This window comes from Vulcanococcus sp. Clear-D1 (assembly GCF_014654725.1).
Taxonomy (GTDB): domain Bacteria; phylum Cyanobacteriota; class Cyanobacteriia; order PCC-6307; family Cyanobiaceae; genus Vulcanococcus.
In genome coordinates this window covers 111,829-165,025 of record NZ_JACVZV010000024.1, presented here as the reverse complement: position 1 = coordinate 165,025, position 53,197 = coordinate 111,829, and the positions used below count along the sequence as shown (strand labels likewise).

General features: G+C 58.6%; 67 protein-coding genes, 2 tRNA genes and 2 pseudogenes (2 of these 71 running past the window's edge). 32 read left to right on the top strand and 39 right to left on the bottom strand.

From position 1 onward, the window contains the following. Together H9532_RS10200 and H9532_RS10195 are read left to right on the top strand one after the other, a co-directional pair. A protein-coding gene (locus tag H9532_RS10200; RefSeq protein ID WP_296368022.1) for an AAA family ATPase crosses the window boundary here: on the top strand, positions 1-1,596 show its 3' portion. It extends 1,125 nt beyond the left edge of the window; the window shows 1,596 of its 2,721 coding nt (coding positions 1,126-2,721); its start codon lies beyond the left edge, outside the window; the stop codon is at positions 1,594-1,596. Positions 1,597-1,649: 53 nt separating this feature from the next. Next, positions 1,650-3,257, top strand: a complete 1,608-nt coding sequence (locus H9532_RS10195; RefSeq protein WP_296368020.1) for an HIRAN domain-containing protein — start codon at positions 1,650-1,652, stop codon at positions 3,255-3,257. A gap of 14 nt (positions 3,258-3,271) precedes the next feature. Here H9532_RS10195 and H9532_RS10190 read toward each other — a convergent pair whose 3' ends face one another. From H9532_RS10190 to H9532_RS10170, 5 genes and pseudogenes are all read right to left on the bottom strand, one after another. After that, positions 3,272-3,589, bottom strand: a complete 318-nt coding sequence (locus H9532_RS10190; RefSeq protein WP_296368018.1) for a hypothetical protein — start codon at positions 3,587-3,589, stop codon at positions 3,272-3,274. A 148-nt stretch (positions 3,590-3,737) separates the two neighbouring features. Continuing rightward, on the bottom strand, positions 3,738-4,421 hold the full coding sequence (locus H9532_RS10185) for a hypothetical protein (protein WP_296368016.1): 684 nt from the start codon (positions 4,419-4,421) through the stop codon (positions 3,738-3,740). Positions 4,422-4,475: 54 nt separating this feature from the next. Further along, the gene (locus H9532_RS10180) at positions 4,476-5,216 is read right to left on the bottom strand and encodes a hypothetical protein (protein WP_296368014.1); all 741 of its coding nucleotides are present in this window, start codon (positions 5,214-5,216) and stop codon (positions 4,476-4,478) included. A gap of 48 nt (positions 5,217-5,264) precedes the next feature. Further along, positions 5,265-5,981 (bottom strand): hypothetical protein, encoded by a 717-nt coding sequence (locus H9532_RS10175; RefSeq protein ID WP_296368012.1) that lies wholly within the window; start codon positions 5,979-5,981, stop codon positions 5,265-5,267. 2,211 nt (positions 5,982-8,192) lie between these two features. Continuing rightward, a pseudogene (locus H9532_RS10170) lies at positions 8,193-8,336 on the bottom strand (AbrB family transcriptional regulator); the annotation flags it as partial. An 853-nt stretch (positions 8,337-9,189) separates the two neighbouring features. Between H9532_RS10170 and H9532_RS10165 the strand changes: the two are divergent. The 5 genes from H9532_RS10165 to H9532_RS10145 are packed head-to-tail and all read left to right on the top strand — an operon-like array spanning position 9,190 to position 12,813. Then, positions 9,190-9,834: a hypothetical protein gene (locus tag H9532_RS10165; protein ID WP_296368010.1), complete on the top strand. Its 645-nt coding sequence runs from the start codon at positions 9,190-9,192 to the stop codon at positions 9,832-9,834. Positions 9,835-9,842: 8 nt separating this feature from the next. Next, complete coding sequence (locus tag H9532_RS10160) at positions 9,843-10,694, top strand: Mov34/MPN/PAD-1 family protein (protein WP_296368006.1); 852 nt, start codon at positions 9,843-9,845, stop codon at positions 10,692-10,694. Then, positions 10,684-11,790 carry a ThiF family adenylyltransferase gene (locus H9532_RS10155; RefSeq protein WP_296368004.1) on the top strand — a complete coding sequence of 369 codons (1,107 nt, stop codon included), beginning with the start codon at positions 10,684-10,686 and terminating at the stop codon, positions 11,788-11,790. The genes H9532_RS10160 and H9532_RS10155 overlap by 11 nt, the downstream gene beginning before the upstream one ends. Positions 11,791-11,803: 13 nt before the next feature. Then, positions 11,804-12,043, top strand: coding sequence for a hypothetical protein (locus tag H9532_RS10150; protein ID WP_296368001.1), 240 nt, complete (start codon positions 11,804-11,806; stop codon positions 12,041-12,043). Continuing rightward, positions 12,040-12,813 carry a hypothetical protein gene (locus H9532_RS10145; protein ID WP_296367999.1) on the top strand — a complete coding sequence of 258 codons (774 nt, stop codon included), beginning with the start codon at positions 12,040-12,042 and terminating at the stop codon, positions 12,811-12,813. The genes H9532_RS10150 and H9532_RS10145 overlap by 4 nt, the downstream gene beginning before the upstream one ends. On the opposite strand, the gene H9532_RS10140 is transcribed toward H9532_RS10145, so the two are convergent. The 4 genes from H9532_RS10140 to H9532_RS10125 form a co-directional block, all read right to left on the bottom strand. Beyond that, on the bottom strand, positions 12,801-13,463 hold the full coding sequence (locus H9532_RS10140) for a helix-turn-helix transcriptional regulator (protein WP_296367997.1): 663 nt from the start codon (positions 13,461-13,463) through the stop codon (positions 12,801-12,803). The genes H9532_RS10145 and H9532_RS10140 overlap by 13 nt on opposite strands. A gap of 204 nt (positions 13,464-13,667) precedes the next feature. After that, positions 13,668-13,940 carry a hypothetical protein gene (locus tag H9532_RS10135; protein ID WP_296367995.1) on the bottom strand — a complete coding sequence of 91 codons (273 nt, stop codon included), beginning with the start codon at positions 13,938-13,940 and terminating at the stop codon, positions 13,668-13,670. A 119-nt stretch (positions 13,941-14,059) separates the two neighbouring features. Beyond that, a complete protein-coding gene (locus H9532_RS10130; protein ID WP_296367992.1) occupies positions 14,060-14,482 on the bottom strand; it encodes a hypothetical protein in 423 nt (140 codons plus the stop codon). Then, positions 14,482-14,814, bottom strand: a complete 333-nt coding sequence (locus tag H9532_RS10125) for a hypothetical protein (RefSeq protein WP_296367991.1) — start codon at positions 14,812-14,814, stop codon at positions 14,482-14,484. The genes H9532_RS10130 and H9532_RS10125 overlap by 1 nt, the downstream gene beginning before the upstream one ends. 121 nt (positions 14,815-14,935) lie before the next feature. Here H9532_RS10125 and H9532_RS10120 point away from each other — a divergent pair, with 121 nt between their 5' ends. The 3 genes from H9532_RS10120 (at position 14,936) to H9532_RS10110 (ending at position 18,096) form a co-directional block, all read left to right on the top strand. Further along, a complete protein-coding gene (locus H9532_RS10120; RefSeq protein ID WP_296367990.1) occupies positions 14,936-15,904 on the top strand; it encodes an integron integrase in 969 nt (322 codons plus the stop codon). Between the two features lie 223 nt (positions 15,905-16,127). After that, positions 16,128-16,982: a hypothetical protein gene (locus H9532_RS10115; RefSeq protein ID WP_296367989.1), complete on the top strand. Its 855-nt coding sequence runs from the start codon at positions 16,128-16,130 to the stop codon at positions 16,980-16,982. A gap of 1 nt (position 16,983) precedes the next feature. Then, a complete protein-coding gene (locus H9532_RS10110) occupies positions 16,984-18,096 on the top strand; it encodes a DNA adenine methylase (RefSeq protein ID WP_296367987.1) in 1,113 nt (370 codons plus the stop codon). A 264-nt stretch (positions 18,097-18,360) separates the two neighbouring features. On the opposite strand, the gene H9532_RS10105 is transcribed toward H9532_RS10110, so the two are convergent. From H9532_RS10105 to H9532_RS10055, 11 genes are all read right to left on the bottom strand, one after another. Further along, positions 18,361-18,822 carry a hypothetical protein gene (locus H9532_RS10105; RefSeq protein WP_296367985.1) on the bottom strand — a complete coding sequence of 154 codons (462 nt, stop codon included), beginning with the start codon at positions 18,820-18,822 and terminating at the stop codon, positions 18,361-18,363. 166 nt (positions 18,823-18,988) lie between these two features. Continuing rightward, positions 18,989-19,348 (bottom strand): hypothetical protein, encoded by a 360-nt coding sequence (locus H9532_RS10100; protein ID WP_296367984.1) that lies wholly within the window; start codon positions 19,346-19,348, stop codon positions 18,989-18,991. Positions 19,349-19,496: 148 nt separating this feature from the next. Further along, entirely contained in the window at positions 19,497-20,135 is a 639-nt protein-coding gene (locus H9532_RS10095; RefSeq protein WP_296367982.1) for a hypothetical protein, read from the bottom strand. Between the two features lie 138 nt (positions 20,136-20,273). Then, positions 20,274-21,161 (bottom strand): hypothetical protein, encoded by an 888-nt coding sequence (locus tag H9532_RS10090; protein ID WP_296367980.1) that lies wholly within the window; start codon positions 21,159-21,161, stop codon positions 20,274-20,276. Positions 21,162-21,343: 182 nt separating this feature from the next. After that, on the bottom strand, positions 21,344-22,231 hold the full coding sequence (locus H9532_RS10085) for a hypothetical protein (protein ID WP_296367980.1): 888 nt from the start codon (positions 22,229-22,231) through the stop codon (positions 21,344-21,346). Between the two features lie 205 nt (positions 22,232-22,436). Then, positions 22,437-23,303 carry a hypothetical protein gene (locus tag H9532_RS10080; protein WP_296367978.1) on the bottom strand — a complete coding sequence of 289 codons (867 nt, stop codon included), beginning with the start codon at positions 23,301-23,303 and terminating at the stop codon, positions 22,437-22,439. 153 nt (positions 23,304-23,456) lie between these two features. Then, positions 23,457-24,212 carry a hypothetical protein gene (locus tag H9532_RS10075; protein WP_296367976.1) on the bottom strand — a complete coding sequence of 252 codons (756 nt, stop codon included), beginning with the start codon at positions 24,210-24,212 and terminating at the stop codon, positions 23,457-23,459. Positions 24,213-24,458: 246 nt separating this feature from the next. Next, positions 24,459-25,277, bottom strand: coding sequence for a hypothetical protein (locus H9532_RS10070; RefSeq protein ID WP_296367975.1), 819 nt, complete (start codon positions 25,275-25,277; stop codon positions 24,459-24,461). 185 nt (positions 25,278-25,462) lie between these two features. Next, positions 25,463-25,999, bottom strand: coding sequence for a hypothetical protein (locus H9532_RS10065; RefSeq protein WP_296367974.1), 537 nt, complete (start codon positions 25,997-25,999; stop codon positions 25,463-25,465). Continuing rightward, complete coding sequence (locus tag H9532_RS10060) at positions 25,956-26,369, bottom strand: hypothetical protein (protein ID WP_296367971.1); 414 nt, start codon at positions 26,367-26,369, stop codon at positions 25,956-25,958. Before H9532_RS10060 ends, H9532_RS10065 begins: the two co-directional genes overlap by 44 nt. Before the next feature lie 143 nt (positions 26,370-26,512). Continuing rightward, the gene (locus tag H9532_RS10055; protein ID WP_296367969.1) at positions 26,513-27,049 is read right to left on the bottom strand and encodes a hypothetical protein; all 537 of its coding nucleotides are present in this window, start codon (positions 27,047-27,049) and stop codon (positions 26,513-26,515) included. 307 nt (positions 27,050-27,356) lie between these two features. Between H9532_RS10055 and H9532_RS10050 the strand changes: the two genes are divergently transcribed. Continuing rightward, a complete protein-coding gene (locus H9532_RS10050) occupies positions 27,357-28,046 on the top strand; it encodes an SIMPL domain-containing protein (RefSeq protein WP_296368261.1) in 690 nt (229 codons plus the stop codon). A gap of 356 nt (positions 28,047-28,402) precedes the next feature. Here the strand turns inward: H9532_RS10050 and H9532_RS10045 are convergent, their stop codons facing one another. The 3 genes from H9532_RS10045 to H9532_RS10035 all read right to left on the bottom strand — a co-directional run bounded on the left by H9532_RS10045 (position 28,403) and on the right by H9532_RS10035 (position 30,383). Continuing rightward, positions 28,403-28,765 carry an AbrB family transcriptional regulator gene (locus H9532_RS10045; protein WP_296367967.1) on the bottom strand — a complete coding sequence of 121 codons (363 nt, stop codon included), beginning with the start codon at positions 28,763-28,765 and terminating at the stop codon, positions 28,403-28,405. Positions 28,766-28,937: 172 nt separating this feature from the next. Further along, complete coding sequence (locus H9532_RS10040) at positions 28,938-29,087, bottom strand: hypothetical protein (protein ID WP_296367965.1); 150 nt, start codon at positions 29,085-29,087, stop codon at positions 28,938-28,940. 60 nt (positions 29,088-29,147) lie between these two features. Continuing rightward, entirely contained in the window at positions 29,148-30,383 is a 1,236-nt protein-coding gene (locus tag H9532_RS10035) for a glycoside hydrolase family protein (RefSeq protein ID WP_296367964.1), read from the bottom strand. A gap of 64 nt (positions 30,384-30,447) precedes the next feature. Between H9532_RS10035 and H9532_RS10030 the strand changes: the two genes are divergently transcribed. The 4 genes from H9532_RS10030 (at position 30,448) to H9532_RS10015 (ending at position 32,866) form a co-directional block, all read left to right on the top strand. Then, complete coding sequence (locus H9532_RS10030) at positions 30,448-30,672, top strand: hypothetical protein (protein ID WP_296367962.1); 225 nt, start codon at positions 30,448-30,450, stop codon at positions 30,670-30,672. 18 nt (positions 30,673-30,690) lie between these two features. Next, entirely contained in the window at positions 30,691-31,041 is a 351-nt protein-coding gene (locus tag H9532_RS10025) for a hypothetical protein (RefSeq protein WP_296367960.1), read from the top strand. Between the two features lie 118 nt (positions 31,042-31,159). Next, a tRNA-Lys gene (locus H9532_RS10020) sits at positions 31,160-31,254 on the top strand. Between the two features lie 238 nt (positions 31,255-31,492). Beyond that, entirely contained in the window at positions 31,493-32,866 is a 1,374-nt protein-coding gene (locus H9532_RS10015; protein WP_296367958.1) for a hypothetical protein, read from the top strand. A 55-nt stretch (positions 32,867-32,921) separates the two neighbouring features. Here the strand turns inward: H9532_RS10015 and H9532_RS10010 are convergent, their stop codons facing one another. From H9532_RS10010 to H9532_RS10000, 3 genes are read right to left on the bottom strand one after another with little or no spacing between them, the layout of a single operon-like run. Further along, a complete protein-coding gene (locus H9532_RS10010) occupies positions 32,922-33,122 on the bottom strand; it encodes a hypothetical protein (protein WP_296367956.1) in 201 nt (66 codons plus the stop codon). An 8-nt stretch (positions 33,123-33,130) separates the two neighbouring features. Then, positions 33,131-33,370, bottom strand: a complete 240-nt coding sequence (locus tag H9532_RS10005; RefSeq protein WP_296367955.1) for a hypothetical protein — start codon at positions 33,368-33,370, stop codon at positions 33,131-33,133. Positions 33,371-33,398: 28 nt separating this feature from the next. Beyond that, the gene (locus tag H9532_RS10000; RefSeq protein WP_296367953.1) at positions 33,399-33,722 is read right to left on the bottom strand and encodes a hypothetical protein; all 324 of its coding nucleotides are present in this window, start codon (positions 33,720-33,722) and stop codon (positions 33,399-33,401) included. A 223-nt stretch (positions 33,723-33,945) separates the two neighbouring features. On the opposite strand from H9532_RS10000, the gene H9532_RS09995 reads away from it, so the two are divergent. From H9532_RS09995 to katG, 3 genes are all read left to right on the top strand, one after another. Beyond that, positions 33,946-34,167 carry a galactose oxidase gene (locus H9532_RS09995; protein WP_296367951.1) on the top strand — a complete coding sequence of 74 codons (222 nt, stop codon included), beginning with the start codon at positions 33,946-33,948 and terminating at the stop codon, positions 34,165-34,167. Positions 34,168-34,227: 60 nt separating this feature from the next. After that, positions 34,228-34,521 carry a DUF1651 domain-containing protein gene (locus H9532_RS09990; RefSeq protein ID WP_296367950.1) on the top strand — a complete coding sequence of 98 codons (294 nt, stop codon included), beginning with the start codon at positions 34,228-34,230 and terminating at the stop codon, positions 34,519-34,521. A gap of 613 nt (positions 34,522-35,134) precedes the next feature. Continuing rightward, positions 35,135-37,345 carry a catalase/peroxidase HPI gene (katG, locus tag H9532_RS09985; RefSeq protein ID WP_296367947.1) on the top strand — a complete coding sequence of 737 codons (2,211 nt, stop codon included), beginning with the start codon at positions 35,135-35,137 and terminating at the stop codon, positions 37,343-37,345. Positions 37,346-37,386: 41 nt separating this feature from the next. Here katG and H9532_RS09980 read toward each other — a convergent pair whose 3' ends face one another. Next, positions 37,387-37,767: a MerR family transcriptional regulator gene (locus tag H9532_RS09980; protein WP_296367945.1), complete on the bottom strand. Its 381-nt coding sequence runs from the start codon at positions 37,765-37,767 to the stop codon at positions 37,387-37,389. Positions 37,768-37,904: 137 nt separating this feature from the next. Between H9532_RS09980 and H9532_RS09975 the strand changes: the two genes are divergently transcribed. Both H9532_RS09975 and H9532_RS09970 read left to right on the top strand, forming a co-directional pair. Further along, positions 37,905-38,153, top strand: coding sequence for a hypothetical protein (locus H9532_RS09975; protein WP_296367943.1), 249 nt, complete (start codon positions 37,905-37,907; stop codon positions 38,151-38,153). Positions 38,154-38,162: 9 nt separating this feature from the next. Further along, entirely contained in the window at positions 38,163-38,558 is a 396-nt protein-coding gene (locus H9532_RS09970) for a hypothetical protein (RefSeq protein ID WP_296367940.1), read from the top strand. 3 nt (positions 38,559-38,561) lie between these two features. Here H9532_RS09970 and H9532_RS09965 read toward each other — a convergent pair. Further along, positions 38,562-38,786, bottom strand: a pseudogene (locus H9532_RS09965) (carbohydrate porin); the annotation flags it as partial. 69 nt (positions 38,787-38,855) lie between these two features. On the opposite strand from H9532_RS09965, the gene H9532_RS09960 reads away from it, so the two are divergent. Genes H9532_RS09960 through H9532_RS09955 form a run of 3 tightly spaced genes read left to right on the top strand, consistent with a single transcriptional unit; the run spans position 38,856 to position 39,789 of the window. Beyond that, positions 38,856-39,173 carry a hypothetical protein gene (locus H9532_RS09960; RefSeq protein WP_296367938.1) on the top strand — a complete coding sequence of 106 codons (318 nt, stop codon included), beginning with the start codon at positions 38,856-38,858 and terminating at the stop codon, positions 39,171-39,173. Positions 39,174-39,190: 17 nt separating this feature from the next. Continuing rightward, on the top strand, positions 39,191-39,583 hold the full coding sequence (locus H9532_RS16050; protein ID WP_366664562.1) for a DUF429 domain-containing protein: 393 nt from the start codon (positions 39,191-39,193) through the stop codon (positions 39,581-39,583). Continuing rightward, the gene (locus H9532_RS09955) at positions 39,547-39,789 is read left to right on the top strand and encodes a hypothetical protein (RefSeq protein ID WP_296367936.1); all 243 of its coding nucleotides are present in this window, start codon (positions 39,547-39,549) and stop codon (positions 39,787-39,789) included. Before H9532_RS16050 ends, H9532_RS09955 begins: the two co-directional genes overlap by 37 nt. 107 nt (positions 39,790-39,896) lie before the next feature. On the opposite strand, the gene H9532_RS09950 is transcribed toward H9532_RS09955, so the two are convergent. After that, positions 39,897-40,217, bottom strand: a complete 321-nt coding sequence (locus H9532_RS09950) for a hypothetical protein (RefSeq protein ID WP_296367934.1) — start codon at positions 40,215-40,217, stop codon at positions 39,897-39,899. A gap of 454 nt (positions 40,218-40,671) precedes the next feature. On the opposite strand from H9532_RS09950, the gene H9532_RS09945 reads away from it, so the two are divergent. Next, positions 40,672-40,896 carry a ribbon-helix-helix protein, CopG family gene (locus H9532_RS09945; RefSeq protein ID WP_296367932.1) on the top strand — a complete coding sequence of 75 codons (225 nt, stop codon included), beginning with the start codon at positions 40,672-40,674 and terminating at the stop codon, positions 40,894-40,896. A gap of 53 nt (positions 40,897-40,949) precedes the next feature. Here H9532_RS09945 and H9532_RS09940 read toward each other — a convergent pair whose 3' ends face one another. From H9532_RS09940 to H9532_RS09935, 3 genes are all read right to left on the bottom strand, one after another. Beyond that, positions 40,950-41,345 (bottom strand): hypothetical protein, encoded by a 396-nt coding sequence (locus H9532_RS09940; RefSeq protein ID WP_296367930.1) that lies wholly within the window; start codon positions 41,343-41,345, stop codon positions 40,950-40,952. 314 nt (positions 41,346-41,659) lie between these two features. Further along, positions 41,660-42,145, bottom strand: coding sequence for a PilZ domain-containing protein (locus H9532_RS16045; RefSeq protein WP_366664558.1), 486 nt, complete (start codon positions 42,143-42,145; stop codon positions 41,660-41,662). A gap of 1 nt (position 42,146) precedes the next feature. Then, the gene (locus tag H9532_RS09935) at positions 42,147-42,350 is read right to left on the bottom strand and encodes a hypothetical protein (protein WP_296367929.1); all 204 of its coding nucleotides are present in this window, start codon (positions 42,348-42,350) and stop codon (positions 42,147-42,149) included. Positions 42,351-42,476: 126 nt separating this feature from the next. Between H9532_RS09935 and H9532_RS09930 the strand changes: the two genes are divergently transcribed. Further along, complete coding sequence (locus H9532_RS09930) at positions 42,477-42,797, top strand: hypothetical protein (protein ID WP_296367927.1); 321 nt, start codon at positions 42,477-42,479, stop codon at positions 42,795-42,797. A gap of 15 nt (positions 42,798-42,812) precedes the next feature. Here the strand turns inward: H9532_RS09930 and H9532_RS09925 are convergent, their stop codons facing one another. After that, positions 42,813-43,154 (bottom strand): hypothetical protein, encoded by a 342-nt coding sequence (locus H9532_RS09925; RefSeq protein ID WP_296367925.1) that lies wholly within the window; start codon positions 43,152-43,154, stop codon positions 42,813-42,815. A 148-nt stretch (positions 43,155-43,302) separates the two neighbouring features. On the opposite strand from H9532_RS09925, the gene H9532_RS09920 reads away from it, so the two are divergent. The 4 genes from H9532_RS09920 (at position 43,303) to H9532_RS09905 (ending at position 46,179) form a co-directional block, all read left to right on the top strand. Next, positions 43,303-43,599 (top strand): hypothetical protein, encoded by a 297-nt coding sequence (locus H9532_RS09920; RefSeq protein ID WP_296368258.1) that lies wholly within the window; start codon positions 43,303-43,305, stop codon positions 43,597-43,599. Beyond that, a complete protein-coding gene (locus H9532_RS09915) occupies positions 43,596-44,270 on the top strand; it encodes a cupin domain-containing protein (RefSeq protein ID WP_296367924.1) in 675 nt (224 codons plus the stop codon). The genes H9532_RS09920 and H9532_RS09915 overlap by 4 nt, the downstream gene beginning before the upstream one ends. A 24-nt stretch (positions 44,271-44,294) precedes the next feature. Next, on the top strand, positions 44,295-44,516 hold the full coding sequence (locus tag H9532_RS09910; protein ID WP_296367922.1) for a hypothetical protein: 222 nt from the start codon (positions 44,295-44,297) through the stop codon (positions 44,514-44,516). Between the two features lie 124 nt (positions 44,517-44,640). Then, complete coding sequence (locus H9532_RS09905) at positions 44,641-46,179, top strand: SulP family inorganic anion transporter (protein WP_296368256.1); 1,539 nt, start codon at positions 44,641-44,643, stop codon at positions 46,177-46,179. A gap of 20 nt (positions 46,180-46,199) precedes the next feature. On the opposite strand, the gene H9532_RS09900 is transcribed toward H9532_RS09905, so the two are convergent. Then, on the bottom strand, positions 46,200-46,865 hold the full coding sequence (locus tag H9532_RS09900) for a hypothetical protein (protein WP_296367920.1): 666 nt from the start codon (positions 46,863-46,865) through the stop codon (positions 46,200-46,202). Positions 46,866-46,968: 103 nt separating this feature from the next. On the opposite strand from H9532_RS09900, the gene H9532_RS09895 reads away from it, so the two are divergent. Next, positions 46,969-48,168, top strand: coding sequence for a sirohydrochlorin chelatase (locus tag H9532_RS09895; protein WP_296367918.1), 1,200 nt, complete (start codon positions 46,969-46,971; stop codon positions 48,166-48,168). A 339-nt stretch (positions 48,169-48,507) separates the two neighbouring features. Next, positions 48,508-48,831, top strand: coding sequence for a DUF2811 domain-containing protein (locus H9532_RS09890; protein WP_366664557.1), 324 nt, complete (start codon positions 48,508-48,510; stop codon positions 48,829-48,831). Between the two features lie 155 nt (positions 48,832-48,986). Here the strand turns inward: H9532_RS09890 and H9532_RS09885 are convergent, their stop codons facing one another. The 3 genes from H9532_RS09885 to H9532_RS09875 form a co-directional block, all read right to left on the bottom strand. Further along, positions 48,987-50,621, bottom strand: a complete 1,635-nt coding sequence (locus H9532_RS09885) for a GMC family oxidoreductase (protein WP_296367916.1) — start codon at positions 50,619-50,621, stop codon at positions 48,987-48,989. Next, positions 50,621-50,833, bottom strand: coding sequence for a hypothetical protein (locus tag H9532_RS09880; RefSeq protein ID WP_296367914.1), 213 nt, complete (start codon positions 50,831-50,833; stop codon positions 50,621-50,623). Before H9532_RS09880 ends, H9532_RS09885 begins: the two co-directional genes overlap by 1 nt. A 148-nt stretch (positions 50,834-50,981) precedes the next feature. Further along, a tRNA-Met gene (locus H9532_RS09875) sits at positions 50,982-51,058 on the bottom strand. Between the two features lie 107 nt (positions 51,059-51,165). Between H9532_RS09875 and H9532_RS09870 the strand changes: the two genes are divergently transcribed. Next, positions 51,166-51,843, top strand: a complete 678-nt coding sequence (locus H9532_RS09870) for a transaldolase family protein (protein WP_296367911.1) — start codon at positions 51,166-51,168, stop codon at positions 51,841-51,843. 106 nt (positions 51,844-51,949) lie between these two features. On the opposite strand, the gene H9532_RS09865 is transcribed toward H9532_RS09870, so the two are convergent. After that, on the bottom strand, positions 51,950-52,930 hold the full coding sequence (locus H9532_RS09865) for an asparaginase (RefSeq protein ID WP_296367909.1): 981 nt from the start codon (positions 52,928-52,930) through the stop codon (positions 51,950-51,952). A 21-nt stretch (positions 52,931-52,951) separates the two neighbouring features. Then, positions 52,952-53,197, bottom strand: partial view of a CGLD27 family protein gene (locus H9532_RS09860; protein ID WP_296367907.1) — the final stretch only. It continues 264 nt past the right edge of the window; 246 of the gene's 510 nt are visible here — the last part of the coding sequence; the start codon falls outside the window, past its right edge; the stop codon is at positions 52,952-52,954.

Sequence of the window (53,197 nt, the reverse complement as noted above, 5' to 3'; positions counted from 1 at the left end):
CTGGGCCGGCTGAGCCAGTCGCTGCAGATCGCCGAGCAGGCCACCGCCCGGCGGAGAGAGCTCGAGCAACAGCTCGCCAGTCAGCCAGCGGTGGGGCGCACCGAGCTCACTGCCCTGCGTGAGGCCCATCAGCGCTGGCGCGATGCTACCACGCGCCAGGAGGCCATGGCCGCAGGCGTGCGGGTGTTGCGCAGCGATCAAGCGATCCGCATCGATGGCCAGCCCATCGGGCCTGGCGAGCAACGCCAGCTCAGCTCCACCTTTGAGCTGCAGGTTGGCGATGGTGTTGCCCTGGAAATCACCCCCGGAGGCGGCGCTGCCCTGGGCGATCTTCAGGCGCAGTGTGAGGCCGCCGAGATGGCCTACAAGGCTGCTCTCACATCCCTTGGTGTGGCCTCTGTGGAGGCTGCAGAGCAGTTGGCGGAGACGCGAACGGGGCTTGAGCAACAACTGCTGGCGCTTCAGGCTTCCGATCAACAGGATGCGCAGGCCGTTCAGGCCGATGTTGAGCATCTGCAGCAGCGCCTGGGTGAGCTGGATCTCGCGCTGTCGGCTCTGGCGGATTGCCGCTCCGATCTAGAGCAGGAGGGGCCATTGCCCGAGGCCGCGTCAGCCCTCCAGGAACGGCAAGCTTTGGTCTCACAGACCCTCACCCATGTGACCGGTGCCTGCGTGCAATCGGAAGCCGAACTGGACGCAGCCCAGGGGCAACTGGAATCGTTCCGCACAACGCGCCTGGAGCAGGCCAGTCAATTACAGGTGGCAGAAGCTGAACGGCTGGATCGTCAGAGCCGCCTCAGTGCGTTGATGCAGACCCATGGCAACCGCGAAGGACTGGCGGAGCAGTGTGCTCAATGGGCGCAGCAGCGCCAGGAGGCGGAAGCCGCTCTCCAGCAGCTGCAGGCTGAACGGGCAACCCTCGCCAGCGGTAACCAGGAGCAAGAGCTGCTTGATCTGCACGCGCAGATTGAGGCTGTGCAGCGTCAGATCGAGCAACTGATCGATCGCCGTGGCGCAGCCAAACAGCGCTGCGACAGCATCAGTGACCAAGACCCCTATGCAGCGGTTGAGCAGGCACGGGTGCAATTGGAAGCTGCATCGACGGACTACGAGTCGATCAAACGGCTCACCGACGCCCAGAAGTTGCTGCAGCAGCTGTTCCTGGAAGCCCAGGCAGATCTCTCAAGCCGTTACAGCGAACCGCTGGCCTTGGCGATCGGTAGCTATCTCAGGCCGCTGGTGCCCGATGGCCCGGTGGCCCAGCTGAGTTATGACCAGGCCAAGGGATTCGGTGGCCTGCAACTCAGACGCGGCGGCGAGTTCTACGACTTTCAACAGCTCAGCGGAGGGATGCGCGAGCAGTTGGCGGCTGCGCTGCGGCTCTCGATGGCTGATGTTCTCAAAGGCAGTCACGACGGCTGCCTGCCGCTGATCTTTGACGATGCCTTCACGAACTCCGATCCCGATCGTGTTCAGCTGGTGAAAACCATGCTCCAAACCGCTACCGAGCGGGGTCTGCAGGTGATTTTGTTGACCTGTGATCCCACGGCCTATGGAGCCTTTGCGGATCAAGTCGTCGACCTCACCGCTGCCTGATCACTGCTCAAATCGGCTGTTCTTAGGCTGGTGATCTGATCCGTCGGCCCTGGATGGCTCCCAAGGGAAATCTGTTCCAGCGGCTCCAGCACCTGGATGATTCGGGCAGCGCTGAACGTCAGGCTGCCCGCCAGAAGCGGCAGCAACAGAGCAGCGGTGAGATCCTCACCACCTTTCTGGCGTACAAGCTTGATCACGCTGCCGAGAAGATGGCGCTTGGGATCGCGATTGGCGACCCACTCACCCTCCAGCACGAGCCTGAGAACCAGTGGGATGCCAACGCGGTGAAGGTGTTCTGGCACGACCAGTGGATCGGCTATCTCCCCAAAGACATGGCGGCTTTGGTAGCTGCCGAGGTTCCTGACGCCGCTCAGGGCCTGGAGGCTGTCGTGACCGGACTGACGACGACCACCCAGCGCGACGCCTTCCGTCTGCAGATCTCAATTCCGATCGCCAAGGCCAGCCGCCGGCTGCGCTCGCTTGGGGTGACCAGCGCCTTCGCCTGGGATTTCGATCGCACCACCGGCCCAGACAAGCTGCGGCTGGTCGTGAACTGCACCGAAACGGCGTTTCGTGAGCTCCAGGAGTTGCTGGGCGCCAGCTACGACGTCAGCAAATGCGGCTACAGCTATTACCCAGGGCAAGACGGCCGCCACTACCCCTGGTATCTCAGCCTCACTGATGCCAACGGCAAGGCGCCCGAGGATCCCGGGAAGGTGGAGCAGCTGATCCGTTCGCTGTTCGGCGTGCCCAGCGAGAGCACGCGGGTGCGCGAACGGCAGGAGCGGCTCACAGAGCTTGAGGAGAAGCAGGAGGACATTGCCAAGCGACTCGAGGCCAGCCGCAGCGAAGAACGCCGTCTGCGCCGGGAATACGAGTTCAACAAAGGCGCCTGGGAACGCCGCACGGAGAAGGCACAGGAGCAGGGTGATCAGGCCATTGAGCTCGCCAACACGGTTGAGCAGGAGCTCAAAGAGCAGCTCGACCTCAAAGAGCAAGAGCTCCAGTTGGTGCTCGCTGAAAACCAGTCCCTTGAAGATCAGCTCGCGCAGACGGGCAACCAGCTCGACGCCCTCAGCCTGCAGCTGGAGTACCTCCAATACACAAGTCCCGCGAACGCGGCGGACGTCCTGGTGACGCCGTGGGCTGATGAGTCGGAGACGCGGCAACTGGCGGATCGTTTGCTCGCCAGCCTGCGATCACTCGCGGCCCATGAGCGGCTCAAGCCGCGGCAATGCCTGCAGCTGGTGCATGAGGAGCTCTGCCCGGGGCATCTGTTGGTGTTGGACAGCGCCTGGGCTTCTGCGGATCAGGCCAAAGGCTTCGAATTCGGCGGACAACTGTTTGAGCTCCTGTGGCTGTTGGCCACCGGTTTTCGGCAACGCAAGCTCGATGGAGCACCCGACATGATCGCCGGCCAGGTCTTTGGCTCCAGTGCCTATGCCCCCCGTGAATCCCAGACCATTGAGCGCAATCCTCAGGCCAGACGCGCACGAACCTTCAGTTATCAGGGGAAGACTGTCGAGATGTGGCAGCACCTCAAGATCGGCTCAAAGGACTCAGAGAACCGCACCATTCGCGTTCATTTCTGTTGGGATCCAGATCTGAACCAGGTGGTGATTGGGCATTGCGGGAAACACCTGTACAACCCGAGCCACTGAGCGGCAGACCATATTCAGCTCTCACCAGGATCGGGTTTGCAGTTGGCCACTTCGATGGCTTCAATTTGGGCTTGAATCTGGCTGAGCCGTGTGGTGTCCTGAAGCCATAGCAAGGCGGAGGGAATATCCCCATCCTGAAATCGCCGGGCAGTGGTCCGGAGATGCCAGTCGTGCATAAAGCTGACGAGCTCGATGAGAAGTCGTTTGTGGAAGCCCTCATCGAACAGTTCTTCATCGTCTGTATCCAGAAGCGAATCAACCAACTGCTTTTGCCGCAGGGTGTAGCCACTGATTCTCCTCATTTCTGATTGGCGGTCACTAAACCGCTTCATCAGCTCATCAGGGCTGTTGGGGGTTGAATCGGGTTGCAAGGACGCATTCGCAGGGAGCCATACCATGACTCGTATGGGCGCATGAGCGTGTCGTGCTCGCGCGAACAACCAGCGAGCGGCTACTACAAACTATCAATACAGGGCATTGCTAGGCCATTGCTTGATCACAGCTGGATGGAATAAACAAACACATACGAATGGAAACCCTGGCTCCACTGAGTCGACTCTTCTTAAAGTATGAGCTAGCTCCCAGCAAGCGTGTCTCAGATGGCATCATGCATTCTCCATAGGTCGAACATTCATCGAGCACTCTTCCATTCTGACCTTTGACACTGCCTTCGATCTTGATCCTGGGTGTATGGAGGCTCGTAGTATTGCGGACCAGCGCCTTGATTTCGACCATGATGTCACCATCGTCATCTGGCAGACCCGCGCTCACTGAAATTCCTTGCACCACAAAACCCTCGTCCAGAACAAGTGAGTCATTAGTGCCAGTGACGCAACCATGGAGAATATCAAATTCGCCGATATCTTTATAGACGCAACGACAGCCAACAGTATTCAGAAGTAGCCGGAGAGACTGACTAGCTGCAACATCCTTGAAGTAACTGCTACTGGCGTTTAGTACGACAGTACCGGCAGATTCAACGAGATCCTCGTGCTCATCCGTCGACGATGTAATCACTAAACCGTTGCTTGTGAGCACATGAAACCCTGAGAGGATGAGCTCTTGCGCCTCCTTGGATTCATTCTTGTATGTGAATGAGGCTTCTGCCCTCATATCACCGTCGCTATCGGGCTCGGAAACGTTGAAATCCTGAATTGAAAGCATCGTGTTCTCCTGAACAGTCTGAGATGTAAATAAAGCGTTGAATCAGGACAGGGGCTAAGACGAATAAACGACGTCGATCGCGCAACAAGCATTGGCTTTGCCTTGGATGCTGAACGCAGTTGCATCTGTTGCAATTGATAAACCCTTCATACGGTTTGCCTTAATGGAGTAGAACGAAACCTCTACAACCTTCCTTTCGCCTGGTGCAATTACTTCATATGTAGACTGATCATCGATTTCCCGACCACCAGCTGCAATTGCTCTCGCCTTGAATGTAAATCGAGGCACTTGATGCATCGAAGAATTGTAGACAAGAGCGCGCAGCTCGATGCGTACATCTCCATCGTCATCTGCAGGTTTCACCCCTACGGCGAGGGATTCAACAATGACATCAGAACCCAAGGGTATGGCATGATTCCAACCATAGAGTCCAGGGAGTCCATCACCCAGGCCTACAGCAGGCAACTGGGCGAAGTCAGCCTTGCAGCCAAGAATCTCAATGTCGATATTTGCCTTTGAGGAATCGCCGAAAGCCGTGGCTTTAAAATACCCGCTATCCAGATCTATTTTCAGCTCTTCTCCTGGCTCTAAGGAGTCTTCTCGTTCGTCCTTCGATGAGGAAACGACCGCTCCGTCACTGCCACGTAAAACTTGCTGTGTTATGAATAGTTCAAGAACTTGATCCTTGTTCGTCTTGACAATAATGTTTCCCTCTAAACGAGTATCTCCATCACTGTCAGGCTCTCGCAAAGAGGACCGTTCGACGGTTGCACTCAGTGAATGTTCAAGTGTCATGGCTCGAAATGTGCTTAGTTTGGGTGCGATGGCGGAGTTGGTGTGGTCTCAGCGATCAAGTTGCAAATCGCTTATCTGAATTGATGTTGGTAAAAGTGGCGTATAGCCACGAAATGTCGCGCTGATAGCGGCGTCCTTTAGTTGTGACGATTTACTGTAGAGGCTGTCATTGATAAGAGCAGGAATACCATCGAATAACATCCGGTCGTCTCTGCTTTCCGTGTCATTAAGTGGCCGTCCAGAATAGTTGTAAGTTTGCAACTTGATTACCGCACGGTGGATTGTTTTGCCAGTGTTATTTTCAATCCAGACGTTGGCTTCAATGGTTACATCGCCGTCCCTGTCATCGCGGCGGCGATGGCAGGACCATCTCTTTACGGTGAGGTTCTCGGACGAGATTTCCTCATTACACTCAGAGAGCGCGCCAGGTTGATTGGGAATACTCAGTCTGCCTAGGTCTATGAACGTGCAGGCCATTGGAACGATTGTGATCGTTAAGCGAGCATCAGTGACATTCTTTTGTGGATAGAGAATCCGATAGCTTGAAATTGAAAAGCGACCAGTTTCGCCAGGTTGAATTAACTCTTCGATGTCTTCCTCGGCTTCGCCTAACGGAATGCCTTCGGGATCTGTCACAAGCATCCTCACATGTAACAGCTCAATTGTCATTTCGCCTTCATTCTTGTAGCTCAATGAAGCCTCAAATCTTGCATCTCCATCGCTATCTGGTTGTGTTGCCTTGGCGGCTAGCAGCGTAATTGTCATGAATCAGTCCTCCAGTGAAAGGTCCCTTGTTACTATTGTGCTATTGTCAACTGCCGCAAAAGCCTTCAAGCTAAATTGAAGCTTTGCCGAGTTAATTCTATTCTCTTTCACGCCCCAGAATGAGTCCTCAAGAACAATCTGGCTGTTGGGATGTATTTCCTCCTGAGAATATGTGTCATCCAGCTCGCGGCCACTCGCACTCATAAGCTTTGTTGACAGGACTGCCCGTGGGAATGACAGGTCCGTTTTGTTTCTCACGAGGGCCTTGATCCTTATGCAACATTCACCCTCATCAGGTGGTTCTGCTGTAATCGTGATTGCCTCAACAACGAGTCTGTTACTGTCTTGATCGGAAGGCTCTAACGTGGTTGCCCTGCCACTAGCTGGACACTCGATTTCACCCAGCTCAACAAAGCTGCATGAGCATGCCGTTACTTGAAGCATTAACTGCGCAGAACTGGCATCACCATCAAGCTCCTTGACGGATGTTCCCCATGTGCTCGATGTAGCGCTGATGCTTTCACCACTCTCAGCCATGTCCTCTGACTCATCTTGCGTCGTTGCCACAACAAGTCCGGATGGGTGGAGAACAAAGAGGCGTGACAACAGTAGCTCTATTGTCTGATCAGACTGATTGATAACGCTGTATCCGACTTCGTACCTGGTATCACCATCCTCGTCAGGAGAGCTGTATCTTGCAGATTTGATTGCAAGATCGAAATTATTGCTGGTCGCGTTCTCCATGACCTTGGCTGGTAGCGATCCTGCACGATCAGCAGGCCCAGGAGTGCCAGATGCCTGTTCTTCAAGCCCTCTCTGTCCGCTCGTCCGTTGGCTTACATCCGCTTCAGTTGGCTTTGGCTTACTACCAACACACCATGACAACTCTTGGTTGCCAAGGGGATGGAAGGATTTGAATGAAACATGAGCCTTTGCTCCCTCAAGCCTTGATGGTTTGATCCCCCAAAGGCTGGTGTCTAAGCAAACAGTGCTCGAAGGAGAAACTTTATCGCTCCATTCCGTTGACTCAATCTCCCTGCCATTCCTGTCTTGAATTCGAATCGAAACAACGAGCTTGCTGAGTGCGGATTTGCTTCCACTCGTAACTAGTCCCTTGAACTCAAGTTGGCAATTCCCTTCATCGTCAGGCTTTGATCTAAGAATAGAGAAGCCTTGCAGTTGAATTTCTGGTTGAACTTCAATCTTCTCAGGGATTCCTGAGATTTCTCCAGAAGTAGGAATTTCAACTACTGGTAATTCGGTAAACCTGCAGCCGCAGGGAGTAAGCTGCACCAAGACTTGAGTCTCAGAGGCGGGTGATCCTGCGATTTGCGATGCCTTGAAATAGCCGCTGTAAAGGCTGATAACCTCAGTTGATCCATTGGTAATCAGTAGATCATGCTCGTCTTCCCGTTCGAGTAGGGGAAGGCCGCTGGCGGTGAGAACGACAAGCTTGCTTCCAACAAGTTCAACGTCTTCATCGGAGTGACTTTCTAGGCTCAGTTCCAAATCAATACTGATGTCGCCATCGTCATCTGGCTTGCTGATTTTCGATTTGATGACACTTAGTGAAAATGCGCCAGCGCTGTTGTTGATGCCTAGCGGCTTTGATTCCGACTTTGTTAGCGCAGTCTCTCCTTGCTCAGTTTGCCTGAGGTCTTCACTTGTGCTTGCTCCTGTATAGTCAAGATCCGAGTTGTCATCATCTTCTCCGTCTTCGTCTTCGCTTAGATAGTCTGCGAATGCCTCGATATCTAGATCAGCACTCTTTAGGCGTTTGGCAACGTGATTGATGCATCTGTAGTAAATATCATCAAGCAATGATTCAACTTCTTCTCCGTTGCCCTCGCTGGTATCGACGGCGTAAATGGCTTCTGGATACTCGTCTATACATCTTTGAACAGCGTTGAGTTGCACTTGGTTCAGGAATTCTTCGTAAATGTCCTCTTCATGCATGATGTAATGGATAAGCCCTTGGAGGCTCATGTCATAAGAGCCATCGACCGAATCCAGATAGAATTTGCCGTATCCGTAGTCGGGCCTGACCTTGTATGAGCCATCCGAGTCAAAGTCGTCGATATTCTCATCAACAATCTCGTCCAAGTAGGTAATGACTTTCGCTGCTATTTCCTCCGCACTGGGAAGACTGTCATCATCGCTGCCTCGGTTGGACTCAGATATGCTTTCATTAGTTTCGACTTGACTGCTTGATGATCCAAGTGAAGCGCCCTTGGCCTCAAGAAGCGCCTCGTAGAAAGCGGTAAAATTCAAACGTTCGCCTCCGTCTGCCTTGGTTGAGACATAGCCACAGGCTCGAACCAGATCTGACTTTCCAATATCGCCAAGCTCCCGAATCCTATTTAGAAGCTCGTTGCCCGCAAGCGGTGTCTGTGCTTGCGTCTGTACGGCTGGTGGTGCTGTATCTGGATCTGGTGCAGGCGGTGCAGTTATGCCTGGTTCAATGGCTGCTCTTGTGGCTGGGCCGGTTGCCGCCGAATTTGTGCCCCGAAGGACGCCCCTATCGGTGACCAGCACCCAAGCCACAGGCAGCAACGCCAGGATCAAGGCCCCCTGACCGCCGCTCTTCCCGGTTAAGGCCAGCAACGCCGCTCCAACGAGCAGAGCGAGAGCAACCCAGTTGCTGCGTCTCCAGCCTGCAAACGGAGATGTGGAGAAGGATTCCAGGCGCTGCAGGAGGGGCCCGCCAAAGGCCACCGCCAGCACTAGAACCAGGGTCCACGGTTTGATCAGCAGGCCCAGGAACAGCAGTGCAAGGCTGGTGACCGAGGCCAGGCGGTGATCAGTCCAGAACCGTTTCAGGAGAGCGGACACGCGCGTGTTGCAGTCAGACGATCAAGCTAGCAGCGTTAGTCTTTAGGGGCAGACACCCGCCGCTCTCGGCTATTCGCTGAGCGCATACTTTCTGCTGCGAGAAAATTCGTCTGTGCTTTCTCGCTGTACTCCCTGCTCTCACTGCATCCCAGATGCTCACGGTCGTTCTTGCCTGTTTGACGTCGCTCGCCGTTGGCTTGACGCTTCTCAGTTGGCTCGGACGGCTCAGAGCATTCCTGCAGGGTGCGCGTCTGGCGCAGGCCTTCACCGCGGAACTGCGCCGTCGCGGGTTATTCCCCGCAGCCGTCGTTCGCACGTGAGCTCGCTCCTGGTTGGCTGAGCGGGCCAAGCATGGCGGCAGCCCAGCGCACACGCCATGACCACCGCCGTCAAAGACGCCGCCGCCGCCCGCCGTCAGCAGCTCGCCGCCCAGCTCCTGCGCGGTGAGGAGGTGATGGTGACCCAGCAGGGCGCCATTCGCCCACTCAGTGACCGTGGCGATTCCGAAGTGGCGATCACGGTTCCGCAGGGCAAGCTCGCTGCTCCCTCCCTCTATTGGTACGAGCGCGATCCGGAGCTGTTTCAAGCTGAGCTGGAGGCGATGAACCACTTCTTCCCTCAGTTCCGGCCGGATCGACTGGCGGACGGGCGGATGTCGTGGCTCGGATCCCTGGTGAGCGACATCCCCGGCAGCCGCCGCATCTGGCACCTGCAATTGGTCTACGACCACGACCATCCCCACGGGGATGACTACGGCGGCTCGATCAGCGTGTTCCCAATTGAGCCTGACCTCGCTGCGCTGCGCGAGCAGCTCGACGAACCCATCCCCCACACCCTGCGCCACGGCGACAACGGTCCCTTGAGCATCTGCACCGTGGCGGCCGATGCGTTCCGCCATGGCCGTGACCACAGCAGCACCGCCGCCAGCGCCCTGGCCTGGGCCTCGAAATGGATTGCTGCTTTTGAACTGTGGATGCTCGGAGATCTGAGCACCGATCAGTTCGCTGGCCACAGCATCTGAGCCAGGTGATGCAACACACCCAACCCGGAGCGCCGCAGGAGGTGCTCTTCAGCCGACGGGCGCTCGCCGCGATCTGCGCCGAAACGCTGGAACACCATCCCCTGGAAACGGGCGGCATCCTGCTTGGCCATTGGCATCAACGCCGTTGGCAGGTGCTGGAGGCCATTGACCCCGGCCCCGGTGCCCGTTGCACGGCGACAACCTTTGAATACGACTGCGCCTATGTGGATCACCTGGCGAGCAAGCTCGCGCGTCAGTACCGCCAGCCGCTTCAGCTCATTGGCCTGTGGCATCGCCACCCAGGCAGCTTCGATCGCTTCTCCGCCGAGGACGACCTCACCAACCAGCGCTTCGCAGACCTCAACCCCCATGGGGCGCTCTCGTGCCTGGTGAATCTCGATCCGGCCTTCCGTCTCACGGCGTTCCACGTCCCGCCCGATCTGAGCTACGTGCGCCTGCCCTTGGTGGTGGGTGATGCGCTGATCGACAGCGCCTTGCGTGAGCCAATCCAGGTTTCTGACCTGGAGCCAGAACGGCTGGCGGATCAAGCCCTGGCGATGGAGCTGCAGCAGCTGATGGCACGGATCCCTCGCGTGCACTCCGCGTTGCTGCCGGCTCTGGCTGATGCTTTTGAACCTGTCCTCTCGGCCTTGGAGGCACAGGAGGGCTGGCGCTACGGCTTGCGCGCCTGCGGCCGCGTGCTCCAAGTGGCGCTCGTGGAGGCATGGGGCCCGCGCCGTCAGCTCTGGGAGTTGAGCTTGAGCCGTTCAGGTCAGCTCCAGGCCCTGCGTGAGGACGGCTGGTCACTCAGCGCCAGCGCTTTTGTCGGGCAGTTGCAGGAGGTGGCCCGTGTCCACTGAGCGCTTCCACCAGCCCCTCACGGTTTGGTTCCCGGCGGACCTTGATCCCCACTGCGCCGGAGCCGATCTGCACGGCTTCTTCCATGCGGAGACCGCTCAGGTGGTGGTGCTCCAGCCCGGCGCTGCGGTGGCTGGCTCCCGCAACCTGAGCCAGAGCACACCAAGGCTGCAAGCCCGCTTCGATGAGCAGGGATGGGATTTCCAGGCCGATGGCTGGCGTTGTGATGCCCGCCCCTACAACCTCGATAGGGATCTGTTCTCCCGCCATCGCGGCCTGCTCAACACCGCGTCTATGGACTCGTGCGGGGTGATTGTTTGCGGCTGCGGGTCAGTGGGCAGCCTCGCCGCGCTGGATCTGGCCCGCAGTGGCGTGGGTCGGTTCCTGCTGGTGGATGAAGACCTGCTCTCGATTGAAAATCTGTGCCGTCATCAATGCGGCCTGGCGGATGTGGGCCGCCGCAAGGTGGATGCGGTGGCGGATCGCATCCGCCAGATCAACCCCATGGCGGTGGTGCAGGTCGCGGCGATGCCGCTCGAGCAGCTGGATCCGGCCGTGGTGGCTGCGTTCAGTGACACTGGCACCTTGATGCTCGCCTGCGCCGATAGCCGCCGCGCAGATCGCTATGCCGCACGGCTGGCGGCGCGGCTGCGGCTGCCGTTCCTATCCATCGGTCTGTGGGAGAAGGCCTTCGCTGGAGAACTCTTCTATTGGCACCCCGATCAGCCGATGCCTTGCTACAGCTGCGCCCTCGAGGGCCTGGACCAGGCAATGCCGAATCGCCCTCAACCTCAACGCCGCTTCTACAGCACCGAAACCGATCTGGAAGCCCAGACCTTTCAACCCGGCCTGGCGATTGACATCGCTCATGTCACCCAGATCGGTCTGAAGTTGGCGCTCGATCTGCTCAATCGCAACGTCCCCACGTACGTGCCGCGGCTATTGGGCCGGCTCAGCCAATACACGCTGATCTGCAACACCAACGATCAACGCATCGGCGGTGAGGCGGCCGAGATCTTTTCGCATCCCCTGCAGGTGACCACCTCCATCCAGGTGGGCTACGCCAACACCAGCCGCACCTGCCCCTGCTGCGCCTGAGGAGAGAGCCACGATGCCGTTCAACGACAAGGGTGAATTCATCCGTGCCAAACAGGGCGCCGCTGGATCCGCAACGCTCGCTAAAGCACCCGCTGCTTCCTTGAGCAGCCGAGATCTTTACGCCGCTGCCAAGGCCATGGGCGTTCTGCTGGCCGTGGCGGCGCTGATCTGGGTTGTAGTGCTGCTTCGGGAGTGGATCGCCATTGGTGTGATCTGTTGGCTGATTCAGACCGTCCGCTCGTGGCTGCAATGAGTAACCCCATCAGGCGCTCGCGCATCCACTGGGTGGCCCTGGCGTTGGGCGCCCTGGTTAGCGGTGTGATCACACCCGCCCAGGCCGCGGATGGCTACTGGCTGGATCAATACAAAGCCTTGCTCTACCTGGCGAGTTTTCAGCTCGATCGCGAATTGGAGCAGATGCAGCGACAGGGGGCTGAGGTTGTGATGGTGCATGCCGACAGCCTTCCCGATCCGCTGCTGCGGTGGATCGCCTGGAGGGCGCGCCGCGCCCAGCTGCAACCGGTGGCCTGGATTCAGCGGCCGACAGCGGCCAACCTGCGCCGGGTTGGTGCCGTGAGCGGCTATCAGGCGCTGCAGGTGGATGACCATTACTTCGCTGATCCACCGCTGCCGATTGAACGGCTCAAAACCCAACTGGCCGGCCGATCGCTCTGGTGTTCGTTCCAGCCCGGGCAGTTCTCCTGGCGCGCTGCCCAGGCCTGTGACCACGTGGACCTGCAGCTCTACCGCCAGAGTTGCAACGCCACGGTGGATGCTGTTTACAGGCTTGGGATTGCGGGTGCTCGCGATTCCGCAGTCGCGGTGTATCACGACGGATCCGACACCGATGACCAACGCCTGGCTTGCCTGCGAGAGCGGGTGCGCTCCAGCGGCAATCGCCTGTTTGTGTTCAAGTGGAAGAACCCTGAGCACTGGCTCTCGCCGATCACCGGAAGGCTCTGGCAGGGGCTGTCGCGGTTGCGCTCCTGGGGATCTCGATCGGGACCGGCTCAACCCGGTTGATCCAGACCATGGCTTCGGGTGATCGGTTCACCGTCGTCCCCCAACAGAAAGCACCGTTGCGATCCACTCACCTGCATCCAGGCCCCGCTGCTGCGGCTGTCAAAGCTCACGGGTCTGCGGCATGGGTTGAGCCCGTACTCGTCGAACCAGGTGCGTTCGCGCCGGGTCCAGCTCAGGAAACCCTTGGCCCTGAAGCGCTTGAGCTCAGCAGCCGCCCACTCTTCAGCGCGTGCCCGCGCCCAGGCGTTGTCCTCAGCGGTCTCACGAGGGGTGCAGAACGCCTGCGGCACCTCCCTCACGCCATAGACAGCAGGGATGTAGCGGATGGTGAGGAACGGATCGATCGGCTCATCAGCCCAGGTCTCCCAGGCCCGGCGATCCAGCTCCAGTTGCCGGTTGGCTTCCGCCTGATCGAGGTCCAGGCAGCGGCGAAGCTCGTCGGGATCGGGCTGCAGTTCTCTGATCAGGGCCTGCAGCCAGTGATCACTCAGCGGCTCACCGAGCTCAAAGCTGCGGATCAGGCTGCCCACCTTGGAGGGATTGCTGGTGCCGAGTGCAACAGCGAGCTGACCGGGCCGCAGGCCGCGCTGTTGGCGCAACAACTGGAGATGGCGCGAGAGATGGGTACTCCGCCGAACCGTGGTCGACATGGTGCATTGGGATGGCGTTCCTGCTCATCAACCCCTCGGGGTTCCAGGATTGACCACCTTGCCCAGCAGGAACGGACGGCAGGTTGGTGACCGGCAATCCCCTGGAGGATTGGCGCCGATGCTCGGGATGAACGGAGCGAGCTCCAGATCGAAATTAACGGGCTCTTGATCCTTGATCACAAGAATCAAGTGAGGGTGCCTGGATCAATCCCTGGGCTGGTGTGTGGATGACCGCGTGATCCCCTGTCGCCGTTGCCGCCAGAGGGACTCGGCGCCATAGATCACCAGAAACTGCGACAATAGGAACCAGACGCCCTCGAACCCAACGTTGATGCGATGGCGAAGTTCTTCATGGGGACGCTGCGCTGCCACGGCCTGCTCTAAAGCGATGTAGTCCTTGATGGACCAGGCCCCGAAGTAGATGCAGAAGGCAATGCCCTGAACCAGGATGAGCGTACGAAAAGCGTTACGGAACATGAGCTTGTTGATGAGGTCTCGAATGAATCTCTGCGGCCTAAGTGAAGATCACAATGAAGATGAACACCCCAACCATGAGTGCAAATCGTTTGATGGCTTTCCCCATGGCTGAATCGAGATTAGGCGACTGATTCTGCAACGTAGATTGTCTTGCGCGAAGAACCGAAACGGCAGTCCGCATCAACCTCCTCATTGAGTTGCTGCAATAAACGACGAGCCTGTGGGCTATGGCGTTGTGCGTACACCAGGTGCGCTCGGCTGAGGTTGCAGGTGGTCGTTGCTGCATCAGCGGCCAGGTGCTCCGAGAAGAACTCAAGGTGTGCCTGGGCGTAATCGCTGCACTGATCGGTGCCGCTGATCTGGCCATCACGGATGGATCGCCAACAAGAGGTCACAGCCCACTGCTCCTGATGGTCCTGCCCGAGGCCATCCGGTTCCGATGGCGAGCTGGCCAATAGCCACAGGAACCAGCCAACCCCGGCGACAAGCGTTGTACCAGTGGCCGTGACGAGGACCACGGCCAGCTTTTTCCAAGGCTTCATCAGCTGTTCTGGTGCTTAACGACGCAGTACCGCTCATCAAACCGCTGAACTGCGGCACGGGCCTCAGCCGCAGGAAGGATGGACTTTGCCAAGTCGAGCGCGGCGGCCTGATTGAGGCAGGCCGCATCAGCGACCCCAAAGAGGGCCAGGGTTAACGGGTTAGCCCGCACAGCGTCGTAATCGATCCCTGCTTTGAGATCAGCATTGAGTGTGTTGATCCAGCTGCGGCGTGCGACCTCGGCATCGCCGCCGGCCCGGACGGATACCGGGATAGAGAGCGCAGCAGCCAGGGCACAACCCCCGCCAAGGAGAACCAGTCGGATCGACGCCATGGGTGGGTGTTGAAACAACCCGCTCACACTCGATCAGTTCAAGCACTTTGGTTGCGGTCTTCGTGCGAAGGACGGCGCCGACGCCAGCGGGGGAATGCTCTGAGGAGACCCTCCCAAGACCATGGCCCAACAAGGCCCCAACCTGCTTGCTGTGTACCGGGAAGCCCTGGCGACGCGGCTCTACACCAGGAGAACCATTGGCACCTATGAGCGTTGGCTTAGACGGTTCCTGCGTTTTCACCAATTGCGCCATCCACGGGAGATGGGCAGTGCTGAGATCACTGCCTTCCTGACTCACCTGGCCGTCGACGAGCAGGTGAGTGCCTCCACCCAGAACCAGGCGCTCTCGGCATTGTTGTTCCTCTACAAGCAGGTGCTCGAGATCGATCCAGGCGATCTCGATGGTGTCGTTCGCGCCCGTCGTCCGAAGCGATTGCCAGTGGTCCTGAGCGTTGTGGAGGTTCGCGCCGTGTTGCAGCAGCTGGAGGTGCCGGCCTCACTGGTGTGTGGCTTGCTCTATGGAGGAGGACTCCGCCTGATGGAGGCCTTGCGGTTGCGTGTGCAGGATCTCGATTTCGCGGGCCACCAGGTGGTGATCCGTGGCGGGAAGGGCAATAAAGATCGCGTCACGGTCTTTCCGCAAAATCTGATGGAGCCCCTCCACAGGCACCTGCAGGAGGTGCGCCGCCTCCATCGCCAGGATCTCGCCGCTGGATGGGGTCAGGTGCCATTGCCCGGAGCGCTGGGCCGGAAGTACACCAGTGCCTCGCGGGAGTGGGTATGGCAATGGGCCTTTCCCCAAGTCACCCGCTGGCGCAACCGCGAGAGTGGTGAGCAGGGGAGACACCATCTCGCCCCATCCGTGATTCAGCGTGCCGTCCGGGTAGCCGTCAGAAGCGCTGGAATCACCAAGCCAGCGAGCTGCCATACATTCAGGCACTGTTTTGCCACTCACCTACTGGAACGTGGATCCGACATCCGCACCATTCAGGAGTTACTCGGACATAGTGATGTGAAGACCACGATGATCTATACCCACGTGCTCAACCGCGGTCCAGCGGGCGTCACCAGCCCTGTTGATCTTCTTTGAAGCAGCTTCTGCGGGTCCGTAGAACATTCTCAACCCATAGAGAAAAGCCCTGCCAGGCAACGGTCTGACAGGGCTTTGTGCTTGCTACGTGGACTCGTAAAGGCTGGTAAGGGCCTGACGTGGACGTTCTAACTGGCGTTAGCCATGCCCGTGCGCCAGTACACATGTGCTATGGTTGTCAAGGTTGCGATAATGCTGAAGGTATTTGGCGCATGAGGCGACTGTGTCGGCTGACTACTCTGATTTCAAGGCTCGATTTAAGCTCCTGGCATCAAAGAAGAATCATTTAATTGTTAATACACTATCTAATATCTTCACTATGAGGCTTGTTGGCAATAAGACTCATGGCGACTTGGCGGAGATTGGAATGGTCGAGTTCATTAATCAGTTCATGTATGACTTCAGCAGCATCCATGTTGGGAAAGATCGCTTTAGGTCCAAAGAACACGAGGAAGACATACTGATTATCAATGACCTCAGTGAGTCCGAGTTTCCGGTAAGTCTTAAAGCATACGGCGATGGCCCCCTGCAGCTGTCAACCGATAGTGACCAGCGAATGTTTCCATACCTGCAGTCAATAGAAGGTTCTATCGAAACTCCACAAAAGATTGAGCAGGTTTACAGCTCGGAAGCTTTCAAAGGTTTTGGAGCCATCAACGTAATGCCACTTATATACAATGAAGATAAGAAGCAGTGCAATATCATGGTGTTCGATCACGAAAAGGCAAAGCGTGACACAAATAAGATTCTTCTGATAGGCAAAGGAGAGAGCTTTGGAGATAAAGCTCGAGGCAAGACGCGCAAGCATCCCATCTATCTGTTTCTTGATAAAGATGATAACTACATTTGCGAAGTACGTTATGGAGGCGCATCAGCAAATGCATTGCAGCGTGGCTTGTGGACAAACACCAAGAATGCTCGCTCATACTTTGATAGCATGACAAATGGATGGATTGACTACTCTCACAATATGCTACTCGTTAGGCTATTTAGCCTAGCCCTTAATAGTACTCCTCAAGGCCATGAAGCAGCGAATCAAATTCTACAGCAAGATATTGATAAGCTAAGAGCAATCTGACATGCAGACATCATTATTTGCTCCTCCAACCCCCTGCATTCCGTCAACAGAGGGCATTAAGTATGCAGGATCAAAGCTCAAGATATTGCCATATATACTTGAATGTTGCGCCGATATTGACTTTCGGACCGTCCTTGATGGATTCAGTGGATCCACTAGAGTTAGCCAGGTATTTGCAAAGCTTGGAAAGCATGTAACGGCGAATGATTTGTCAGACTGGTCAAGAGTATTTGCCGAGTGCTATTTACTGAACAATAAACCATCTAGAGAATACCAAGAACTGATCAGCCACCTAAATGCATTGCCTGGATCAGATGGCTGGTTTACCGAGCATTATGGCGGTGATCCAGAAGTAAAGACTGCGATCAAAAAACCCTTTCAGATTAAGAATACTAGAAAGCTTGATGCTATCAGAGAAGAAATAGATCGGCTCTCGCTCATTGGAATAGAAAGAGCTGTGGCATTATCCAGCCTTATATTGGCTCTTGACTCGGTTGATAGTACTCTTGGGCATTATGTGTCATATCTTGCAGAGTGGTCTCCTCGGTCCTACAAAGACTTGACTCTTAAGGTTCCATCTGTATTTATTCCTGAAGGAAGTAATAGTGTTTCTCAGTCAGACATCTTTAGCATATTGCCAAATACAGATGTCGACCTCGCTTACCTCGACCCGCCTTATGGTTCAAATAATGAAAAGATGCCACCAAGTCGAGTTAGATATGCTTCTTATTACCATATCTGGTCTACGGTCATAAAGAATGATCGTCCTAAGTTATTCGGCAAAGCTAGCCGAAGAGAAGATACTAGAGATACCATTGCAGCGTCATTATTCGAAGAGTTTCGTCGCGGAGATGATGGCAAGTATATTGCCTTGCAGGCCATCGAGAAGGTAATCAAGCAGGTTTCTGCCAGGCATGTCTTGTTGTCGTACAGTTCAGGAGGTCGTGCTACGAAGGGCGAGCTATATGACATACTTTCGACTTCAGGCAAAGTAAAAAAGATAATGGAGATCGACTACAAGAAGAATGTCATGGCCGCAATGTCGTGGACCAATGATTGGGTGTCCGATTCTGGGGCGCACAAAGAGTATCTGTTCTTGGTCGAAAAGATATGAGCTGGGATGGCTAACAAGCCCCTCGAGTGGACAGGCCCCCACACATCCACCGCTGCGCCACCGCAGACTTACTGCCTGCCACTCAGGGGCAGCGTTAGATGCACATGGTGGAGGAGTAAAGCTGATTCGGGAGTCCGAGTAGTGCGATGGTGCTGGCTCCATCGCAAAGGCATTAGGCAGAGCAGTCGCCCACTTGATGATGGCTAATCAACAAGTGGGATGAAACTCTTAGGTCATTTGCGAATTAATCCGAACGCCAAGCATCTACTGCCGAGATAGGGTAATAGATGCATACCTAAGCTCTCCGCCTGTCTCAGCAAAATCATCGATCTGCTCAAAAGTTCCGAAACCTAGCCACCATTCATTCCCATCACTGTCATTGAAGGAACCTTGGAACGACTGCCCACCAAACTCACGATCGAAGTACCATGACATAATTGCATTGTGAAGTTCAGTCAAGTCTTCATCTGATCGCAGAAGCTCTACTGCCTCATCTCTACTGGTCACATCAAAGCCAGATGCCTCGGCAAGCTCCTTGAAGTCCTTGTATGTAAGGCCAGTCTGCTCTACTTGGAATTCAATTACTTTGAATTCATTGCTGAGCTTAGTTACTATCCAGCGAGTACTTTTAATGTGTGACCACCCCTCTACATCAAATCCATACTCAGGGAAGTCGGCTTCCTCAGGATGGCGACCATTCCTAATAAACTGCTCAAGAGTAAGCATTGGAACTGGCAAAACTCAATTATACCGCAAACGATCGCTTTTGACATCTAACGACGCAATACAGCTGGCCCGCGCCACTCGAATTATGCACCCAGTGAATAACTCAGGCATAGGCTCCTGCGGGCAGGTCGTCTTCCGTTAGGCCATGCAAGTCGCGGCTGTTATCTCAGTCTTGATAGATGGTGACGAAGAGATCGGACGCATTATCCGAATAAAAATCAGACCATTCCGTAGAGATGTCAACCTCACTCCACTCGTCCTCTTCTTCATCCTCGCACTCGCCCCAGCATCTATTTGCAACCTGATGACAAAGGCTAGTCGCAGCGTCAATAATCCTTTCATCAGCTTCGTTAGCTTCCCCGTCTTCAAACGCGGTTACCGCTTTTGCAAGAGATTGCGGAGACAGCTCACTACCGAGCTCTTCAGATGCGTAAGAGCATAAGTCGATAGATGAAATGACGATCTTATTGCGAGGTTCTTCTTTGAAGTCGGCGACGATCGAGGCGATAGTTGATTCTTGGGACATCAATATGGATCTAATTGCTTAGATGCTAAGCGAAGCTGCCTAACGACGCAATACACCTGACCCGCGCCCCTAAGGGTATGCACCCAGTGAATAACTCAGGCATTGGCTCCTGCGGGCAGGTGATCGCTGGCGTTAGGCTGCCCGAGAGTTATGAGACGCCTGAAAGAAGTGAGGCAGAAGTCTCTGAGCTAGCCCATTCCTCTTCGCCGTTGTAATTGCTATAAATAATCGTTGTCTCACCATTCTTGATAACGAAGAAAATCAGGTGTGGGGTAAACCCCCTGTCAATCAATTCCGCATCACCGGCCTCTTCGATATCCTCACCGTTGTATCTGTAGCCCGTGACCACTCTGTAATCTGGATGACCATAGCTACCATGCTCAATCTCGACTGGGACTTCGATGCCGGTTGAAACCTCCTCTAGGAGCCTTGGATCGTACTCACCATCCGGATCAAACTCGAAGCCAATTGAGCATTTTGAAAGCTGCATATTAATGACATAGACTCCATCGTTGAAGACTCCTTCTTCGTTTCTCGCTGGTCCAATGCTCGGCGTGTATTCATCGGCGGCGATTATCCCTTCATTCCCTGGCTCGCCTTCTGCTCCGCTTATAAAAACACCCTCACACTCTTCTAGGCTGCCATCCGAGTTATACCGAATCTCTAGCAGCTCATCGGCAATTTCTTGCGATTCTAATGAGTGACGCAGGATAGCGATCTGTTCTTCCGTTAGCTGTCCAAATGATATATATCCTGCAGGCTCAGTTTTGATATCAATGCTCTGCATGTCCGAGGTGTATAGATAGGTTTATATCCTTCTAGCACAGGCAGCCTAACGACGCAATACACCTGCCCCGCACCACTCGAACTATGCACCTAGTGAATAACTCAGGCATTGGCTCCTGCGGGCAGGTGATCGCTGGCGTTAGACAGAGAAAACCTCCCCATCTGCATTTACGAGATACCAGTCTATTGATTTTCCTGAGAGTTCATGCTCGTTAAACTCTCCATACTCTCCATCCATAAAAGAAATGTTAGACAATTCAAGCTCTTCGCTGTCGGACCCTAGTCCGATGGTGAGATGCTGTTTGTGAATACTATAATTAGAAATATCAGTTACCAGGCTCTGCGGCGCATCAATTGACCCCCAGTAGCCTTTGTATGTCTCTACTTTTACAGCCCAGAAAAGCCCATCAGTGCAAATACTAACAGCTTCTTCATCTGCTTTGGCGCCAAGTGACTCTAGGCTAACATCCTCATTTATCTCAGTACCATTGATAATCACTGTCGGCTCAAAGAACGGAGCAACCTGGTCGCCGTAATCAGTGCCCACCTCCAAGTCTTCATGGTCAAGCTCTCCCTCTTCGCTTAATTGCAAGAATCTTACGAACTTTTCTTCGTCAAGTTGGTAAACACAAAGCATAGCTCCTAATCCCCAGACTCTTACGCTGACGCTCTCTTCTCCCGAGCTCCCCTGGGGGAGAGAATCTTCAATCCGTCCCGACAATTTGTCATTTTGATATAAGTCACATTCTCTGACAAGTGTTTTTATCAGATCTTCTCTTAGGCAGAAGCTTTGGCAACCAACTATAACGCAACACCAATCCCCCTCCCAGGTGCACGAATCGGGCATATTATCTATTACAACACGGGGATCACCATCGATCTCGATGAGATTGGGGAATGTAAGGTCTGACTCGGTAAGGCTAATACCGTACCTTTGAGCAACTTCGATCCAGGATGAAGGATTTTCCGATAACTCGTTTCTAAGTTCTTGGTTTTGACAAATTAGCTCAAAGAACTCCTTGATCATTGCAAGGGAAGGCGGATTCTTAGTGGCTAGCCTACATGCTCTGGCTCGCTTTATTCCACAAGGCTTCCGTTTCTATAATTAGATCCTGTCTAACGACGCAATACACCTGACCCGCTCCACCAGGGGGATGCAGCCAGTGAATAATCTTGGCATAGGCTTCTGCGGGCAGGTGATCGCTGGCGTTAGACAGAGAAAACCTCCCCATCTGCATTTACGAGATACCAGTCTATTGATTTTCCTGAGAGTTCATGCTCGTTAAACTCTCCATACTCTCCATCCATAAAAGAAATGTTAGACAATTCAAGCTCTTCGCTGTCGGACCCTAGTCCGATGGTGAGATGCTGTTTGTGAATACTATAATTAGAAATATCAGTTACCAGGCTCTGCGGCGCATCAATTGACCCCCAGTAGCCTTTGTATGTCTCTACTTTTACAGCCCAGAAAAGCCCATCAGTGCAAATACTAACAGCTTCTTCATCTGCTTTGGCGCCAAGTGACTCTAGGCTAACATCCTCATTTATCTCAGTACCATTGATAATCACTGTCGGCTCAAAGAACGGAGCAACCTGGTCGCCGTAATCAGTGCCCACCTCCAAGTCTTCATGGTCAAGCTCTCCCTCTTCGCTTAATTGCAAGAATCTTACGAACTTTTCTTCGTCAAGTTGGTAAACACAAAGCATAGCTCCTAATCCCCAGACTCTTACGCTGACGCTCTCTTCTCCCGAGCTCCCCTGGGGGAGAGAATCTTCAATCCGTCCCGACAATTTGTCATTTTGATATAAGTCACATTCTCTGACAAGTGTTTTTATCAGATCTTCTCTTAGGCAGAAGCTTTGGCAACCAACTATAACGCAACACCAATCCCCCTCCCAGGTGCACGAATCGGGCATATTATCTATTACAACACGGGGATCACCATCGATCTCGATGAGATTGGGGAATGTAAGGTCTGACTCGGTAAGGCTAATACCGTACCTTTGAGCAACTTCGATCCAGGATGAAGGATTTTCCGATAACTCGTTTCTAAGTTCTTGGTTTTGACAAATTAGCTCAAAGAACTCCTTGATCATTGCAAGGGAAGGCGGATTCTTAGTGGCTAGCCTACATGCTCTGGCTCGCTTTATTCCACAAGGCTTCCGTTTCTATAATTAGATCCTGTCTAACGACGCAATACACCTGACCCGCTCCACCAGGGGGATGCAGCCAGTGAATAATCTTGGCATAGGCTTCTGCGGGCAGGTGATCGCTGGCGTTAGATCTATTCCTTACTTTTCATTAGTCCTCGTCGTCTTCATCCCAGTCTTCATCCTCATCTTCGAAGGTGCTACCAGAGCTGCCACTGGCCGAAATACTGAATACGTCCGACCCCGAATCAATTCCCTCTATTAAGCAGTCTAAAGAACGAATGCCAAATTCAACTGACATCACCTCATCAAGAAACCGACTAGCGCAACTGTGAAGACGCTTGAAATCATCATCGATATCATCCTCGCTTATTGAGCTTAGAAGGCTAGGGTTGCATGGATAGATTCTGAAAAGCAACCCGGTTATTCGACCATTCTCTGAGCCGTCTTGAGCTGCACAAAACTCAACCTTACGCAATTGAATATGCTCGTCACTTGGTGAAAAGCTCTCGTAGTTGTCGGATCCATCATCGTAAGTGAGTGACAGATCAACAATTGAAATCTCATTGCTTAATTTCCTTGCCTTGGCAGGTGGCAAGTCAATATCAAAGCGATCCTTTAGCTCTAGCTCGACAAACGCAGTTATTTCACATTCAACCCGCGAGCCCTTGTCATCGACTAAAGACGTATCCCCACTCTCTAGATTGAGTAGACGAGTCAGGTAGGCTTCCTGGGAATCTTCGGTTTGGATTTCGAAGTGATGCCGAAAGGCATCGGCTAGCCCTTTACCAGAGAATGGAAATTCCTTGAGATCCCTTTCGCCATTGGCGGAAAACTCTGTAACTACAAGACGTCGATCACTATCTGCTGTATCGCAATCACCAATCATGCATATGGCTACTTGGTGTTCAGGCTTTGCTTCGAGGCGAAGTAAATGAATCAGCTTGCTTTCGCCCTGCTGGCTAAATCGGTAAAATACTTCATCTCTCAGTCTTTCTGAGTTTAGGGTTTCTTCCACGGTAAGTAACGCGACTTCTCGACTCTAGACTAAAACATCTAACGACGCAATGAACCTGACCCGCACCCCGAAGGTTATGCACCCAGTGAATAATCTTGGCAAAGGCTCCTGCGGGCAGGTGATCGCTGGCGTTAGACATAAGAGATGAGCTGATTAGTCATCGAAATTCCAAACGGTGATTTCGTCCCATGTAATGGCAGCCATGAATCCATCCTTATTGTAGAAAGTAGAAATAACCATTGGTCCGATGTATTCGCCGCTATCTTCTTCATCTAAGCTGCCATATGAATCAGGATATCCTTCGATTGCCCCACGATAGAAGTGCACTTTTGTGTACTGCTCGTCGAGATTGCCATTTTCTACCAAGTCGACAAGTTCGGAGCAGATCGCATATTCTGAGATTGCCTTTGATTCCGCAGCTGACACTAATTCAGGGTGCTGAGCGCTAATACTATTGCTAAAAAAAGGCTTTACGCTACACGCAACAGAAGGATCTGGTCCTTGACCTGTCCAGCCTCTTGACTTATGGAAGTCTAGACGATGGACTAGATACTCATCATTGGATCCAGCTCTAACGGGAATTCCTCCTAGCGCGTGTATGCACGAGAATCTTTTAGGATTTGCATTAAGCAAATTCAAGTAGTGCTCACACATGGGTTCGGAAACCACGATCCCCAAAGTCACGCATACATCAAGGCTCTTCTGGCTTTCTGTGCTGATACCGACCAGATTAGACACCTCATCCCCGCTAGCAAAGTCGCCAGACGCATTCATTACTGAAAAGTCAGGGTTGCCAATATCGGAGAACTCGTACTCAGAGGAGACGCCAATCATGTAATATTCGTCTTCATTTAGTTTGTTCAGCCCCTCGTCCACAAGGCTTTCGATGAAGCAATCATCAGATCGCAACACCGCTATGATTCTGCCACCATTGTTGGCTGAGCATTCGATATTCAATCCCGAGGCTTTAAGTAGTTCGAAATTACTAAGTGAGAACAGACCCAGGCAAAGCATTTCAAAGACTCAACTTAGGCAATGCTACACGTCTATGTCTAACGTCGCAATACACCTGTCCCGCACCACTCGAGCTATGCACCCAATGAATAACTCAGGCATTGGCTCCTGCGGGCAGGTGATCGCTGGCGTTAGGCAGAACTAGTCATCCCAGCCATCACCATTGTCATACTCAAGCGTTATGGCGCGAACATCGATCTCTCTCTGATTCTGGAGCATAGAGACGATTGACTTGATGTCTAAGCTGACTTGGGTGAACGCTTTGCTCTTCTCGTCAGCAAGGAATAGTGCATCTGGTGCTAGGCAAACGATCGACTCTGCGAATTGAGCCAACGATTCAGGGGTATTCATCTCAACACTCTTGTAAATATGACTCTGATCCCCAAAGTCGTATTCGCAGTGGTAGTTACCCCATGCATAGTCTGCCCAGTCGGAAATCACAAGGCGCTCCAAGATCTCACGCCTATCTCCCATATCAATAGGCTTGAGCTCGTTGTTAAGCATCAATACGAATTTAATTTCTCTGTCTAGCCTTGCGCTAGGGGGATTGTGTGAGTCCAAGGCCCAGCCATTTACGCGGGCCTCCTCTTTGCATGTCAATGTGTAATGCTGGGACCAAGGTGTAACTTCCCTGCCATCATCTCCAATAATGCACACACTAATCTGTACTTCGCCACTGTTACTACATCCGCTGAAAAAACCATCGGAAGCCGACCTGTCCTTGTCCTCTATGGTTGCAGTTCCGGTAACGAGAATAAGTCCTTCTTCGCTCTTGACTACCTTGAGGCCTGATATGTCTATATCGTCCGGTCTCAGTCGATGGCATTCGTAATCGTCTTCCCCGTTATCGCTTCGCCCGTCGAGAGCAAAACAATAGCTTTCTGGTAGTGCTTCTAGATCGAACCTGATTGGAATGCCACCTCCATCCGCAAGTGACAAGTCAAACGTGTAAGCAGGCATTATTAGGTGTGTGATCGGTATAATCATAACACAGCTTTCTTGGCTGCCTAACGACGCAATACACCTGACACGCGCTACTCGAATTATGCACCCAGTGAATAACTCAGTCATTGGCTCCTGCGGGCAGGTGATCGCTGGCGTTAGGCAGACGAGGCGAGCGGCTTCGGCGCTACGTCCTTTACGGTTTAGAGACGGCCTGCTTTGGCCTCATGTGAGAGGTGTTTCACTAAGTCAACGAGCTCTCTTCCCTTCTTGGCTGTCTCCCACATCTGCTCGCCGAAGATCTCTGCAGAGTTTTCTGCATAAGCGTGGTCGTCCAACTTGCAGAAGGCGTGAACGCACTCATTGCGTGCATCCCTCCATTGATCAAGTTCATGGAAGAAATCTCCATCAACTGTTGCACCGCTTCCAGTCATCACCTTCTTGGCATGACTAATCAGTCTGCCAAGACTCTGTTTTATGGATACGGTTTCTCCTTTTGCGTCGAGTATTGATGTGAGTCGATCTGAGATAATGCTCTCTTGAAGAGAGATGGCTTCGAGTAGCCAGCCTTCTTGCAAAGCCTCGTCCATGCGATCAAAAGCAAGTTTGTATCGCATGTAACGCCCGATCTGCTTCTTTTCTAATTGGTCCATCGGAGTGGCATTGAGACGTTTAAAAACGTTGCTGCTCTTGTGATCAATCGTCCTTATCCAAGAGGGATAGCTCAGGAAAGGATTCATAATCGCTTGCGTCGCCAGAATCATTGAAATCTATTGCATATCTAAAGCTGATCGGCTCAGTCCAAAGGGAGCTGCAGAGGCTTTCATAATCATCGGGATCACTGTCACTGCCCTCTTCCGGCTGAGTGAGCTTCAGTGAGATATCGGGAATCGCATATTCATCCTCGCCAGAATCGTTTTTATTGCCTGTAGCCTTGATATTGAAACCTGCATCTTGGATGGTATCTTCTTCTGCGACATAATTCGCATAGTTGTCGCTATTATCGTCGAAGGTGACAAAGATATCGGTAATTTGAACGTTCCCCTTGGTGAGTGGATCCTTCGAGTAGACGATCACACCCTTCTTGTCCTCGATGAGAATCGTTGCCATGTGGTAGAACCCATATCAGCAGGTCACAAACCACGTTAGTCCAGCATGCCTAACGACGCAATACACCTGCCCCGTACCTAGAGAACTATGCGCCCAGCGAATAATCTGAGCACTGGTCTCCTGCGGGCAGGTGATCGCTGGCGTTAGTTGTAATAGGGGTCAGCGTACTGGGTTGTGAAGTTTGTCATCGGCGAGATATCCCAAAGGATATCCATGTCAAAGCCGTCTGTCTGCGCGATGGTGTCATTTTGCTTCAGCGCCTTGAATCTCTCTTCTGAAACTGTGATGTCGCCATCCTCATCGGCTTTGAAATACTCGTCCCATCGTGCTTCTAGTAAGGACTGCAGATCTTGGTCTTGACTCGTCCATTCTTGTGGCTCTTCAATCTCTAGGTCATAGAGGTGGCTCCCGTCGCTCGTGGTGCGCGCCCCCTTCCACTCACCTCCGCTGGAGTCTGAGTAGAGCCAAAGACCATTTTCCCCGTCTCTCCGGAATAGATAGTCGCTTTGTGTCTGCCCACCAGCGTAGCCATAAGCAAGGGCTGCTATTTCTTGCGTTTCTTCTCCGTCGGTACTAATGAAGCCGTCGACAACTATATAGAGGACAGCAGCACTTAATCTTGAGTGGTCGGGGCCTGAGAATTCACAGAAGAAATGTGTCTCGGATACGTGTAGGGGCACTTTCGGATATGGCGTTCTTCTGAGTCTACGCATTCTCCACTATCCCTGCAACTCCTCAGGTGCTACCTATGCATACGATGAATACCCGGAGGATATCCCTGGCCCTTGGGTCGTTGTTCGCACGAGTCTGATTGCCTTGTCAGATTTAGGGGCTTTAGGGTGATGTTCTAATCGCTACTCACAATTGAGCTCGTCTTCTGAACGAACTGTCAGGCTATCCAGCCTGGTTCTATGCCGTAAGAAGCTTCTCGCCTTGTCGGAAGGCTGCTGGAGCTTCGCCAAACGTACTCCACCACTTGTCTTCGCCATGGCCGTTCTTGGGCTTGGCCTGACAACAGCAAGCGGCGTTTTGGTGAAGGGTATCCGTAACGCCAATGACACGATCACGGTGACTGGTGCCAGTACCGAGCGCATCACCTCTGACTATGTTGATTGGTCTGTTGAAGTCACCCAGAGCGGTCCCACTCAGCAGGCTTCGTACCAGGGTCTTCAACCTGCTGTTGAGAAGACTGTTGCCTTCTTGAAGGCTCAAGGCATTCAGCCTCATGAACTGGAGCTGGACTCTGTGAAGTCAGAAAAGGAGATCGTTCGCGACCCCCGTACAGGTGAGCTTCGCTCCACTGTATGGACGACAAAACAGGCCATTCTGATCGGTAGCTGGGACGTCGACAGGATTTACAAAATCTCTGGTCGAATTGGGCAGTTGATCGGTCAAGGCGTCCCTCTCACCATCAACGAACCGGCTTACACCTATACCAAGCTTGCCGAGAAGCGAGTCGACATGCTCGCCAAGGCAACTCGTGATGCTCGCAATCGAGCCAGGGCCATTGCAGGCCAGGCTGGTTCGAGCATTGGTGCGATCACCAACGCAGACACGGGCACCTTCCAGATCACGGTTCCCAATTCCACGGAGACGGCTGATTTCGGGTCCTACAACACCAGTACCATTGATAAGGACATCACAGCGGTGATGGCCGTCACGTTCAGGGTGGATTGAGCATGAGGCCTGAAACACCCTTGGCGGCTCTTTTGCTGCTCATGCCTACACCGTCTCTGGCCCAGCAGCCTGTACAACCCCTCCCAAAAGTGGGAGGGTGCCCGCTGGGCTACTACGCCTCCGGTCGCTACTGCGTTCCTTCCAAGAGCAGTAATACCAGAGGTGCTCTCCAGAAAGCTGGTGGTAGCTGTCCGATCGGCTTCTACAGCTCTGGCTCGTACTGCGTGAGCAGCCCAAGCAATCAGCGCCAAGCCATTCAGAAAACGGGATCCAGTTGCCCGATCGGCTGGTTCAGCTCGGGCAGCTACTGCGTCAAGAGCCGCTGATTGACAGCGGCTCCGTTTGGGTCAGACGACTCAGTCCTCTTCTACGGCGCCTGAGGGAATCAGCTTGATCTGCTTACGCCCCAGCTTGATCTCAAACTCATCACCGGGCTTGAGGTCGAGCATGGCGGTGTAGGCCTTGCCCACCAGCAGGTTGCCGTTGCCTTGAACGGTGGCGGTGTAGCTGAGCTTGCGGCCACCTTTGCCCCGGCCAGCGCCGTCGTTGCCGAGGCTCAGGCCTTTGGCATCGAGCAGGGCTTCGTAGAAGGCGGTGAAGTTCAGGCGCTCGCTGCCATCTTTCTTGGTGCTCACGTAGCCGCAGCTGCGCACCAGATCGGATTTCGAGGCATCGCCCAGTTCCTTGACTTTGGCGAGCAATTCAGAGCCGGTGAGCATGGAAGCTGAGATTGAGTCGGCCCGACCGTAACGCGCTTCAGTGTCTGTCGCGAGGCTGATTCACCCCATTGTTCCCATAAAAAAGGGAGGCCTTGATGGGCCTCCACGGGCTTGCAGGTTGTCACCCTCTGCAGTGGTTCGGTTGTAACACGCTGAACACCTGATCTGCCACTCAAAGGCTCTGCAGCAAACGCTCCAGGCGCACCAGTTGATAGCGGTTGGCTTCTGTGGGCAGCGAGCTGTACATCGCCCAGCACTGGCACAGCTGGGCCTCCAGGCCCAGGCGCACGTGGTGATCGCTAGGCAGGGAAATGGGGGACATGGCTGGTGTGAAGGTCATGGATCTAGGAACAACTGGTGAAAGTGTTCCCCGCTTAGCTGCTCAATCGTTCTTGTTGAGCTCGATCCACCAACCCGTTCCAGCTCCTTCCACCATCCAGCGGCGACCCCAGTTGCGCTCGGAGTAGCGCAGGGCCGCTCCGCTGCCGATGGAAGTGGTCACGTAGCCGCCGTTCATCAGATCGGCTTCCCCGTTGGGGTCATGCATCAGGAATTGGCGCTTGGCTGGATCCCATCCGATCACCAGGCTCCAGTGGCCGCCACCGGAGGGGGCCGAGACGGGGCCTTTATGGAGCCAACCCACTGGGCAAGGGAGTCCCCGTTTGAGTTGCTCGATCAGGTCTTCGATGGAGCCGTCTGTCCGGAAGCGTGCCTGCAGGCCCAGGCTGTGGAGTGCAGCGACTTGGGCATTGGCATCGCTGGTGTCGCCATGGCGTTGCACCAGCGCCAGGTATTGATCGTCCAGTTGGCCGGGGCCACGAAGCGCATCGGGTTTCAGGAAGGCAGCTGCCATGGCGCAACTCGATGAGAAGCACATGCGCGGTCCTTGGCTGGTGGCGCTGTCGTTCTGGCTCAGGTAGGGCACCGGCAGTTCGATCAGGCCGGGCAGCTCAGGTTTAGAAGTCGCGTTCGACGGTGAAGCCGGAGTGCGAAACATCTCCGCGAAGGCAGCCCGTTGCTCGGCAGTGAGCGAGCGCTCCAGCTGCAACCAGGCCTCTTGCTGATGGGCCAATCCCTTGTGGTGACGCACCGCGTCCAGGAGCTGGATCGGCTCGTTTTTGTAGTGCTGATTAGCCCAAGTTGCTTGGCGTTCAGTTGCATCAGCGCCATCTGGAGCCTGGGCATGGGACACCTCAGCGGCCCTGCGGCGCTTGAGCCCTTCAACGGGGCCGTTGGGGCCTTTGCACCAGCGCGGCAACTCCTGGGCGATCACCACAGCCGGGCATTCATCCGCCTGCAGGCGCTTGCGCAGGGTGGATCTCTCCAAGGCTCCCCCGCCGACGTTGAAGCAGAAGCTGATCAGGGCATCGCGCTGACGGGCAGTCAGGCCAACGCCGGAGAGGAGCCGGTCGACAGAGCCGGCCGCCTCAGCCACGTCTTGCTTGAGCCAGGTCTCGGCCTTCTCCTGCGTGATCGTCAGTCCCTGCACCACCTCCGCACCGGTGTGGCCGTAGCCGATGGTCCAGGGAGCACCGCCACTGGCGGGGTCGGGGTAGGCGCTTAGGCGGCAGCCCTCCCAGGTTTTGAGCAGGGTCCAGCCCTCAGGGGTTAGTGGCATTAAGGCGAGGCAGAGAACCCTTGAAGGTTCCGACGAAGCGATCTGCGGCAGGCAGGATCAATTCATGACCGATCCCACCCACGAGCTCAGCTCTGCTGACTGGCGCCGCATCTGCGATGCCCTGCGTTATCTCGGCCGCGATCTGCACCACCGCTCCTTTGCTGTGACGTCAGAGCGGCGGGAGTTGCTCTGGGCAGAGATGGACCGCTGTCTGGAGCTGGCGGACCGGCTCAGTGCACAGCTGCCTGATGAAGTCATGGCAGATGGATCAGGCCCGGAACCCTTCTGAGCAGTTCGCCAATGCTCCATGGATTCCCGCCGGCTGGTGGTCTGGATCTCCACCGGGATCCTGGGGTTCCAGGGCGCCACGCTTGCGTTTGACCTGCTCAATTGCACCGCCCTGAGCTGGCTGTATGTACGGATGAACGGTCTGCCGGCGATTGAGCAGCGGGTGGATGAGGGCGCTCGCCTCGGTGGCGTGGAGGATCCCGATGGACCGCAGCAACCCTCGGGCGCTTCCACTTCTGAGCACGCCGTGGCGTTGTTCTGCGCCCGCCCTCAGGGGCGCATCGATGACGCGGTGAATCAGGGACTGAGCATCCTGGCTGGGTTGGCTCTGGGGAGCTCGGTAAGCGGTCGGGATTCCGGCCAGCCATAGCCAGCCAGCGGACCGGAACGGATGGCTCGCTCTGTTCATCCGGAGTGAGTTGGTTTGCCGGATTTTCTGGCAGGATGATCTCACCAGTCGCAGCCGATTTGTTTGGGGGAGTGTTTGGGGGTCGTTTTCTGAGCCCTTGCACGGCAAGGGATCTCGGGAATCTCCAGTTGGCTTTTAACCGATTGGTCCTGAGTTCGAATCTCAGACGACCCATTTTTTTAGATCGTTTGGACTGCAAGGGTTTGACCCTGCAGCACAAGGGATTTCAGGGTTTGCAAAGGGCTTCTGAGTCGGTCGAAATGAGACCGCACAAGGACGCCGAAAACCGTAGTTGTGTCATTTCCTTGGCATAACTGCCAAGACACTGCCAAGGACGCTCGGCGTCTCAAGGGTCGTCTCATGGCCCTTGTTCACAGAAGCGGGGAACCCTCACCTCAGTGGTTCCACCGTCATGCCTTGCCTCGTTTCTCCCCTGGAGCGCGCCAACGGGATCCTGCGACTCCATGATCTGCCCCTGCGCATCCGTGTGCGCCGCCATAGCCAGTGGCTGAGCGTCTACGAAATCCTTCCTGGTGGTGGCACGCGTGAGCGGGCCATGCGGGGCTACTCCGCCCAGAGCGACGCGGATGTGCAGCGACTCTGCGATTCGCTGGTGGAGCAAGGCCGGAGCGATCGGCCCCAGCTATGGACGGCTTTAGCCGAGCCCAGTGCTGGAAGCGCTGCCCATCTCGCCGCCCCCTGCTGGCCTGAGATCTGCGCCGCGGTAGTGGCGTTCCAACGGGGCCAGGGGGTGAACATGAACCTCGTGGGGCCCTTCAAGGGAAAGGGCTACTTCTGCCTGCTGCCGGCGGACCGTGCGGCCACTGAGGAGGACGTGCGCCGCTTTGCGCTGCACACCAGCGAGAGCCTCAAGGCGCGGCTGGAGGACCCAACGGCCACGTTGCTGCCGATGGCCACCCATCGCCAGGGGTTCCGCCAGAAGCGGGAGGTGGTGTCGCTGCTGCGCCGGGCCGGCTACGGGGCGATTGCACCGGAGAGCCTGAGTGAGGAGCTCAAGGGAATGGTGAACCGCAAGAAGGGAGCGCTGGTGGCTGCCGGTGAATCCAGACGCCGCATCCCGAGCACGGCAGCGATCCGGGAGTGGCTTGATCAGGTGGTGGAAGAAGACCCGCTGTGGGGCTGGGTGTTCGCGATGGTGGCCACTTATGGGCTCAGGCCCCACGAGGTGTGGCACATCGCGGAGCTCCCCGATGAGCAGGGGATGGTGAGCATCGGTGTGGCCGCCCGCCACATCAAGGTGACCAAAACGGGCTTTCGGGTGGCATTGCCATTACCCGCCGAATGGGTGAATCGCTATCAATTGGGTGGGGAGAACGGAGAGCAGCGGCTCGAGGAACTGCGCCGCCGCTACGTGCCCAAATTCGTCAATGAAGACGGCCAGCCGTTTGACCCCGAATGTGATCTGGTGAAGCGCTGCGACAACAACGAGCGGCTGGGCGCGGTGTGCTGCCACAAGCTGCGCAGCTCCGATGCCAAGGCCGAGTTTGAGCTGAAAACCAAGCTCTACGCCTGGGTGGAAACAGCACCGGCCCAGGGCAAGAAGAAAGCGCAGAAACGCAAGGAGCGCTGCGTGCCCTATGACCTGCGCCACGCCTACGCCATTCGCGCCAGGGAGACGACGACCTGGAACTACGCGGATGTGGCGGCGGTGATGGGCCATAGCCCGGAAGTGCACCGCCGCACGTATTTGAGTGAGATCACAGGCGAGCAGACGAAGGCGTCGGTAGCGCGGCGGATGCTCGGCGATCAGAGCGAAGCGGCCTGATTCAGGCTCTGCACAGACCAATCAAAAAGGGGGCCATCGGCCCCCTTTCTTGTGGTTATGGCTTGTGGAGGACAGAGCGGCAGGCTGCCAGCGACCAGAGCTGATCGGAGCGGGGAGTGGCAGGGTTCTTGCGCACCCAGTGGACGCCCTGACGGAACACCTTGCGTTGCTGCCAGCGGCAGAGCTTGGAGCGGCTGATGGCGAGGGCAGTGCAGAGCTCGCTGGTGGTGAGCCAGGCGCTGTTGGAGCTGCCCATGGCAGCCATCAGCTGATCCTCCCGAGCGCCAACTCACAGCGCTGCCGGTGCCAGAGCAGGTGCGAGCGGGAACTGGTTGGGTTCTTGGCCACCAGGTGCCGCCCGTCCTTGAGCAGGCCCGAGCGGCGGATGGCGAAGAGCGTGGAGCGGCTGATAGCCAGATGAGAGCAGAGCTCGGTGGTGGTGAGCCAGAGGTGTTCACTCATCGGCAGCAGGGCAGACGACGCTGCGACCTGAACCGGCCGCACGGGAGGCTACTGGCTGTGATCTGAACCCTCAGAGTTCTTCCACCCAGAGCCCCATGCGCTCAAGCCAGAGGTCGGTCTGCTCAAAGCTCCAGTCGTGATCGGACTCCAGGACTTCGGCGATTGCGACCATCAGGTTGAACGCGCGTTCTTCATATCCACCGCGGCTGATCGCGCTGCGCTGCAAAGCATTGGCGAGTTGGAGCAGTTCGAGCTCTGCTAGCCAGTCACCCTGCTCAAAGGCGGCAAAGGCGTGGTCAAGCCCAAAGGGCCCGAGCTCGGTGGTGGAGCAGGTCTGAGGTCGTGGCAGCAAAGAACGCAGCCAGGAGAAGAAGCGCTGAATCGAAGTGATCAAAAGACATGGGGAAAGGCCCCAAAGGGTTCCGACAGGCCTTGCACTCCGCAGCAGATCTGAGCCATGACAGTGGGGCGGTGGGTTGCCAAGGACCCACTGGCTCAAAAAGCCCCGGGCGCCCATGGCCCGGGGCTCCTTTGCAGGCGAATCCAGAACCAATCAGCAGGCCCTTCCACAACCCACCCAATCCCTGCTAGTACAGGTGTACGCATGGAGAGGGTTGATGGCTGCATCTCGAATCCGGGCCACCTCAGTGGCTACAGGCAGTGACTGCGAGGCCTGGCCTTATCTGGATGAGGACGTGCTGCGCCCCAGCCGCAGCCGCAAGGTCTGCATGACCTGCCACTGGTTTCGCCACCACGCAGGCGCCGAGTGCATCCCCGTGCTCACCTGCCAGCTGCACCGCGGCCAGGTCGCCCAGGGAGAGCACCTCGTCCGCCGCTGACAGGGCTGGACCGACGACATGGTCCGCCAACGGGGTTGGGCGCCGGAGGTGGGTTGAGGGGTGTTCGTTCAGAAGGGACAGAAGATCCCGTCAGCTCCGGCTGAGGGTTGGCTGAGTGATGGGCGCCAAGTACTGCACTTCAAGCCCGCGATCTGGAATCAGTGGCAGCAGGAGCTGGAGATCACCAGTGGTGAGTGGCTGAGCGATCAAGCCGCGCCCTTGCTGAAACGCCGCCAGCGGGTCAGCCGTGAGAGGGCCGTTGCGCTCTGGCGGCAACGCAGGGCTGAGGGCTGGACACCCTGCGGTCCGCAATGGCAGCCACCTCAACCGCCGCGGATGGTGCTCTGGCGTTGAGAACCGAGGCCAAACAAACCACGCTGCTCCCGCTGAGCCACCAAGGCAATGCGTGTAAATCCCGATTGCCCAGCGCAAGCGGCGGCGCGAATCTGTGTGCATCAACCACGGAGGCGCCCGGATGGACGACACGCCACCCCGCTACCTGCCAGAAGCACGCTGACTGCAGGCCCCTGCTCCAACAGTCTTCACCCAACCGTGGGCGGGTCGTTCAGCCGGGCAAGAGGAGGACAGGCACCAAAGCCACCTCAACCTGTGCGCCTGACTGATCGACACTCCGTTTGCACCGCCTCAGGTGCCCCAGGAGACCAGACAACCCACACCTGGAACGTTCGGCCCCAGGCGCCAACGCCAGCAGCTTCGACCAACGAAAGCCATTGGAATGTTGTTTGACGCATGACCCCCGGGCATCGCTCGGGGGTTTTTGTTTGGTGCCTGTGTGGCTTCAGAGATAGTCATTGGGTTCCGGTTTCACCAGTCACATGGCGACCCATCAACTCGCCACTGAATGTTGCAGACCATCGGCCCGGTTGACGAAGCATGAACGGCAGCTGTCACGACCTGCCTTCATCCCTAGCTTCAAATTCTGATCACAATCCACGCGGCATTCTTCATGACTGAACTCGGCAAGTGCCCTTTCAGTGGCCACGGGGCGACGCCGATGCCGGTGGCCGGCCGAGGACCCTCGCCGCGTGATTGGTGGCCACAGCAGGTGAATCTGGCAATCCTGCATCAACACAATTCCGTTTCCAACCCACTGGGCACTGCATTCCAGTACCGCGATGCATTCCAGCAACTGGATTACCAGGGGCTGAAGCAGGATCTGTTGGCGTTGATGACCGACTCCCAGGAGTGGTGGCCCGCGGACTGGGGCCATTACGGCGGTCTATTCATCCGCATGGCTTGGCACAGCGCGGGCACCTATCGCACCGCGGATGGGCGCGGCGGGGCCGGCACTGGCAATCAGCGCTTCGCGCCGCTCAATAGCTGGCCCGACAACGGCAATCTCGATAAGGCCCGGCGCCTGCTCTGGCCGATCAAGCAGAAATACGGCAACCGCATCTCCTGGGCCGATCTGATGATTCTGGCGGGCACCTGTGCCCTCGAATCGATGGGCCTGCGCACCTTTGGCTTCGCCGGCGGTCGCGCCGATATCTGGCAGCCGGAAGAGGACATCTACTGGGGCAATGAGCGCACCTGGCTGGGCGATGAGCGCTACAGCGGTGATCGTCAGCTGGAAAACCCATTGGCCGCCGTGCAGATGGGTCTGATCTATGTGAACCCCGAGGGCCCGAACGGTGAGCCTGATCCGGTGGCTTCCGGCCGCGATGTGCGCGAAACCTTCGCCCGCATGGCCATGAATGACGAGGAAACCGTGGCCCTCACCGCCGGTGGCCACACCTTTGGCAAGGCCCATGGCGCAGGACCTGAGGACTTGGTGGGGCCTGCCCCGGAAGGGGCGCCGATGCAGGAGATGGGCCTGGGTTGGCACAACCGCCATGGATGCGGCAAGGGTGCTGATACCACCACCAGCGGCATCGAAGGCGCCTGGAAGCCCAATCCCACCCGTTGGGACATGGGCTACTTCGATATGCTTTTCGGCTACGAATGGGAATTGATCAAGAGCCCCACCGGCGCCTGGCAGTGGCAGGCGAAGGACTGCCGCGAGGAGCACCTGATCCCTGATGCCCACCGCCCCGGCATCAAGCACCCGCCGATGATGACCACGGCGGATCTGTCGCTGCGCTTCGATCCGATCTACGAGCCGATCTCGCGCCATTTCCATCAGCACCCCGAGGCCTTTGCCGAGGCCTTCGCCCGCGCCTGGTTCAAGCTCACCCATCGCGACATGGGGCCCCGCAGCCTCTACCTCGGGCCTGAAGCCCCTGCCGAGGAGCTGATCTGGCAGGACCCGATCCCCTCGCTGGATCACCCGGTAGTGGATGAGGCGGCCATCGCCGATCTCAAGCAACGCATCCAGCGCAGCGGCCTGAGCGTGTCTGAGCTGGTGGCCACCGCCTGGGCGTCCGCCTCCACCTTCCGAGGCTCGGACAAACGCGGCGGCGCCAATGGCGCCCGGGTGTGCCTGGCACCCCAGAGCGCCTGGGCGGTGAACCAGCCGCAGCAGCTCCACAAAGTGATCGGCTACCTGGAGAGCATCCAGCAGGCCTTCAATGGCTCCCGCCAGGGTGACATGCGCGTGTCGCTGGCCGACCTGATCGTGCTGGCGGGCGGCGTGGCGGTGGAGCAGGCGGCGGCGGCGGCCGGCCATCCCGTAGTGGTGCCCTTCACGCCAGGGCGCATGGATGCCAGCCAGGCACAAACCGACATCGCGTCGTTCGCTGTGATGGAGCCCCAGGCCGATGGCTTCCGCAACTGGCAGAAGGGGCCGATGAGCGTGACCGCCGAACACCTGCTGGTGGATCGCGCTCAGCTTCTGGGCCTCAGCGCTCCGGAGATGACGGTGCTTGTGGGCGGCCTGCGGGTGCTCGGCGCCAACACCGATGGGGTGCGCCATGGCGTGTTCACTGAGCGGATGGGTGTGCTGAGCACCGATTTCTTCGTGAACCTGCTCGACATGGCCACCACCTGGGAGCCGATGGATGAGCACGGCGAGCTGTTCGCCGGCTCAGACCGCCGCAGTGGCGCCCGGCGCTGGACGGCCACCCGTGCGGATCTTGTGTTCGGTTCGAACTCTCAGCTCCGCGCCATTGCGGAGGTGTACGCCCAGAGCGATGGTGCGGCGCGCTTCGTGAACGATTTCGTGGCCGCCTGGGTGAAGGTGATGAATGCCGATCGTTTTGATCTGCATCGCATGGCATGACACCAATCAGTGCTGAAGCTTGGCAGTTGTCGTCGTGGGTATCAAGGCTCCTTGATGCCGCCGCACTCCTGCCAGGAGCTCAGCAACTGAGCGAGTTCGGCCTTCATCGCCACCAACTCCGCCAGCCGTTGATCGATCGATTCAATGCGGGTCTGAATACTGCTTTTCAGAGCGCTGCAGTTGCAATGACCAGCGCGCCTTACATCGAGGATCCGCTTGAGCTCAGGCAGGGGCACATCCAAAGCCCGAAGCGCCCGGATCAAACTCAACTCAGCCACAACGGCAGGATCGAAGAGGCGATAGCCCCCCTGGGAGCGACCAACGGCATGAATCAGCCCTTCATCGCTGTAGAAGCGCACCGTTTTCACGGGCAAGCCAGTGGCCTTGGCCACCTGGCCGATCCGCAGCGCTGGCGCCTCCATACACAACCCTCCAGCCCCAGCAGCCTCTTCAGGTTAATCAGACCGCTCCTGTGACGATCTGACGACATCAGGACTCCGGCAGTTCAGGTCTACTGGAGAGTTGCACTAGCTTGCGCGCGTTCCCTCTCGGCCCCGCGATGATTCAAGCCACTGGCGTGAAATGGCTTCCCCAGCTGTTCGGCCTCATCGGCATCGCCGCTGGCCTGCAGCTGGCTGGACCTGTACAGGCGAACACCGGCGGTGTGCCTGCCCTGTATGCGACCAAAGCAGAAGCCGAGGCAGCCGCCAAGCAGCATTTCAATTGCACCGGAGCCCATCAGATGGGAACCCAATGGATGCCATGCGACAAGCATGGCCAGAACAGCGGCTCAACACACACACACTGATCACCAACCATGAGCAGCTGTGGTGAACCGCCCAAACTGATTGCCATTGGCATCGCCCCGCTTGGAATCGTGTCGATCGGCGTGGTGCCGATGGGGGTGGTGAGCATCGGCGTCGTGCCAATGGGGGTGCTCAGCCTCGGCGTTGTGGGCATGGGTGTAGTGAACGCCTGTGTGGTGGGCATGGGCGTGGTGGTGGCCGGCCTCAATGCCATGGGGATCTGGTCGTTCAGCCCTGGCAACGGGCATCAACACCACAGCAGCGGTGCCGCCCAGGAGCAGCTGATGGCCTACCCCAACAGGCACGTGGCGCTTGAGAAAGCACGCGCCCTCGGCTGCGAGGGCGTGCATGCGATGGGCGATCTGTGGATGCCCTGCGCCGAGCATCCAGCCGCACATCGGCACTGAACGTCAGAACTTGAAGCTGGTTTTGATCAGGCCCCCCAGCTGGTTGAAGCTCCGGCCATCGGGGGTATCACCCCCCAGCGGCCGGCTCAGATAGAACAGCGCCGGGGTCACGGCGATGTGGTCCGTCACCTGGACCTCGTACCACCACTCCCAGGCGTAGTTGCCATCGCGAGGTGTGTCGCCGCCCTTGAGGCTGGTGGCGAAGGTGGGCTGGCCGACGGCCATGCCGAGGGCGAAGTTGGTAGAGCAGCGATGAATCAGCCGTACAGCCCTTGCGCTGCTGCAGTCACCTGAGCCATGACCGAACGGTGCTCGTTCACCAGCCGGGAGCGGTTCTCACCCCCCGGCGGTCCTATGGCGCAGCACCGGGTCGCACTCCTCACACCGCGGCCCCCCTCATTCGCCCTGGATCTGATGGCTGGGTTTTCGGTGTTCTTCTGCGATGCCCAGCGCTGCAGCATCCAGCCGGTGCGGGCGATGGATCCAGACCATGCCATCGCCCAGGTGCGCAGTGCCACACCCGACCTGCGTCGTGTGGCGGTAATCCCTGATGCGCTGCTGGAGGGCGTTGATCGAGAGCAGCTGCTGCAGGAGTGGATCCGGGCGAAAGTCTGAACAGCTGCCCAACAGGCATGGTTGCGCTGATTGGCATCGACTGCGCTACACAGCCTCGAAAGGTCGGCCTTGCTCTTGCTGAGCTGGACGGCGAGATCATTCGCATCAAGGCGTGTAGAACCGCAAGCCCGCGGGAGGAGCCGGCCTGGATTGTGAGCCGATGGATGGCTGACCACGGCACGGCGTTGCTGGCCCTCGATGCGCCACTGGGCTGGCCGCGGGCGATGGGAGAAGCCCTGAGCACGCATCAGGCAGGGGCTGGGATTGGAGCAGCGACCCACGAACTGTTTCGCCGTCAAACCGATGACGCCATCCACCAACGGTTCAACAAGAGACCCCTCGAGGTGGAGCCAACTTCATCTCACGGACGGCCTTGGCAGCGCTCAACCTGTTGGACCAACTGCGGCTGATCACGGGTCAGTCAATTCCTCTGGCCTTGTCTCCAGCCGATCTCCAGCAATCGGCTGCCATCGAGGTGTATCCGACTGCTACGCGACTTGCCCATGGCTCGAAGGCCAGGGGCGGCTCCATCGAGGGTTTGGAGTCGTTGATGGATCTCTCCGCATTCGATGGAGAGCTCCCAGCCTCCGGCGACGCCATCGATGCCCTGGTCTGAGTGGTGGCTGCGGCTGATTTCATCCAAGGACGTGCACGCCCTCCTGTGGATCGGGAGACAGCGCAACAAGAGGGCTGGATCTGGACGGCTGAGATCTGAGCGGCCACTCACCAGGGCAGTGGCCCACGCCCAGCCGCGGCGTTGCAGCCCACCTGCGAACCGAGCAAAGCGCCGAGCGGAATGGCCCAGGCGCGGCCGTCATCGCGAGACATGGCGTAGGCCACAGCACCTCCGCCGAGGCCACCGATCAGTCGGCCGGTGTTGCAGCGCTGGGCCTGTTGCTCGGGGGTGAGGGGCGGGGTGCCGTAGGCCTGATAGCCGTTTGCGGCATTCCCCATCCACCAGGGGCGTGGCGGTGCAGAAGGGGCGGGATAGTCCTGAACGCTGCCGCTCCAGCTGGATTGCGGGATTGGCCAGGGGCGCGCCATGGCCATCTGCGGCAGCAGCGCGCTGATGGATGCTGAGACGCCAAGGCAGCTGACAACAGTGCGACGCAGCCAGCGGCGCTGAAACGCAAGCAAGGTCATAACGGTCCTGGTGTGTGTGAGGAGGCCAGCGAGCAGCCGTGCTCGTTGACCTGTCACCAGCCAACTCGGACCTGACAGAAGAAGGGTGACTGGACCTTGACCAGGATCTAACCAGATGTGACTCGATGGTGAAGTCGAGGCTGTTGATCCAATTCATCCTGCGCCTCCATGCCCTGCTGTGTCGCCAAGGATCCGTATTCGCCCCCACAGTCAGTGGCTGACTGTGGGCGATAACCTTTTGGGCTGTGGTTTAAAGCTGGTGGATCAGGCATAAGCTCCCTATCCGACCTTGGCTGCGATGTGTCCTGGCTGTTCCAGTGCGACCAAGGCGGCAATAATCTGCTGATCAGGAATCATGAAGAACTCCAATCCCCCGCAGGCCGATCAGGGTGTTCAGGGTGAACCCGACCCCCGCTTTCGCTTGGACCCAGCCTCCTTCCCGCAGCCCCTAGAGCTCGAGTTGCCCGAGGAGTTGGTGGAACGCTTGCAGCGCCTCGCTAATGAAACCGGTTTTTCGCTCTCTGAGCTTGTTCACAACCTGATCTGCCAACAGCTCAACGAGAAGGCAAAGGAGCCGTGAGCACTCCCTCTGTTGATGTCTGGCCTTGCGGCCAAGATGCGGCCTCCGGCCTGTCAGGGCACGCAGTGGAAGCGCGTCATCAACAGGGTTTCTCGCGGGGGTGAGCCGATGCGTGCATCATCGTCACCGTTGCTGGTGGTTTGGTTGTCGCTCAGCAGGCGAGCGGCCTTGGCCAGGAAGCATTGCTGGTGGTATTCGATCAGATCAATGCCGAAGCAAGCGATGAACTGAAGGTTCGTTTCCGCAAACGAAGCCACCCATGGGCTCACCTTGGCGCTGAGGCCGCAGTGTTGGATCTGTTCGCCGATTTCCTGAGATGGATCCTTCGACATCAGATCGCACAGGCGATTGAGCCTGTACTCCAGGAGTGCCTGGTTGGCAGTTTTTCCTTTGTAGAGATCGAAAGCTGTTTCGATGTGCAGGATTGAGATTCCGAGCTGCTTGCTCAATCCAGGGATGGTGATCGGTTCGTTGTAATGCTCTGAAAAGTAATGAACGACAGTCAGAATGATCTTGTGCTGCTCGAAGCTTTCAAGTGGATGTGGGTTATGCAGAACGTGTAACAGTTGGTCCTCCTTCCTCCCTTCATTCTGTGCGTGGATCGCTCTTGAGGCACGCCAGTAGCACTTTCTTCACGGTTGCTTGATCAACCGACATGACGCCTTGAGACATTCTGCTGTTTGGGCTCTTTGATGGGTCGTTGCTGACTGCTCTCGGTAGTGTGGTGATGAGGGCGTCATGCTCCACGGGAGATGAGGCAGGGCTAGAGACCCTGCTTTTTCTTGTTGAGCCCAAGGGTCGCCATTGTTTGGCCTGTTCGCTGCAGGGTGTCTTCAACACGCCTGGCGCATGGCTGCGCTGTTTGCACCAGTTGAGCGCCAACAAGGGTTGTGCTGTGCTGTTGCCGGCACCAAGCAACGGTTGCCACATAGGAGCAGCTGGTGCCGGGATGATGGATCGCCAGTCGCGAGCCAGGTTTGAGTCCGCTGACGGCTGCCAGGGAGAGTTTGATGCCAGATGGGCTGTAGTCGAGCACCTGGGCTACGCGAGAGCCAAGCACGTCGCTCTCGACGCTGACATTCCAGGTGCGATACAATGCTAAACGCGCCTCAGATCTCCGCTCGTCATGGATGTCCACTGGGGCCTCTGCTCTGCAGTCTTCTGCTTGAGCTCTAAGCCGGCTTGTCAAAGAAAAGCAAGAGAATTTCTGCTCAGATCCAGATCTTGAGTTACCTTCCACACCCCGCATTTCAACCGCCGCCGTTGCCCGGATGCTCGTGGTGGTGTTGGCGCGCGGTGATCAACCGCCTGGCTGGTCCTGCCGCTACCTCACCCACGAGCACAGCGGTGCCGATCATCAGCAACACCCGAGCCGCGCTGGCAATCATGTGCAGTGCGATCTCTTGCGTGCTCAACACCTCGTGGTGGGTGCTTTGGGCTGTGGTGTGGGTCATGGCTCACTCCCTTGTGATCCAGTCCTAAGAACGCGAATTCGGCAGCCCCTCCCTTGCAGCGCATCTGCAGCATCGGGATGGTCATGGCGTTGATTCGCTTGCGTCCGTCCCCGCTGCTGTGCGTGGATGGTTGTTCTTCTCCAGCGGATGACACCCGAGCTCGCCGCCTGCGTTCTGGAGGGCCTCTTGCTGCTCCATGAGGAGTTGTCCGTGGATCCCGAAGCGCCCTGGTACGTGGGAACGCCGGATCAGACCCAGGTTCTCCACGACGAGCTCTGGATCCTGGCCGGAGAGCTCACGCCAGGCTCGAGCGCTGCTCTTGTGGCTGCCTGGTATGCAGCGGGCCGCTCCAGCCTGTTGCCTGTGGCCTGCACCGGTGAACTGGTGAGCAGCCGCCATCTGCAGTCGTCCAGCGGATCGATCGCCTGGTCTATGCAATCCGCTTGAGGGCTGGCTGGTCGTTCAGGTCAGCAGTTGCAGGGTTGCTCGCTCAGTGCAGCGCAGCTGCGCTTGCACCACCAGGCGGCCATCCCGGCGGCACCAGCGGAAGTGGTGCACCACGCCTTCTTGCCACAGCCATCCCTCGGCGCGGCCCAGGCGGTGATCCCAATGCCACTCAAGCAGCTCGCTGGTTCCGTGGCCGTGTGCCCGGAGCGCTTCGCGGAGCTCCAAGCCGATCGGGGTCGGCCGCAGTCGATCGCAGCACTGCCCGAGCAGTTCGGGCAACGGTGGACGGTCGAGAACCCAGGCGCTGATGCGCTGAAGCGCCGGTGCCAGCGGGCTGTTGCTGATCCCTTGGGGCATGGAGCCTGCGCTGCTGTCTCCACCATGGAGGCGGAGGTGAACTATCGGCAACGTTGCCGAAAGCATTCGCTTCACCCCAGCAGCGCCACTTCACCACCCGCCGCTCGGCAATCCGGCTCGCCAGAGTGGAACCTGTGTTGGAGCCGCGATCGTGCCCACCCGTGAGCAGATCCTTGCCGCCTCGGCTGGTTGGGTGGCGGTGGTGCTGAATGTGGTGCCGGGCCTGGGCGCTGGCTACCTCTATCAGCGCCGTTGGCGCGCCTACTGGATCACCTCAGCCTTGGTCACGGCCTGGTTTGTGGCTGGTGCCGTTCTGGCTCAAAACGCCGATGCGGCTGCTGAAGCTCAGAACCAGCTGGTGGGGTTGATCGGTCTCCTGGTGTTAGCTGGCGTCACCGCCACAGAAGCCGGTTTGGCCGTGAAGCGCGTTCGCCAGAACGGATGACTCTCCATGGCGATTGGCGCCAACCGGTGGCGCTCAACACTGCAGAGCTGGCCTGGGTGGCTTCGCCCTCACCGGGTGTGGAGCGGCGCCTGCTCGAGCGGATCGGCGCTGAAGTGGCACGGGCTACATCGGTGGTGCGTTACGCAGCTGGCAGCCGTTTTGCCCTGCATGGGCACGGGGGTGGCGAGGAGATCCTGGTGCTCGAGGGAACCTTCGCGGATGAGCAAGGCCTCTACCCCGCCGGCACCTACCTGCGCAATCCGCCCGGATCAGCCCACGCACCTTTTAGCGAGAGCGGTTGCACGCTGTTGGTGAAGCTGCAGCAGATGCATCCTGAGGATCAGCAGCGGGTGGTGATTGACACCCATGCGGCCGCCTGGCATCCGGGCTTGGTGCCAGGTCTGGCGGTGTTGCCGTTGCACGCCTTCGGCAGCGAACAGGTGGCGCTGGTGCGCTGGGCGCCGGGAACCCGTTTCCAGGCCCACAGCCATCCCGGTGGCGAGGAGATCTACGTGATTGATGGTGTGTTCCAAGACGAACACGGCACCTATCCCGCTGGCAGTTGGTTGCGCAATCCACCGGGCAGCGTGCACCGCCCCTGGAGCGATGCCGGTTGCACGATTTGGGTGAAAACCGGGCACCTGCCGGCTACAACCTCGAGCTTTGGCTAGAGCGGACATATCTGCCCTGGTGCCATGAAGGCTCTGTTGCTTGGCTTGCTCGTGGTTGCTGCGGCTCCCGCAGCCTTGGCTGAAGCGCTGCCACTGCCTCTGGAGCCTGCCCCGGTGGTGGCGGAACCCGCCACCAACCCTGGATTCGCGTCCGATGTGGAGCTGGCCCTCGATGACCTCACACGCCTTCAATGCGGCCTGTTGGGGTTGCTGTTGATCAACTCCCAGCCCTGCCCAGTGCGATGAACCCAGAGCAGCTGCAAAGCCTGCAAGTGCTGGCCCTGGCCCTGGTGCCGGTGGTGTTGATCTGGTGGGCCTGGCTGCGGTTGCTGCGTTGATAGGGTCCGGCCAGCGGGTGCGTTGGGTTGTGGTGCAGGACTCCCTGAAGCAATGGTGGGATCGCCCCCACCGCGACATCCTCTCCGGCCTGGTGGTGGCCTTCGCGATGATCCCCGAGGCGATCGCTTTCTCAGGCATTGCCGGCGTGGATCCGCGGGTGGGTCTGTTCGGGGCGTTTCTGCTGTCGGTGACCCTGGCGGTGGTGGGTGGCCGCACCGCGATGATCACCTCCGCCACGGGCTCCACCGCCCTGCTGATGACCGGGCTGGTGCAACAGGGCAATGGCCTGGGCGAGGGTATGGGCCTGCAATACCTCCTGGCCGCCGGACTGCTCACCGGCGTGTTGCAGATCGCCTGGGGCTATCTGCGCCTAGCCCACCAGATGCGCTTCGTGCCCCAGCCCGTGATGGCTGGATTTGTGAATGCGCTGGCGATCCTGATCTTCCTGGCGCAGTTACCGCAGCTGGGGCTGGATGTGTTCCATCCCGAGAAGGTGGTGGTGGCCGCTGCCCAGCTGCCGGCGGTGTGGGGCCTGATGGCGCTCACCCTGGCGATCATTTATCTGCTGCCCCGCCTCACCACCGCGGTGCCCTCGGCCCTGGTGGCGATCATGATCAGCACCGGCCTTTCGATTCAGTTGGGGCTGGAGGTACCCACCGTGGCCAGTCTCGGCACCCTGCCGGAGGGCCTGCCGCAGCTGGGCCTACCGCAGGTGGCGTTCAACCTGGAAACCCTCGGCCTGATCCTGCCCACGGCCCTGGCGATCTCGCTGGTGGGCCTGATGGAAACCTTCCTCACCCAAGACATCCTCGACGACATTACCGATAGCTCCAGCCACAAAAACGCCGAGGCCCGTGGCCAAGGCATCGGCAACATCGTGAGTTCGCTGTTCGGCGGCATGGCCGGCTGCGCCCTCGTGGGTCAGTCGGTGATGAACGTGGGCTACGGCGGCCGCACCCGCCTCTCCACCCTCACCTCGGGTGTGGCGCTGCTGGCGATGATCCTGCTGGCCAGCCAGTGGGTGAATCAGATCCCGATGGCCACGCTGGTGGGCGTGATGATCATGATCGCGATCAACACCGCCAACTGGGGCTCGATCAGCGGCATCCGCCGCATCCCCAAGAGCGACACCGCTGTGATGCTCCTCACCGTGGTGGTTACCGTGCTTACCCACAACCTCGCGGTGGGCCTGCTCGCCGGCGTAGCCCTGGCAGGCCTGCTCTTCAGCCGAAAGGTGGCCAAGGTGATTGCCGTTGACAGCGCGCTGGTGGCACCCGATCACCGCGTCTACACCGTGCGCGGCCAACTGTTCTTTGTCAGCAGCATCTACTTCCGCCAGGGCTTCGAGCTGCACGAGCACCCGGCCCGCGTCACCATCGACATGGCCGACGCCCACATCTGGGATCAAAGCGGCGTGACGGCCCTGGATCAGGTGATCCGCCGCCTCAAGCTGGGCGGCAGCGCCGTGGAGGTGCTGCACCTCAACCGCGAGAGCACCGATCTGTTTGCCCGGATCGGCGTGGCGGAGGAAGCTGGTGGTCGAGGCGGAGCGCTCGCGGCCGGGCACTGAGGGGCGCGGCCCCCTCGGCGTCAGGGCATCCAGTCCGCCGGAGGCTCCGGCTTCTCGGTGTCCTTCAGCGACGGGAACAGCTCGCGGATGGTGATTGTGACAGTGGCGCGAGCCTGCTGGCGGAATGCTTCAGCGGCATCGGCGCTGAGTACCGGGTAGGTGGTGTCGGTGTTGCCGTCGCCGCGCAGGGGCTTCCAGCTGGTTTTCTCGCGCTGCTTGAGCTCTTCCAGCGGCGCCACGAAATCAAAGCTGATGCTGCGGGTGGCCGATGCCGCCGCTTGCGCCACCAGCTGCTCGCGCATCGGCAGCAGTTCTTTGGCCTTGAGCGTGTCGGGGAGGCCGAGCACCGGCTCGTAGTAATCGATGGTGCGCAGTTCTTCCTGCAGCACGATCGGCCAGGCAGCTACTTCCCCCTCGTTGAGCGGAGCGGCCTGCATGGCCTCTAAGTAGAAGGAGAGCCAGCGGTAGTGGGATTTGTCCTGCGTGCGCTTCTTCTCAGAGCCCTTGGCCACGATCTTGGGCAGGGCGGCTTCAGCCTTGCGCAGGAACTGACGGTCTTCACGTTCGAGGTTGATCGCACCCCAACGCTGGCGGTATTCCCACAGCTCTTCGTAGCGGCGCACGTCTTCGGCGCTCCAGCCCAGCTCCTTCAGTTCACCGGCGCGGTTGCTTTCTCCTTTCTGCACGGGTGGATCGGTTGTTTGGAGGCACCCTAGGTGTTGGGTCTTCCTTGGCTGATCAGGGTTGGGTGGTGTTGTGCCGATAGGGTCGGTTCAGGAATGTGTTCCCATGGGCAACCCCTCGCCGCAGCTTGATTTCAACGCCGTTGAAGGTGGCCCGATCGGGGTGTTGATCTGTGGCCACGGCAGCCGCAACCGCCAGGCAGTGGGTGAATTTGCCCAGCTCGCTGAAGGCTTACGCGAGCTGTTGCCGGGTGTGCCAGTGGAATACGGGTATTTGGAATTCGCGCGGCCGATCCTGCGCGATGGGCTCGACAGCCTGCGGGCCCAGGGCGTGAAGCGGGTGTTGGCGGTGCCCGGGATGCTGTTCGCCGCCGGCCATGCCAAGAACGACATCCCCTCCGTGCTCAATACCTATGCGGCGGAAACCGGCCTGCGCATTGATTACGGCCGCGAGCTCGGCGTTGACTTGAGCATGATCCAGGCGGCCGGAGCCCGCATCCGCGAAGCGCTGGATGCGTCAGAGAGCGCCGCTGCTTCACGCGGGGAGGAGCCGGTGCCCCTCAGCGACACGTTGCTGGTGGTGGTGGGTCGCGGTTCGTCGGATCCCGATGCCAACTCCAACGTGGCCAAGGTGGCGCGGATGTTGGTGGAAGGCTTTGGCTTTGGCTGGGGCGAAACCGTGTATTCGGGCGTCACCTTCCCCTTGGTGGAGCCTGGCCTGCGCCATGCCGTGAAGCTCGGCTTCCGGCGCATCGTGGTGTTCCCCTACTTCCTCTTTTCGGGGGTGTTGGTGAGCCGCATCCGCCAGCACACCCAGCTGGTGGCGGCCGATCACCCGGAGCTGGAGTTTGTGGACGCGAGCTACCTGGGCGATCACCCGCTGGTGCTCAATACCTTCCTGGAGCGCGTGCAGGAGGTGGTGCGCGGTGAGACGCAGATGAACTGCTCTCTCTGCAAATACCGCGCCCAGGTGCTGGGGTTTGAAACCGAGGTGGGCGCTCCGCAGCAGAGCCATCACCACCACGTGGAAGGCCTGGTGGAAGCCTGCACCCTCTGCGAGCTCGAGTGCACCGGCGCCTGTCAGCCCGATGGCATCCCGATCCCGCTCGGGCACCACAGCCATGGTCACTCACATGACCACAGCCATGACCATGCGCACGGTCATTCCCACGATCACGCCCACGGGCATGACCACGCGCATGACCACGGCCACACCCATGCGCCCTATCCCCATGCCGACCACCCGCTGGGGCCGCGCACGCTTTACAAACCGCGGCAGAAACCGGAAGAGAACCCGGGGGTTTGAGCGGCTCAACCGTCTCGGTTGCGGCCTGGTCGCACGAGACCCGCGCCTATAAGCCCTGCTGATGGTTTTGGCGTTTCCCCAGGATCGCCGCGCTTTCCCCAGGTTGAGTCCTGGTTTTCCACAGGTCAATGGGGCTCTCGATCGGTGAGAGGGGCGATCTGGGGATTGCGCCATTTCGTTTGAATCGTTCTTGACAGCCTTGTGCCCATGGCTAGAGCGCGCTAGCCGTGCGCCTTGGTGGCGGAGCAGGGTGCTGCTGCGGTGGGCGGTCTCGCTGCGTCTCGGGGTGGTTTTGAGCTGCATTTGCCCCTTTGACGCCGCCGGCTTCGGTGTGGATTGATGGCTGCACCGACGGATGGAGATCGATTGGAGCCGGAGCAGCAGGTGCAACTGGAGTCGATGCAGGCAGCGGGCGCCCGCGATCACCTCAGCCGCTGCCTCGATCAAGGCGACGCCGCTGGCGCTGCCCGGATCAGCCTCGAGGCCGAGGTGCCTGAGGCCCTGTTTGATGGCATGCGCGCCTTCCTCAGCAGCCGCCCAGAGTGGGACCAATACCGCGTGATCACCTCCGCCCTGGCGGGTTTTCTGTTTCAGAACGGTTGCGGCGATCGCTGCGTGGCGCAGCACTATCTCAACGGCCTGTTCATGAAGCCCGGCGAATGATTGGCGCCTGATCGCAACACACAAAAAAGCGGGAGTGCCGAGCTCCCGCCTGGTGTTTCTCCCTTGCCCGACCCGTTGAAAGGTCGCCTGCACAGCATGCGGGGCACCGGCGCAGTCGGATGTGGTGGTTGCAACCAAATGGTGGGGTGCGTCAGCTAAAGCTCACCGCGCTTCAGTGCTTCAGCCGCGTGAGCGCAGGCGCGCCAGCTCAGGGCCATGGTGGTGAGCGTGGGGCTTTGCCAGCCGGCGCTGGGCCAGGCACTGCCGTCGCACACGAGCAGGTTGGGGGTGCGCCACAGCTGGTTCCAGGGATTCAGCACGCCGCGCTCTTCGCTTGCGGCCATTGGGGCGCCGCCCAGCTCATGGATGTAGTAGCCGGGTGGTGCCGCCCCCGCTGCCATCGCCAGGCTGCCCTGCACCATCGGCTCGATCAGCGGCATCACAAACAAATCCGCCAGCGGCGCAATCCGGCCGCCGGCGCTGCTCACCACCGCCTGCATGCGCGCCTGCATGTGATCCACCATCCGCTCCTCGTTGGCGCTCCAGCGGCAGTCGATATGGGCGATGGGGAGGCCCCAGGCATCCGTGCGCTCGCTGTGGAGGCTGACGTGGTTCTCGGGGCGGCTGAGCACCTCGCCGTGGCCGATCAAGAAACCCACCGCGGCGTTGCGCTGGCGCTTGAGCAGCTGCGGTGGATCAAAGCGCTGGATGCCGCACCAGAGGCCATAACCGCGCCGGAAATCCGTGGCTTCGCTCTCGGGCGTGCCGAGATTCACGGTGTTGGGGATGAAGCAGCTGCCGGCTCCCGAGAGCTCCGTGGCGCCCGGTGCGGGCAGCTCGGGCAGTGCAAAGAAGCAACTGGCCGACACGTGATCCATCAGCCCCTGCCCCAGCAGGCCGCTCACCTCTTGCAGGCCGCCCACCTGTTGGGAATGGAGCAGCAGCCGCAAGCTCTCGATTGTGGAGGCGCAGAGCACCACCAGCGGCGCCGCGCTGTTGTGGTGCTGCCGCGTGCGTGCGTGAATCCATTCCACCCCAGTGGCCCGCCCGCTTCGGGGATCCACTTGCACGTGGCTTACCACCGCTTCGCTCTGCAGTTGCACCCGGCCCGTGGCCAGTGCTGCCTTCAGGGCTCCGCCTTGGGAGCAGGAGCGCGGCCATGGGCCATCGGCGGCGCGGCGCAGTGCAAAGCCCCGTGAGGGGATCAGGGGCAGATCGAGATCGCGGTGGATGCAGTGCTGCAGGTGTTGCTCAGCTGGTGTGAGCGGCAGGGCGGGCTTCGGCGCACCGGTCGGGTCGGGCAGCTGGGGGAGGCCATCGCACTGGCCATGGATCTGCAGTAGTGCTTCGAGGCGTTCGTAGTAGGGGGCCAGATCGGCGTGGCGGATCGGCCAACTCGGGCCATGACCATCGCGCTCGCCGGCTTGAAATTCCGCGTCGGAGAGGCGCAGAGTGATGCCGCCCCAGGTGAGGCTTTTGCCGCCCACCTGGCGGCCGCGGGTCCAGAGGAACGGTTGCCCTTCAGGGGTGCTGTAGGGGTTGTCCCACTCGTTGACGTAGAGATCGGGGTTGGCCTTCCAGTAGCCGGGGTGCTGGGCGGCCAGGCTTTGGCGACCGCTGTTCACAGCCGCTAGCCGCTTGAGGGTGTTGGCCGGCTCACTGCCGAAGGCGCGCGGGGCACTGAGCTCGGGGCCGGCCTCGAGCACGAGCACCTTGAGGCCGGCTTCCGCCAGGGCCAGGGCAGCGACGCCACCGCTGGCGCCGCTGCCCACCACGATCGCATCGGCCATCAGGAGGGGGTGGTGGTGCGCTCGCTGGTGACGCTCGCAATCAGGCTGCGCAGCGCCAGCAAGCCATCACCGATCAGATCCACGCTCAGCCACACCAGCGCCGCCGCCAGGATCAGCGGGTGGGTAGCGGCTGCTTTGTTGGCGGCCGTCATCACCGGGCTGGTGGCGGCTGCGGTGCTGGCGGGCGACGTGGCGGTGGGTGCGCTGTCCATGGCTTGAGGGTGTGAACGGCGAAGCTGGGTCGCCATTCAAGGGCGATTCGCTCAGTTGCCGGCGAATCGGTGTTGCTGACACCGGTTCGCATAAGCACTGAACATCAAAAAGCCCCAGCCGATCTTGCGATGGCCGGGGCTTTTGGTTTGGTGGCGGGGGGCGGATTTGAACCACCGACCTTCGGGTTATGAGCCCGACGAGCTACCAGACTGCTCTACCCCGCGGCGACCCCAGAACTATACATCGCAGGGTGTCTGGGCTGCTTGTGTTCGTTGTGGACGGCAGCATGGGATCCGCTGCGCGCGGCTGTGATGCGGCAGCGCCTCCGCCGATGACCTTGCGTCTGCTCCTCGACAGTGCCGATCCCGACGCCTGGGGCGAGTGGTTGCCCACGGGTCTGTTCCGCGGCGTGACCACCAACCCGACGCTGCTGCGCCGCGCCGTTCAGCCCTGCAGCCTCGAGCACCTGGTTGAGCTCACGGCGCGGGCCCTGGAGCTGGGGGTGGAGGAGTTGCACCTGCAGGCCTGGGGAGAGGATCTACTGGCCTGCGGTCGCGCCCTGGCCCAACTGGCCCCTGGCCGCATTTGGGTGAAGCTGCCGATCACCTTCGCCGGTGCCGCTGCCGCTCGCGCCTTGATCAGTGAAGGGTGCTCCGTCACCTTCACCGCTTGCTACGAACCCGCTCAGGTGCTCCTGGCCGCCGCCCTGGGCGCCGACTACATCGCGCCCTATCTGGGCCGCATCTCCGACCTGGGCCGTGATGGCCACGCCGAGCTCACCCGCATGCAGCGAATCGTGGACACCCTCCGTCGGGCGGATCCAGACAGTCCGGGTGCTGCGCCGCGGTTGCTCGTGGCCAGCCTGAGGTCCCCCAACGATCTGGCCCACCTAGCCGCTGAAGGGCTCGACACCTTCACCATCAGTCCTGACATCGCCACAGCCCTGTTCGCCGTGGAGCCCACCCTCGCGGCGGCATCCCAGTTCGAGCGGGACGCCCAAGGCACCTGAATCAAGGTGTCCATGGGTGGGACCACATTTCGACCGATGTGGGCGCACCTGCCGACAGTGCGTCGCAGAAGTTCGACTGACCCCCGCAGATGGGGCTCGATCGGTTTTAGCGGCCGTTGTCGAAGCGCAGTTCGCCGCTCACTTCGAGCTTCACGCCTTCGTTGGGGTGGAGGAACTGCTGGCCGAGCTCCTCCAGCGTCATCGGTGTGAGCCACTCGAGCTGCTGCATCAGGTGCAGGGCCACGGCGTGTTTGGCGCGGCTGGCGCCGTCTTCCACCTTGATCGCCAGGCCGAGGCCTTCGCCCACACGGCTCAGGCACTGGATGCCTTCGGCGCCGCCTTTGCTCAGCACCTGGCCGTGGCCGCTGCGCATCACCACGGTGTCGAAGCGGCCTTCGCCGGCTACTAGATCGGGGTGGGCGAGCATTGCCCGGCTGAGGCGTTCCAGCTCCGGTTGCTCGCTGGCGCCGAGGTGGGCAAACAGCAGGGCCATCTGCGAGAGCTGGAGTTGCAGGGTGGGGGCGCCGCAGTCGTCGCGGGCGGCCAGCAGTTCAGCGGCGGGCATGCCGAGGAGTTCGCCCACGCGCTTGAGCACCTGCTGCTGCAGTGGGTGATCGAGCTGGAGATAGTTCTCCAGCGGCCATTGCATGCGTTTGCAGGTAGCCAGGAAAGCCGCGTGTTTGCCCGAGCAGTTGTGTTCCAGGGGGCTCTGGCGCCCTTTTGGTGTGGGGCACTGGAGTTGTTCGCTCTCCAGATCCGATTTCCAAAGGATCTTGAAAGCTTCGCGGGCTTGCTCGGCTTCGCCGGCATGGGAGGCGCAGGCGATGGCCAGGGCGCGGTCGTCGTGGTTGCCCAGGTCGGCAGCGCCGCTGCTCACGAACACCTGGGCTTGGAAAGGCTTGAGCGCCGAGCGGATGAAGCTGAGCTGTTGAGGGTCGCCGGCGCGCATCAACACGCGGCCGCGCTGGTCGCACACCACCGCATGCACCCGATGCAGCGACTCATGGATGCCGTTGCGGGTGAGACGCACCTCGAGGGGCGGCACGCTCGGGCGTCCGCTGGATCCGAAGCTGCTCGAGAAACTCATGCAGGGCTCAGGCCCAATCGCTCACAGAGCCTGACAGAGGCTCGCCCCCACCAGCATCAAGGCCGCAATGATGGCCATCGCTTGCTGAAGCCGCCAGAGCACGGGCTTCACCTCGTGGGTGGCCACCAGCAGGTCTTGCTGACGCCACTCCACCGGCTTCTCCCACACCTGGCCGTCGTACCAGCCGGATTCCTCGTATTCCACGGAGGTGGCGATCAGGCGGCGCTGCAGGTTGGTCCAGCCCAGCCATTGCCGCACTAAGAGCAA

Excerpts from the sequence above, each read along its gene's own strand:
- H9532_RS10195 (WP_296368020.1), top strand. The coding sequence starts at position 1,650 with ATGGCTCCCAAGGGAAATCTGTTCCAGCGGCTCCAGCACCTGGATGAT.
- H9532_RS10190 (WP_296368018.1), bottom strand. The coding sequence starts at position 3,589 with ATGAAGCGGTTTAGTGACCGCCAATCAGAAATGAGGAGAATCAGTGGC.
- H9532_RS10185 (WP_296368016.1), bottom strand. The coding sequence starts at position 4,421 with ATGCTTTCAATTCAGGATTTCAACGTTTCCGAGCCCGATAGCGACGGT.
- H9532_RS10180 (WP_296368014.1), bottom strand. The coding sequence starts at position 5,216 with ATGACACTTGAACATTCACTGAGTGCAACCGTCGAACGGTCCTCTTTG.
- H9532_RS10175 (WP_296368012.1), bottom strand. The coding sequence starts at position 5,981 with ATGACAATTACGCTGCTAGCCGCCAAGGCAACACAACCAGATAGCGAT.
- H9532_RS10165 (WP_296368010.1), top strand. The coding sequence starts at position 9,190 with ATGACCACCGCCGTCAAAGACGCCGCCGCCGCCCGCCGTCAGCAGCTC.
- H9532_RS10160 (WP_296368006.1), top strand. The coding sequence starts at position 9,843 with ATGCAACACACCCAACCCGGAGCGCCGCAGGAGGTGCTCTTCAGCCGA.
- H9532_RS10150 (WP_296368001.1), top strand. The coding sequence starts at position 11,804 with ATGCCGTTCAACGACAAGGGTGAATTCATCCGTGCCAAACAGGGCGCC.
- H9532_RS10145 (WP_296367999.1), top strand. The coding sequence starts at position 12,040 with ATGAGTAACCCCATCAGGCGCTCGCGCATCCACTGGGTGGCCCTGGCG.
- H9532_RS10140 (WP_296367997.1), bottom strand. The coding sequence starts at position 13,463 with ATGTCGACCACGGTTCGGCGGAGTACCCATCTCTCGCGCCATCTCCAG.
- H9532_RS10135 (WP_296367995.1), bottom strand. The coding sequence starts at position 13,940 with ATGTTCCGTAACGCTTTTCGTACGCTCATCCTGGTTCAGGGCATTGCC.
- H9532_RS10130 (WP_296367992.1), bottom strand. The coding sequence starts at position 14,482 with ATGAAGCCTTGGAAAAAGCTGGCCGTGGTCCTCGTCACGGCCACTGGT.
- H9532_RS10125 (WP_296367991.1), bottom strand. The coding sequence starts at position 14,814 with ATGGCGTCGATCCGACTGGTTCTCCTTGGCGGGGGTTGTGCCCTGGCT.
- H9532_RS10120 (WP_296367990.1), top strand. The coding sequence starts at position 14,936 with ATGGCCCAACAAGGCCCCAACCTGCTTGCTGTGTACCGGGAAGCCCTG.
- H9532_RS10110 (WP_296367987.1), top strand. The coding sequence starts at position 16,984 with ATGCAGACATCATTATTTGCTCCTCCAACCCCCTGCATTCCGTCAACA.
- H9532_RS10105 (WP_296367985.1), bottom strand. The coding sequence starts at position 18,822 with ATGCTTACTCTTGAGCAGTTTATTAGGAATGGTCGCCATCCTGAGGAA.
- H9532_RS10100 (WP_296367984.1), bottom strand. The coding sequence starts at position 19,348 with ATGTCCCAAGAATCAACTATCGCCTCGATCGTCGCCGACTTCAAAGAA.
- H9532_RS10095 (WP_296367982.1), bottom strand. The coding sequence starts at position 20,135 with ATGCAGAGCATTGATATCAAAACTGAGCCTGCAGGATATATATCATTT.
- H9532_RS10090 (WP_296367980.1), bottom strand. The coding sequence starts at position 21,161 with ATGATCAAGGAGTTCTTTGAGCTAATTTGTCAAAACCAAGAACTTAGA.
- H9532_RS10085 (WP_296367980.1), bottom strand. The coding sequence starts at position 22,231 with ATGATCAAGGAGTTCTTTGAGCTAATTTGTCAAAACCAAGAACTTAGA.
- H9532_RS10070 (WP_296367975.1), bottom strand. The coding sequence starts at position 25,277 with ATGCCTGCTTACACGTTTGACTTGTCACTTGCGGATGGAGGTGGCATT.
- H9532_RS10065 (WP_296367974.1), bottom strand. The coding sequence starts at position 25,999 with ATGAATCCTTTCCTGAGCTATCCCTCTTGGATAAGGACGATTGATCAC.
- H9532_RS10060 (WP_296367971.1), bottom strand. The coding sequence starts at position 26,369 with ATGGCAACGATTCTCATCGAGGACAAGAAGGGTGTGATCGTCTACTCG.
- H9532_RS10050 (WP_296368261.1), top strand. The coding sequence starts at position 27,357 with ATGGCCGTTCTTGGGCTTGGCCTGACAACAGCAAGCGGCGTTTTGGTG.
- H9532_RS10045 (WP_296367967.1), bottom strand. The coding sequence starts at position 28,765 with ATGCTCACCGGCTCTGAATTGCTCGCCAAAGTCAAGGAACTGGGCGAT.
- H9532_RS10040 (WP_296367965.1), bottom strand. The coding sequence starts at position 29,087 with ATGTCCCCCATTTCCCTGCCTAGCGATCACCACGTGCGCCTGGGCCTG.
- H9532_RS10035 (WP_296367964.1), bottom strand. The coding sequence starts at position 30,383 with ATGCCACTAACCCCTGAGGGCTGGACCCTGCTCAAAACCTGGGAGGGC.
- H9532_RS10030 (WP_296367962.1), top strand. The coding sequence starts at position 30,448 with ATGACCGATCCCACCCACGAGCTCAGCTCTGCTGACTGGCGCCGCATC.
- H9532_RS10025 (WP_296367960.1), top strand. The coding sequence starts at position 30,691 with ATGGATTCCCGCCGGCTGGTGGTCTGGATCTCCACCGGGATCCTGGGG.
- H9532_RS10015 (WP_296367958.1), top strand. The coding sequence starts at position 31,493 with ATGCCTTGCCTCGTTTCTCCCCTGGAGCGCGCCAACGGGATCCTGCGA.
- H9532_RS10010 (WP_296367956.1), bottom strand. The coding sequence starts at position 33,122 with ATGGGCAGCTCCAACAGCGCCTGGCTCACCACCAGCGAGCTCTGCACT.
- H9532_RS09995 (WP_296367951.1), top strand. The coding sequence starts at position 33,946 with ATGGCTGCATCTCGAATCCGGGCCACCTCAGTGGCTACAGGCAGTGAC.
- katG (WP_296367947.1), top strand. The coding sequence starts at position 35,135 with ATGACTGAACTCGGCAAGTGCCCTTTCAGTGGCCACGGGGCGACGCCG.
- H9532_RS09980 (WP_296367945.1), bottom strand. The coding sequence starts at position 37,767 with ATGGAGGCGCCAGCGCTGCGGATCGGCCAGGTGGCCAAGGCCACTGGC.
- H9532_RS09975 (WP_296367943.1), top strand. The coding sequence starts at position 37,905 with ATGATTCAAGCCACTGGCGTGAAATGGCTTCCCCAGCTGTTCGGCCTC.
- H9532_RS09970 (WP_296367940.1), top strand. The coding sequence starts at position 38,163 with ATGAGCAGCTGTGGTGAACCGCCCAAACTGATTGCCATTGGCATCGCC.
- H9532_RS09960 (WP_296367938.1), top strand. The coding sequence starts at position 38,856 with ATGACCGAACGGTGCTCGTTCACCAGCCGGGAGCGGTTCTCACCCCCC.
- H9532_RS16050 (WP_366664562.1), top strand. The coding sequence starts at position 39,191 with ATGGTTGCGCTGATTGGCATCGACTGCGCTACACAGCCTCGAAAGGTC.
- H9532_RS09950 (WP_296367934.1), bottom strand. The coding sequence starts at position 40,217 with ATGGCGCGCCCCTGGCCAATCCCGCAATCCAGCTGGAGCGGCAGCGTT.
- H9532_RS09945 (WP_296367932.1), top strand. The coding sequence starts at position 40,672 with ATGAAGAACTCCAATCCCCCGCAGGCCGATCAGGGTGTTCAGGGTGAA.
- H9532_RS16045 (WP_366664558.1), bottom strand. The coding sequence starts at position 42,145 with ATGCGGGGTGTGGAAGGTAACTCAAGATCTGGATCTGAGCAGAAATTC.
- H9532_RS09935 (WP_296367929.1), bottom strand. The coding sequence starts at position 42,350 with ATGACCCACACCACAGCCCAAAGCACCCACCACGAGGTGTTGAGCACG.
- H9532_RS09930 (WP_296367927.1), top strand. The coding sequence starts at position 42,477 with ATGGTTGTTCTTCTCCAGCGGATGACACCCGAGCTCGCCGCCTGCGTT.
- H9532_RS09925 (WP_296367925.1), bottom strand. The coding sequence starts at position 43,154 with ATGCCCCAAGGGATCAGCAACAGCCCGCTGGCACCGGCGCTTCAGCGC.
- H9532_RS09915 (WP_296367924.1), top strand. The coding sequence starts at position 43,596 with ATGACTCTCCATGGCGATTGGCGCCAACCGGTGGCGCTCAACACTGCA.
- H9532_RS09910 (WP_296367922.1), top strand. The coding sequence starts at position 44,295 with ATGAAGGCTCTGTTGCTTGGCTTGCTCGTGGTTGCTGCGGCTCCCGCA.
- H9532_RS09895 (WP_296367918.1), top strand. The coding sequence starts at position 46,969 with ATGGGCAACCCCTCGCCGCAGCTTGATTTCAACGCCGTTGAAGGTGGC.
- H9532_RS09890 (WP_366664557.1), top strand. The coding sequence starts at position 48,508 with ATGGCTGCACCGACGGATGGAGATCGATTGGAGCCGGAGCAGCAGGTG.
- H9532_RS09885 (WP_296367916.1), bottom strand. The coding sequence starts at position 50,621 with ATGGCCGATGCGATCGTGGTGGGCAGCGGCGCCAGCGGTGGCGTCGCT.
- H9532_RS09880 (WP_296367914.1), bottom strand. The coding sequence starts at position 50,833 with ATGGACAGCGCACCCACCGCCACGTCGCCCGCCAGCACCGCAGCCGCC.
- H9532_RS09870 (WP_296367911.1), top strand. The coding sequence starts at position 51,166 with ATGACCTTGCGTCTGCTCCTCGACAGTGCCGATCCCGACGCCTGGGGC.
- H9532_RS09865 (WP_296367909.1), bottom strand. The coding sequence starts at position 52,930 with ATGAGTTTCTCGAGCAGCTTCGGATCCAGCGGACGCCCGAGCGTGCCG.